The 55,807-nt window shown below is 64.2% G+C and carries 56 protein-coding genes and 1 tRNA gene (2 of these 57 only partly in view); 19 read left to right on the forward strand and 38 right to left on the reverse strand.

Going from position 1 to position 55,807, the window contains the following annotated elements; all coding sequences use genetic code 11:
- The 3 genes from SZ64_RS16285 to SZ64_RS16295 form a co-directional block, all read left to right on the forward strand.
- Window positions 1-520, forward strand: partial view of an EAL domain-containing protein gene (locus SZ64_RS16285; RefSeq protein WP_199797080.1) — the 3' end only. 1,673 nt of this gene lie to the left of the window's left edge; the window shows 520 of its 2,193 coding nt (coding positions 1,674-2,193); its start codon lies beyond the left edge, outside the window; it ends in the stop codon at window positions 518-520.
- Window positions 521-627: 107 nt separating this feature from the next.
- Complete coding sequence (locus SZ64_RS16290) at window positions 628-2,139, forward strand: tannase/feruloyl esterase family alpha/beta hydrolase (RefSeq protein WP_054531780.1); 1,512 nt, start codon at window positions 628-630, stop codon at window positions 2,137-2,139.
- 16 nt (window positions 2,140-2,155) lie between these two features.
- Window positions 2,156-3,133: a glutathione S-transferase C-terminal domain-containing protein gene (locus tag SZ64_RS16295; protein ID WP_054531781.1), complete on the forward strand. Its 978-nt coding sequence runs from the start codon at window positions 2,156-2,158 to the stop codon at window positions 3,131-3,133.
- A 296-nt stretch (window positions 3,134-3,429) separates the two neighbouring features.
- Here SZ64_RS16295 and SZ64_RS16300 read toward each other — a convergent pair whose 3' ends face one another.
- The 11 genes from SZ64_RS16300 to SZ64_RS16350 form a co-directional block, all read right to left on the reverse strand.
- The gene (locus SZ64_RS16300; protein WP_054531782.1) at window positions 3,430-4,431 is read right to left on the reverse strand and encodes a Zn-dependent alcohol dehydrogenase; all 1,002 of its coding nucleotides are present in this window, start codon (window positions 4,429-4,431) and stop codon (window positions 3,430-3,432) included.
- 108 nt (window positions 4,432-4,539) lie between these two features.
- Window positions 4,540-5,658, reverse strand: a complete 1,119-nt coding sequence (locus SZ64_RS16305; protein ID WP_054531783.1) for an NAD(P)-dependent alcohol dehydrogenase — start codon at window positions 5,656-5,658, stop codon at window positions 4,540-4,542.
- A gap of 47 nt (window positions 5,659-5,705) precedes the next feature.
- Window positions 5,706-6,557, reverse strand: a complete 852-nt coding sequence (locus SZ64_RS16310; RefSeq protein WP_054531784.1) for an SDR family NAD(P)-dependent oxidoreductase — start codon at window positions 6,555-6,557, stop codon at window positions 5,706-5,708.
- A gap of 82 nt (window positions 6,558-6,639) precedes the next feature.
- Window positions 6,640-7,179 carry a 2,4'-dihydroxyacetophenone dioxygenase family protein gene (locus SZ64_RS16315; RefSeq protein ID WP_054531785.1) on the reverse strand — a complete coding sequence of 180 codons (540 nt, stop codon included), beginning with the start codon at window positions 7,177-7,179 and terminating at the stop codon, window positions 6,640-6,642.
- Window positions 7,180-7,208: 29 nt separating this feature from the next.
- A complete protein-coding gene (locus SZ64_RS16320; RefSeq protein ID WP_054531786.1) occupies window positions 7,209-7,742 on the reverse strand; it encodes a 2,4'-dihydroxyacetophenone dioxygenase family protein in 534 nt (177 codons plus the stop codon).
- A 63-nt stretch (window positions 7,743-7,805) separates the two neighbouring features.
- Complete coding sequence (locus SZ64_RS16325; protein WP_054531787.1) at window positions 7,806-10,358, reverse strand: TonB-dependent receptor; 2,553 nt, start codon at window positions 10,356-10,358, stop codon at window positions 7,806-7,808.
- A gap of 378 nt (window positions 10,359-10,736) precedes the next feature.
- Window positions 10,737-11,615 carry an OmpA family protein gene (locus SZ64_RS16330; protein WP_054531788.1) on the reverse strand — a complete coding sequence of 293 codons (879 nt, stop codon included), beginning with the start codon at window positions 11,613-11,615 and terminating at the stop codon, window positions 10,737-10,739.
- A 99-nt stretch (window positions 11,616-11,714) separates the two neighbouring features.
- The gene (locus SZ64_RS16335) at window positions 11,715-11,966 is read right to left on the reverse strand and encodes a hypothetical protein (protein ID WP_054531789.1); all 252 of its coding nucleotides are present in this window, start codon (window positions 11,964-11,966) and stop codon (window positions 11,715-11,717) included.
- 70 nt (window positions 11,967-12,036) lie between these two features.
- Complete coding sequence (locus tag SZ64_RS16340) at window positions 12,037-12,981, reverse strand: helix-turn-helix domain-containing protein (RefSeq protein ID WP_054531790.1); 945 nt, start codon at window positions 12,979-12,981, stop codon at window positions 12,037-12,039.
- 54 nt (window positions 12,982-13,035) lie between these two features.
- Complete coding sequence (locus SZ64_RS16345; protein ID WP_054531791.1) at window positions 13,036-14,268, reverse strand: MFS transporter; 1,233 nt, start codon at window positions 14,266-14,268, stop codon at window positions 13,036-13,038.
- Window positions 14,269-14,363: 95 nt separating this feature from the next.
- Window positions 14,364-14,909 carry a VOC family protein gene (locus SZ64_RS16350; protein ID WP_054532321.1) on the reverse strand — a complete coding sequence of 182 codons (546 nt, stop codon included), beginning with the start codon at window positions 14,907-14,909 and terminating at the stop codon, window positions 14,364-14,366.
- A 167-nt stretch (window positions 14,910-15,076) separates the two neighbouring features.
- Between SZ64_RS16350 and SZ64_RS16355 the strand changes: the two genes are divergently transcribed.
- From SZ64_RS16355 to SZ64_RS16370, 4 genes are all read left to right on the forward strand, one after another.
- Window positions 15,077-15,832 (forward strand): class II aldolase/adducin family protein, encoded by a 756-nt coding sequence (locus SZ64_RS16355; protein ID WP_054531792.1) that lies wholly within the window; start codon window positions 15,077-15,079, stop codon window positions 15,830-15,832.
- A 40-nt stretch (window positions 15,833-15,872) separates the two neighbouring features.
- Entirely contained in the window at window positions 15,873-16,424 is a 552-nt protein-coding gene (locus SZ64_RS16360; protein ID WP_054531793.1) for a (2Fe-2S)-binding protein, read from the forward strand.
- Between the two features lie 5 nt (window positions 16,425-16,429).
- Entirely contained in the window at window positions 16,430-16,774 is a 345-nt protein-coding gene (locus SZ64_RS16365) for an ArsC/Spx/MgsR family protein (RefSeq protein WP_054531794.1), read from the forward strand.
- 154 nt (window positions 16,775-16,928) lie between these two features.
- The gene (locus SZ64_RS16370; RefSeq protein ID WP_054531795.1) at window positions 16,929-17,564 is read left to right on the forward strand and encodes a methyltransferase domain-containing protein; all 636 of its coding nucleotides are present in this window, start codon (window positions 16,929-16,931) and stop codon (window positions 17,562-17,564) included.
- Window positions 17,565-17,613: 49 nt separating this feature from the next.
- Here the strand turns inward: SZ64_RS16370 and SZ64_RS16375 are convergent, their stop codons facing one another.
- A complete protein-coding gene (locus SZ64_RS16375) occupies window positions 17,614-18,462 on the reverse strand; it encodes a hypothetical protein (RefSeq protein ID WP_054531796.1) in 849 nt (282 codons plus the stop codon).
- 64 nt (window positions 18,463-18,526) lie between these two features.
- Between SZ64_RS16375 and lipB the strand changes: the two genes are divergently transcribed.
- Together lipB and SZ64_RS16385 are read left to right on the forward strand one after the other, a co-directional pair.
- Window positions 18,527-19,204, forward strand: coding sequence for a lipoyl(octanoyl) transferase LipB (gene lipB, locus SZ64_RS16380; protein ID WP_054531797.1), 678 nt, complete (start codon window positions 18,527-18,529; stop codon window positions 19,202-19,204).
- Window positions 19,201-19,503, forward strand: a complete 303-nt coding sequence (locus tag SZ64_RS16385) for a hypothetical protein (protein ID WP_054531798.1) — start codon at window positions 19,201-19,203, stop codon at window positions 19,501-19,503. The genes lipB and SZ64_RS16385 overlap by 4 nt, the downstream gene beginning before the upstream one ends.
- 3 nt (window positions 19,504-19,506) lie before the next feature.
- On the opposite strand, the gene SZ64_RS16390 is transcribed toward SZ64_RS16385, so the two are convergent.
- From SZ64_RS16390 to SZ64_RS16405, 4 genes are read right to left on the reverse strand one after another with little or no spacing between them, the layout of a single operon-like run.
- On the reverse strand, window positions 19,507-20,418 hold the full coding sequence (locus SZ64_RS16390; RefSeq protein ID WP_054531799.1) for a CoA ester lyase: 912 nt from the start codon (window positions 20,416-20,418) through the stop codon (window positions 19,507-19,509).
- 47 nt (window positions 20,419-20,465) lie between these two features.
- On the reverse strand, window positions 20,466-21,749 hold the full coding sequence (locus SZ64_RS16395) for a DUF2254 domain-containing protein (protein ID WP_054531800.1): 1,284 nt from the start codon (window positions 21,747-21,749) through the stop codon (window positions 20,466-20,468).
- Between the two features lie 42 nt (window positions 21,750-21,791).
- Window positions 21,792-22,784: a quinolinate synthase NadA gene (gene nadA, locus SZ64_RS16400; protein WP_054531801.1), complete on the reverse strand. Its 993-nt coding sequence runs from the start codon at window positions 22,782-22,784 to the stop codon at window positions 21,792-21,794.
- A 40-nt stretch (window positions 22,785-22,824) separates the two neighbouring features.
- Window positions 22,825-23,697 (reverse strand): MBL fold metallo-hydrolase, encoded by an 873-nt coding sequence (locus SZ64_RS16405; RefSeq protein ID WP_054532322.1) that lies wholly within the window; start codon window positions 23,695-23,697, stop codon window positions 22,825-22,827.
- 34 nt (window positions 23,698-23,731) lie between these two features.
- Here SZ64_RS16405 and glpK point away from each other — a divergent pair, with 34 nt between their 5' ends.
- Together glpK and SZ64_RS16415 are read left to right on the forward strand one after the other, a co-directional pair.
- A complete protein-coding gene (glpK, locus tag SZ64_RS16410) occupies window positions 23,732-25,219 on the forward strand; it encodes a glycerol kinase GlpK (protein WP_054531802.1) in 1,488 nt (495 codons plus the stop codon).
- Window positions 25,220-25,284: 65 nt separating this feature from the next.
- Window positions 25,285-25,851 carry a hypothetical protein gene (locus tag SZ64_RS16415; RefSeq protein WP_054531803.1) on the forward strand — a complete coding sequence of 189 codons (567 nt, stop codon included), beginning with the start codon at window positions 25,285-25,287 and terminating at the stop codon, window positions 25,849-25,851.
- A gap of 51 nt (window positions 25,852-25,902) precedes the next feature.
- Here the strand turns inward: SZ64_RS16415 and SZ64_RS16420 are convergent, their stop codons facing one another.
- On the reverse strand, window positions 25,903-26,370 hold the full coding sequence (locus SZ64_RS16420) for a DUF1465 family protein (protein ID WP_054531804.1): 468 nt from the start codon (window positions 26,368-26,370) through the stop codon (window positions 25,903-25,905).
- Between the two features lie 129 nt (window positions 26,371-26,499).
- Window positions 26,500-26,697 carry a DUF465 domain-containing protein gene (locus SZ64_RS16425; RefSeq protein WP_054532323.1) on the reverse strand — a complete coding sequence of 66 codons (198 nt, stop codon included), beginning with the start codon at window positions 26,695-26,697 and terminating at the stop codon, window positions 26,500-26,502.
- Window positions 26,698-26,883: 186 nt separating this feature from the next.
- Here SZ64_RS16425 and SZ64_RS18360 point away from each other — a divergent pair, with 186 nt between their 5' ends.
- The 5 genes from SZ64_RS18360 (at window position 26,884) to tilS (ending at window position 32,591) form a co-directional block, all read left to right on the forward strand.
- On the forward strand, window positions 26,884-27,039 hold the full coding sequence (locus SZ64_RS18360) for a DUF465 domain-containing protein (RefSeq protein WP_082384646.1): 156 nt from the start codon (window positions 26,884-26,886) through the stop codon (window positions 27,037-27,039).
- A gap of 104 nt (window positions 27,040-27,143) precedes the next feature.
- Complete coding sequence (gene ptsP / locus SZ64_RS16430; protein WP_054531805.1) at window positions 27,144-29,414, forward strand: phosphoenolpyruvate--protein phosphotransferase; 2,271 nt, start codon at window positions 27,144-27,146, stop codon at window positions 29,412-29,414.
- A gap of 174 nt (window positions 29,415-29,588) precedes the next feature.
- Window positions 29,589-30,455, forward strand: a complete 867-nt coding sequence (locus SZ64_RS16435) for a helix-turn-helix domain-containing protein (protein WP_054531806.1) — start codon at window positions 29,589-29,591, stop codon at window positions 30,453-30,455.
- A 111-nt stretch (window positions 30,456-30,566) separates the two neighbouring features.
- Window positions 30,567-31,625: a hypothetical protein gene (locus SZ64_RS16440; protein ID WP_054531807.1), complete on the forward strand. Its 1,059-nt coding sequence runs from the start codon at window positions 30,567-30,569 to the stop codon at window positions 31,623-31,625.
- Window positions 31,626-31,718: 93 nt separating this feature from the next.
- Window positions 31,719-32,591, forward strand: coding sequence for a tRNA lysidine(34) synthetase TilS (tilS, locus tag SZ64_RS16445; protein ID WP_277813754.1), 873 nt, complete (start codon window positions 31,719-31,721; stop codon window positions 32,589-32,591).
- A 3-nt stretch (window positions 32,592-32,594) separates the two neighbouring features.
- Here tilS and SZ64_RS16450 read toward each other — a convergent pair whose 3' ends face one another.
- The 9 genes from SZ64_RS16450 to rimO form a co-directional block, all read right to left on the reverse strand.
- Window positions 32,595-33,302, reverse strand: coding sequence for a L,D-transpeptidase family protein (locus SZ64_RS16450; RefSeq protein WP_054532324.1), 708 nt, complete (start codon window positions 33,300-33,302; stop codon window positions 32,595-32,597).
- A 92-nt stretch (window positions 33,303-33,394) separates the two neighbouring features.
- On the reverse strand, window positions 33,395-34,192 hold the full coding sequence (locus SZ64_RS16455) for an FkbM family methyltransferase (protein ID WP_054531809.1): 798 nt from the start codon (window positions 34,190-34,192) through the stop codon (window positions 33,395-33,397).
- An 85-nt stretch (window positions 34,193-34,277) separates the two neighbouring features.
- Window positions 34,278-37,061 (reverse strand): phosphoenolpyruvate carboxylase, encoded by a 2,784-nt coding sequence (locus tag SZ64_RS16460; protein ID WP_054531810.1) that lies wholly within the window; start codon window positions 37,059-37,061, stop codon window positions 34,278-34,280.
- 13 nt (window positions 37,062-37,074) lie between these two features.
- Window positions 37,075-37,689, reverse strand: coding sequence for a bifunctional 4-hydroxy-2-oxoglutarate aldolase/2-dehydro-3-deoxy-phosphogluconate aldolase (gene eda / locus SZ64_RS16465; protein WP_054531811.1), 615 nt, complete (start codon window positions 37,687-37,689; stop codon window positions 37,075-37,077).
- Window positions 37,686-38,693 (reverse strand): glucokinase, encoded by a 1,008-nt coding sequence (glk, locus tag SZ64_RS16470; RefSeq protein ID WP_054531812.1) that lies wholly within the window; start codon window positions 38,691-38,693, stop codon window positions 37,686-37,688. Before glk ends, eda begins: the two co-directional genes overlap by 4 nt.
- Window positions 38,693-40,531, reverse strand: coding sequence for a phosphogluconate dehydratase (gene edd / locus SZ64_RS16475; protein WP_156313670.1), 1,839 nt, complete (start codon window positions 40,529-40,531; stop codon window positions 38,693-38,695). The genes glk and edd overlap by 1 nt, the downstream gene beginning before the upstream one ends.
- Window positions 40,532-40,689: 158 nt before the next feature.
- Window positions 40,690-42,126 carry a glucose-6-phosphate dehydrogenase gene (gene zwf, locus SZ64_RS16480; RefSeq protein ID WP_054531814.1) on the reverse strand — a complete coding sequence of 479 codons (1,437 nt, stop codon included), beginning with the start codon at window positions 42,124-42,126 and terminating at the stop codon, window positions 40,690-40,692.
- Between the two features lie 137 nt (window positions 42,127-42,263).
- Window positions 42,264-42,680, reverse strand: a complete 417-nt coding sequence (locus tag SZ64_RS16485) for a secondary thiamine-phosphate synthase enzyme YjbQ (protein ID WP_054532325.1) — start codon at window positions 42,678-42,680, stop codon at window positions 42,264-42,266.
- The gene (rimO, locus tag SZ64_RS16490; RefSeq protein ID WP_054531815.1) at window positions 42,680-44,059 is read right to left on the reverse strand and encodes a 30S ribosomal protein S12 methylthiotransferase RimO; all 1,380 of its coding nucleotides are present in this window, start codon (window positions 44,057-44,059) and stop codon (window positions 42,680-42,682) included. Before rimO ends, SZ64_RS16485 begins: the two co-directional genes overlap by 1 nt.
- Before the next feature lie 71 nt (window positions 44,060-44,130).
- On the opposite strand from rimO, the gene SZ64_RS16495 reads away from it, so the two are divergent.
- Entirely contained in the window at window positions 44,131-44,529 is a 399-nt protein-coding gene (locus SZ64_RS16495; protein WP_054531816.1) for a DUF1761 domain-containing protein, read from the forward strand.
- 7 nt (window positions 44,530-44,536) lie between these two features.
- Here SZ64_RS16495 and SZ64_RS16500 read toward each other — a convergent pair whose 3' ends face one another.
- The 10 genes from SZ64_RS16500 to sppA all read right to left on the reverse strand — a co-directional run bounded on the left by SZ64_RS16500 (window position 44,537) and on the right by sppA (window position 52,806).
- Entirely contained in the window at window positions 44,537-45,583 is a 1,047-nt protein-coding gene (locus SZ64_RS16500; protein ID WP_054531817.1) for a potassium channel family protein, read from the reverse strand.
- Window positions 45,583-46,341, reverse strand: a complete 759-nt coding sequence (locus SZ64_RS16505; RefSeq protein WP_054531818.1) for a M23 family metallopeptidase — start codon at window positions 46,339-46,341, stop codon at window positions 45,583-45,585. Before SZ64_RS16505 ends, SZ64_RS16500 begins: the two co-directional genes overlap by 1 nt.
- A gap of 44 nt (window positions 46,342-46,385) precedes the next feature.
- Window positions 46,386-47,138 (reverse strand): 5'/3'-nucleotidase SurE, encoded by a 753-nt coding sequence (surE, locus tag SZ64_RS16510; protein ID WP_054531819.1) that lies wholly within the window; start codon window positions 47,136-47,138, stop codon window positions 46,386-46,388.
- Window positions 47,139-47,152: 14 nt separating this feature from the next.
- Complete coding sequence (gene serS, locus SZ64_RS16515; protein ID WP_054531820.1) at window positions 47,153-48,427, reverse strand: serine--tRNA ligase; 1,275 nt, start codon at window positions 48,425-48,427, stop codon at window positions 47,153-47,155.
- Window positions 48,428-48,470: 43 nt separating this feature from the next.
- Window positions 48,471-48,668: a DUF2892 domain-containing protein gene (locus SZ64_RS16520; protein ID WP_054531821.1), complete on the reverse strand. Its 198-nt coding sequence runs from the start codon at window positions 48,666-48,668 to the stop codon at window positions 48,471-48,473.
- 64 nt (window positions 48,669-48,732) lie between these two features.
- The gene (locus tag SZ64_RS16525) at window positions 48,733-49,236 is read right to left on the reverse strand and encodes a MarR family transcriptional regulator (RefSeq protein ID WP_054531822.1); all 504 of its coding nucleotides are present in this window, start codon (window positions 49,234-49,236) and stop codon (window positions 48,733-48,735) included.
- Window positions 49,220-49,717, reverse strand: a complete 498-nt coding sequence (locus SZ64_RS16530) for a hypothetical protein (RefSeq protein WP_054531823.1) — start codon at window positions 49,715-49,717, stop codon at window positions 49,220-49,222. The genes SZ64_RS16525 and SZ64_RS16530 overlap by 17 nt, the downstream gene beginning before the upstream one ends.
- A gap of 204 nt (window positions 49,718-49,921) precedes the next feature.
- On the reverse strand, window positions 49,922-50,527 hold the full coding sequence (locus SZ64_RS16535; protein WP_241773069.1) for a helix-turn-helix transcriptional regulator: 606 nt from the start codon (window positions 50,525-50,527) through the stop codon (window positions 49,922-49,924).
- A 195-nt stretch (window positions 50,528-50,722) separates the two neighbouring features.
- Window positions 50,723-50,797 (reverse strand) — tRNA-Val (locus SZ64_RS16540).
- A 104-nt stretch (window positions 50,798-50,901) separates the two neighbouring features.
- On the reverse strand, window positions 50,902-52,806 hold the full coding sequence (gene sppA / locus SZ64_RS16545; RefSeq protein WP_054531825.1) for a signal peptide peptidase SppA: 1,905 nt from the start codon (window positions 52,804-52,806) through the stop codon (window positions 50,902-50,904).
- Window positions 52,807-52,957: 151 nt separating this feature from the next.
- Here sppA and SZ64_RS16550 point away from each other — a divergent pair, with 151 nt between their 5' ends.
- Both SZ64_RS16550 and SZ64_RS16555 read left to right on the forward strand, forming a co-directional pair.
- Window positions 52,958-54,007, forward strand: a complete 1,050-nt coding sequence (locus tag SZ64_RS16550; RefSeq protein ID WP_054531826.1) for an aspartate carbamoyltransferase catalytic subunit — start codon at window positions 52,958-52,960, stop codon at window positions 54,005-54,007.
- A complete protein-coding gene (locus SZ64_RS16555) occupies window positions 54,007-55,239 on the forward strand; it encodes a dihydroorotase (RefSeq protein ID WP_054531827.1) in 1,233 nt (410 codons plus the stop codon). Before SZ64_RS16550 ends, SZ64_RS16555 begins: the two co-directional genes overlap by 1 nt.
- 97 nt (window positions 55,240-55,336) lie before the next feature.
- On the opposite strand, the gene SZ64_RS16560 is transcribed toward SZ64_RS16555, so the two are convergent.
- A protein-coding gene (locus tag SZ64_RS16560; protein WP_162225128.1) for an SPOR domain-containing protein crosses the window boundary here: on the reverse strand, window positions 55,337-55,807 show its end. It continues 903 nt past the right edge of the window; the window shows 471 of its 1,374 coding nt (coding positions 904-1,374); the start codon falls outside the window, past its right edge — the gene reads right to left on this strand; the stop codon is at window positions 55,337-55,339.

Below are 55,807 nucleotides of genomic sequence, written 5' to 3' on the forward strand. Positions count from 1 at the left end.
AGATGGGGCGCGCGTTGCCGTCAATGTCTCGCCCGGTCAGCTGGGGCAGGGCACCATTGCGAGCTCTATCCTCTCCATCCTGGTCCAGACCGGGCTGACACCGGACCGGCTCGAAGTCGAGATCACCGAGACGGCCTTGCTTAACGAGGAAGCCAATGGCGTGGGCGATCTGCGGCAGTTGCGCGCGATGGGCGTGCGAGTGGCGCTGGACGATTTCGGCACTGGCTATTCTTCGCTGGCCCATCTGCGGGCCTTTCCTTTCGACAAGATCAAGATCGACGGTTCCTTCGTTCGCGATGCACTGAATCGCCCCGATTGCGCGGCCGTGGTGGGTGCCGTGGCCGATCTCGGCCGCCGTCTGGGTGTTACGACCGTGGCGGAAGGCGTGGAGACGGAAGAGCATCTCAAGCTGGTGACGCGCGAAGGCTGCGTGGAAGTGCAGGGGCACTATTTCGGCACGGCGGAACCGGCCAAGCGCGACTGGAAAGAGGTTTCCGCACTGGCTGCCAACGCGGCCTGACATCGCCCCTTGCGCGGGGCGCAATTCTTCCTGCATTTCAGGCATCTTCCATTGACGGGCGGTTGCATCATCGCCCAATCTCCCGGGAAAAGATCCAGGGAGCCACGATGCCTTCGAAAATCGCCATTGCCGCCAGCCTGGCCCTATGCACAGGGCTTGTCTCGAGCTGCGCCCCCACGGGCGAAGCCAATTCCACCCTTGCCTATGCGCAGGATCGCGCCCGTTGCGAGGCCGCTTCGGCGCTGGGTTCGCTGGGTGCGACAGCCAAGGCGAGCTGGGTGGAGGCCGATGGCGGCCTGCCTGCCTTCTGCGAAGTGACTGCCGTGCTTTCGCCCGAGCGGGGCTCCGAGATCGGCGTGGTCTATCGCCTGCCGGTGGGGTGGAACGGCAAGATGCTGGGCCTGGGCGGCGGTGGCTGGGCGGGCAACATCACGCTCGATGCCGCAAAGCCGGGGCTGACGGCAGGCTATGCCACGGCGCAGACCGATGGCGGCCATGCCAGCACGACGCCGTTCGAGAACCCCTGGGTGGTCGATCCGGTAAAGGCCAAGGATTTCTCTTGGCGGGCGATCCATGAAATGACTGTGGCGGGCAAGGCGCTGGTCGCGGCCTATTATGGCAAGGGGCTGGACCGGTCCTATTTCCATGGCTGCTCCACCGGTGGGCGGATGGCGCTGATGGAAGCACAGCGTTTCCCGAACGATTACGATGCCATCATCTCTCAGGCGCCTGTCTACACCTTGCAGGTCCAGACCAGCGCGGTGCTGCGCAACAATCTGTTTGCCCAGCCCGGCGCGGCGCTTGGCGCGGAAGGCGCGAAGCTGGTGAGCGATGCGGTGCTCAAGTCCTGCGACGCGAAGGACGGGGTGGCCGATGGCGTGATCGCCGATCCGCGCGCCTGCCATTGGAACCCGCAGGAACTGCTGTGCAAGCCCGGCGCCACGGGGGGCTGCCTTACCCAGCCGCAGGTCAATGCGCTGCAGGTCGCCTATGACGGCGTGCGTGCTGCAGATGGCACATTCGCACAGCTTCCCCTCAGCAAGGGCGGCGAGGCCGGATGGGCCGCGTTCGTGGCCATCAATGGAGACCGCAAGGAATTTTCCAATGGCGGCGGCACGGGCGGGCTGGTGCCGGTGCTGTGGCCAGGCAAGCAGGTGGACCTCAATTCGCTCACTCCCGCACAGGTGGTGGAAGGCCGGGCAAGCGCCTTTGCGAAGATGTATGAAGCGGGCGATCCCAATCTGGCGCCCTTCTTCGCGCGTGGGGGCAAGCTGCTGATGTGGCATGGCGAAAGCGATCCTGGGCCGAGCCCGGTGGGCACGATCGATTATGTCGAGGCAGTGAAGCGCACCGATCCGGCAGGCGCGGCAAATGGCTTGCAGATGTTCCTCGCGCCGGGCGTCGGCCATTGCGCCGGCGGGCCGGGTGCCGATCAGGTGGATGTGCTGGGTGCGCTCGACAGCTGGGTGAGCGGCGGCAAGGCGCCGGAAACGCTGGTGGCGAAGAAGGCCGATGGGGCGATGGTCCGCCCGCTCTGCGCATGGCCCAAGGTGGCGCATTATGCGGGCAGCGGGGATGTGAACGATCCGAAGAACTATCGCTGCGTCGCGCGCGACTGACGGAAGGAAGGCCTGAATGTCGGGGATGGTGAACGGCCGCTGGGTCACGTCGATGCCTGCGTCCGAGGAGATCGAGGGCGGCCGCTTCGTGCGGATGGACAGCCTGTTCCGCCACGCCATCTCCGCCGATCCCGATGCGGAATTTCCGGCGGAGGCCGGGCGCTATCATCTGTGGGTCGCCTGGGGATGCCCCTGGGCGGCGCGCGCGCTGGCGGTGCGGGCACTGAAGGGGCTGACCGATCTGATCCCGGCCTATTTTGCCCTGTCGGCCTTCGATGGCGAAGGCTGGACCTATGACGAAGGGCCGGAAGGCAAGGTGCCGGAAACCTATCCGCTGCACCGCGTCTACAGCCGCGCCGTGCCGGATTACACCGGCAAGGTGACGGTGCCGACCCTGTGGGATTCGAAGACCGGGCGGATCGTGAACAATGAAAGTTCCGAGATCATCCGCATGTTCAACTCGGCTTTCGACGGGATCACCGGCAACCGGCTCGACCTCTATCCCGAGGATCTGCGGCCCGAGATCGACCGCTGGAACGATTATATCTATCCCCGCGTGAACAATGGCGTCTACCGCTCGGGCTTCGCCACGTCGCAGGAAGCCTATGACGAGGCAGCGACCGAATTGTTCGCCGCGCTGGATGTGCTGGACGAACATCTCGCCGCCAACCGCTATCTGGCGGGCGACACGTGCACCGAGGCGGACTGGCGGCTGTTCGCCACGCTGGTGCGGTTCGACATCGGTTATTACGGCGCCTTCAAATGCAATCTGCGCCGGATCGAGGACTATCCGCAGCTCTCCAATTATCTGCGGGAGCTGTATCAGTGGCCCGGCATTGCCGAGACGGTGTGGCTCGATCGGATCAAGGCCGATTATTACGGCCTCGCCAATGTGAACCCCAGCCGGATCATTCCCATCGGGCCGAAAGTGGACTTGACCCGGCCGCATGACCGGGGGCGGCTTGCGGGCAGGGGGATCAGGGAGAAGGGGTGAGGGGTGGGTTAGCCCAACCTCCTGACCTCCGAGCCCTCCAATCTCCGTTTGTCCTGAGCTTGTCGAAGGACACGCGGAACATTGGCCCCATTGCAATGGTTGAGAGCACCCAGTCCAAAAATCGGCGCGTGTCCTTCGACAAGCTCAGGATGAGCGGGTGTTGTGTGATTGGGCACTCCCCCTAATTCGTCATTCCCGCGCAGGCGGGGATCCAGTTCGACGGTTGCCGCTGGATCCCCGCCTGCGCGGGGATGACGAGTGTGGGTTGGGATCGCCCCCTTGTGCTTGCGCGCCCCTCAAGGCGCGATCAGCACCTTGCACTGGTTGGTGCGCTTCTTCAGGCTTTCGAACACGTCGGGCGTATCGCCCAGCGTGATCGTGTCGGTCACCAGCAGGCGCGGTTCCATGGCGCCCTGGTGCAGGGCGTCAAGCGCGGCTTCGTATTCCTGCCGGGTGAAGAAGGCGCTGGTGATGAGCCGTACCTGCTTGGACAGCATGGCGAAAGTGTTCAGCGTATCGGGCCGGGTGCACAGGCCCAGCAGCACGATTGTGCCATCGTTGCGCACCTGGCTGACGCCCTGCTGGATCAGGCCGGGAATGCCCACGCATTCGAACACCACATCCGCCTTGCCACCCAGTGCCCGTTCCGCCCCGCCGATGGGGTCTTCCGGATCGACCACGAATATATCCGCGCCCATGTCCAGCGCGCGATCCTGCTGGTGGGTGGCGATGTCCTGCACGGCCACTTTCGCCGCGCCGTAACGCTTGGCCCAGAAGGCGACGGCCAGCCCGATGGGGCCTGCGCCCAGCACCAGCACACGGTCGCCCGTCTGCATGCCGGACAGGTTCACCCCGTGCAGCGCCACGGCCAGCGGTTCCACAATGGCGCCATCCGCCAGCGACAGGTCGCCGGGCAGTTTCACGCATTGGTTGGGCCGGGTCACGGCATATTCGGCATAACCGCCGCCCTGCAGGCCGAAGTTCTCGCACCATTGCACGGTGCCCTTGCGGCAATGTTCGCACTGGCCGCAGCTCTTGAGCGGGATGACGGAGACGAGATCGCCCGTCTTCAGCCCCTGCGTTCCGGAACCCAGCGCCACCACTTCGCCCGCGAATTCATGGCCCAGCACGTCGCCATGCTGGCAGCCATAGGCGGCATCTTCCGTCATGTGCAGATCGCTGCCGCAAATGCCGCAGCGGCCAACCTTGACCACAACGTCGCCCGCGCCCGGCGTGGGATCGGCAATGGTTTCGAAGGCAAGCGGGGTATGAAGCCCCTGAAAAGTTACGGCTCTCATTTCTGCATCCTCATTCGCATCGCGAGCGGAGCGCGGCGATCCGGGGCAGTGCTGGGCTGCCCTGGATCGCCGCGGGCCTGCGGCTCTCGCGATGACGATTTTCCAATGTTACTCGGCCGAAATCTTCAGCACCGGCTTCACCACCTTGCCGCTTTCGCTGGCGTGGATCGCTTCGTTGATTTCGCTGAAGTCGAAATAGCCGATCAACTTGTCGAACGGGAAACGCCCGGCCAGATGGTGCTCGATCAGTTCGGGCAGGAAAGTGACCAGATCGCTGTCGCCGCCCAGAATGCCCATCACCCGGCGCCCGCCGCCCATGAAAGCGGATTCGTTGAAGGTCAGGTTGTCGGCTGGATCGCTGGCGCCCACGATGCCGCAGATGCCCATCGGTGCCAGCAGGTTCCAGGCCTGTTCGATCAGGCTGTTGATGCCGGTGGTATCGAACACATAGCCAAGGCCCTGCGGCACCAGTTCGCGGATCTTGCCGAAAGCGTCGTCGCGCCCGTTGAAGGCATGGGTTGCGCCCAGTTCCTTGGCCAGGGCCAGGCGTTCGTCATTCACGTCCACCGCGATGATCGGGTTCGCACCCGCGATCTTGGCGGCCATGATCGCGGCCATGCCCACGGTGCCCGCACCGAACACGGCAATCGGCATGCCTTCGCGTACCTTCATGGCGCGCAGCACGGCGCCCGCGCCGGTCATCAGCCCGCAGCCGATGGGGGCCAGCCGGTCCAGCGGAAGGGAGGCGGCGCTTTCCGGCACTTTCACTACATTGCGCTGATGCGCGATGGCATGAGTGGCAAAGCTGGACTGGCCGAAGAAGTTCGCATTCATCGGCTGCCCGTCCATGAACATGGTGGGCGTGCCGTCAGGGCGCACGCCCGACCAGTTTTCCGGGAAGAAATTATAGCAATAGGTGGGCGCCTGCACGTCGCAGCTGGGGCAATGGCCGCAGCTGTTGAAGCTCATCACCACACGGTCGCCGGGCTTCGCGACGGTAACGCCGCTGCCCACGTCTTCCACGATGCCCGCGCCTTCATGGCCCAGCACCACCGGCAGGGGGACCGGCAGTTGTTCGTCACGCACCGCCATGTCGGTGTGGCACACACCGCAGGCGACGATGCGGATGCGCAGCTCGTCAGGGCGAAGATCGTCAAGCGTGACGTCCTCGATCGTGAAGGGAACGGAATTGCCGCGGCAGATGGCCGCCTGTGCCTGGGTAGTCATGTTAGTCCTCTCATTCGCGCCGGGACCGCTCCACCCCTTCCCACCGCTCAATCGTTGAGCGGCTTGATCGGGCCCAGCTGCATGCCGCCATCGATCATTACATGGCTGCCCGTCATGTAGCTCCCGGCATCGGATGCAAGCAACAGCGCAAGCGGCTTGATCTGGTAAGTTTCCGCCATCCGGCCCAGCGGGCACAATTCGTCCCACGCCTTCTTGGCCGCGGGGTTCTTCTTCACCCAGCCATCGCCGATATTGGTGACGAAGGGGCCGGGCGCGATGGCGTTCACGCGGATGCCATAGGCCGCCAGTTCGAAGGCAGCATGGCGCATGAAGTGCTTCACGCCCGCCTTGGCCGCCATATAGGGCACGCCCACGATCGCCTCGTTCACTTCGGCCGCATTGGAACTGGTGATGACGATCGATCCGCCCCGGCGGCCCGAAAGCGCCTCGTTCTGCTTCATTACCCGCGCTGCTTCGCGCACGGTGTGGAACACGCCGTTGAGGTTGATTCCGATGGATTTGTACCACCGCTCCGGCTCGTAGACGTCGATCTGGCCATCGGGATTGCGCTTGCCTTCGGGCGTCCAGAAGCCGTTGCCAACATCCAGCCCGGCATTGGCGAAGGCGATGTCGCAGCCATTATAGGCGGCGGCGTGATCGTCGAATGCGGCGGCCACGTCTTCCAGCTTCGAAACGTCGCACTTCGCCGCGCGGGCTTCATAGCCTGCTTCGCGCAGGCGGGCGGCTTCGCGTTCGGCCGCTTCGCCGTCAATATCGGTCAGCGTCACGCGGGCGCCGGCTTCGGCCATGCATTCCGCATAGGCCAGGCCAATGCCGCTGGCAGCGCCGGTGACGAGGGCCGAGCGGCCGCGAATGTCGAACTGGTCGAGTGTCTTCATGGATTATGCCCTCTCCCTGTCGCCATCCCGCACGGGCCTGTGCCTGCGCGGGCCATTGCCTGCGCGGGATTGACGAAAGAGCTTACAGATACAGCTTCGGATTGATCTCGATGCCCTGCTCTTTGCAGTAGGTTTCATAGTGGTTCATCATCCACCACACATCGACCGTTTCGATGAAATTGGCCTGTTCGTCATAGAATTCGATCGGGCCTTCCATCCAGCCGAACAGCTTGCAGCCTTCGGGATGCTCGGTAACCAGCGTGTGGCTTTCGCCGGGCACTTCCAGGATCAGGCCGCCGGGCGTGGCCACCCAGTCATATTCCAGATAGCGGACCGAACCTTCCAGGCAGACCATGGTGATGGTGCCGCGATGGAAATGCGTGCCGACCACGCCCGGGCCCTTCACCCACAGGATGTTGGAGAACAGGTTGCGGCGCACGTCGAAGGACAGGTGCTTGATCGCGGCCGTCTCGCCGAAAGGCACCCAGGGGCTGTCCGCATCGGTCTGCGCATCGATGTAACGGCCGCCGGGGCTGTAGCGCTCCACATAGGAACGGTAGTTGAAGGGAACGTCCACGATTTCCTTCTTCGTGGAAGGCGGCGCTTTCATCTGGGTTGCCATGTCAGTTTTCCTCTCGATCTTTTGGGGGCTCAGCGGATCAGGCTGTCGAGGTAATCGGCTGGAATGCCGACCTTTTCGTAATGGGCGCGGGCATCGCGCATGTAATCGAACACGTCGTAATGGCCGATGGTGTTGCCATCCTCGTCCAGCCACATCAGCGGGCCGGAAACGACGAAGAACACGCGCATCGGATCGGGATGGTCATAGGCCACCAGAGTGTGGCTCTCGCCCGGCGTTTCGTAGATGAAATCGCCTGCCGTGGCAGTCCAGCTATGTTCCAGATAACCCCACTTGCCGCTGATCGTGTAGGCCCAGATCGGCTGGGGGTGATAGTGGCGGTTCACCAGGCCCGGCCCGCTGGAATAGAGCACATCGGCCCACATGTTGCGGGTGGGGCTGATCCATACGGGCTTTGAGCTGACCGTCTCGCTCATCGGCACCCAGTAACGCGGATCGCCCTCGGTGATTTTCGGCATGTAGGATTCGGGTGCCGCGCCCGGACGGAACGCCTCGGGGATCGGCTTGATATCTTTCCAGAATTCTGAGGTCGCGGCTTCTGCCATCTGTCCATCTCCCAAAATAGAAGGGGGCCACCATAGCGGCCCCCTCCAAATTCGTCGTGCGGCTTAGAAATCGAAGCCGACGCGGACGTACCATTCGCGGGGCCGGCTGTAGGTGCCGTAGATCACGCCGCCGGCGATCTGGGCCTGACCGGTGACGAGATAGCGTTCGTCGGTCAGGTTGGTGGCACCCACGGTGATGTCCCAATTGGCATCGTCCGGACGATAGGTCGCGCTGGCATTCACGATATCGGTGGCCGGGCGCATCAGCAGGATGGTCCCTTCCGTATCGTTGCGCATGCTGGTGGTGTGGGTCCAGTCGCCCAGCAGGACGAGCGAACCGTTGCCCACCGGCAGTTCCAGACGCGGCGAGATGTTGATCTTCCAGTCCGGTGCCTTGGGCAGGTCCGCACCTGCGAACACGCCCAGCTGGAACGGATTGGCGGCAACCTGTGCCGGGCCGGCCACGTCGGTGTAATAGGCATCGAGATAGCCGATCGACGCCGTGATCTGGAAATTGTCGGTCGGGGCGGCAACCGCCTCGACTTCAAAGCCCTTGATCCGTGCATCGCCCGCATTCTGCACGGTGGGCGAGACGCCTTCCTGGAAGTTGAGCTGGATGCCGTTATATTCGGTGCTGAAGGCCGCGGCGTTCAGCTGCAGGCGACGGTCGATCAGGGTGGACTTCACGCCCACTTCCCAGGTTTCCGCCTTTTCCTCGCCGAAGGTCGGCGCGGTGGGCAGCGGGTTGGAAAGGCGCGTGGTCCAGCCACCCGTCTTGTAGCCCTGGCTGAACGAACCGTAGAGCATCACGTCGTCGGTCGGGTAGACCTGCGCACCGGCCTTGAACGAGAAGTTCTCGAAGGTCTGGTCCTTCGGCGCCAGCGGATAGTAACGGAACGGCTCGTCGGGGATCGGGAAGCCGACCGCAGTGGCGCATTCCGGCGTCGGGATGCCCTGCGGGGTCAGGTCCATGCAGTTGAACAGCTTGTAATTGTGGCCGTTGATGTCCGACTGCGAGCCGACATAGCTCTTGTCCTCACGCGTCCAGCGGCCGCCAAGGGTAAAGCCGATCAGGTCGCTGACGCGCCAGTCGATCTGGCCGAACCCGGCATAGGCAGTGGTGTCCACCTTGCCCGGCCCGTCAACCTGCAGCAGGCCGCCCGCGAAAGTGACATAGTCGCGCAGATCGCCCTTTTCGTTGAAGACATAGCCGCCCAGAACGAAGTTCAGATTGCCGTCCATGGCCGAGCCGGTGAGTTGGAGTTCCTGGCTCCACTGTTCCTGATTGACCGAGAAGCTGGTCTGCAGGATCGGCAGGGGCGAGTTGTCGAGATCGACGCCCGCCGCGAAGTCCAGCTTGCGCCACGACGAGATCGACTTGAGCATGATATTGTCGCTCAGGTCGAGTTCGAGGTCGAGGCCAATGCCGCCCTGGTTCAGCTTCGAGAAGTTGTTGCCGGTGGCATAGCTCTCGTCGATGTCCTGGCTCACCCAGCGATCGTCGTAAGGTGCGACATCGTTGAGCGGATCGGCATCGACATTGCGGCTGGCAAGCGCGGGCAGCGTCAGATAGCCTTCCACGCTGGAACGCGGGCCGCAGACGTTCTGGGCATTGCGCGCGGCGATTTCATCGGGCGTGGCGCCGATACAGAAATTGTACAGGCCGGCGAACAGGAAGCCCGAATTGCCGGTAACAACGTCAAGCGCGGTGCCGGGGATGTTGTTTTCCGCAAGACCGGCGAACGGCCCGGAAATCGGCGTGACGGCCAGCACCGTATTGGCGGTGGAATCCTGATCCACCTTGGTGAAATCGCCCGACAGGGTGGCGCGGAAGTTGCTGCCGTTATCCCAGTGCAGCTTGCCACGCAGGCTCCAGGTATCGTCACCGCCCTGGCGCGAACCGCTCTGATAGCCGGAGGCCGGGAACAGTTCCCACGAATCGTAATCGCCCACTTCGCCGGGGTAATCGACGCGCTTCTGATAGCCCTGGCGGTTGAGCATGCTGAAGGCCAGCGAGGAGCTGAGGCCGTCGGTGATCGGCAGTTCCACCATGCCGCGCACCTGCATGCGCTCGAAGCTGCCCACGGTGACGTCGCCGGTCACGCGGAACTTGTCGCCCGGGTTCTTGGTCACGATGGAGATCGCGCCGCCTACCGAGTTGCGGCCGAACAGGGTGCCTTGCGGGCCCTTGAGCACTTCGATGCGCTCCACGTCCAGCAGATCCTGGTTCGCGCCGATGGAGCGGCCCAGATAGACGCCATCGAGATAGACGCCCACGGCCGGGTCGATATTGAAGGCGAAGTCGCTGGAACCGATGCCGCGGATCGTGGCGCCCAGCACGGCGCTGGAACCGGAGAACGGCGTCGATGCGTCAAGCGTGACGTTGGGGGTGATGCCGGACAGCGCGGCAACGCTGCCCACGGCGCGTTCCTGCAGAGAAGTGGCATCGAAGGCGCTGATCGCGATCGGCACGTCCTGCACGTCTTCGGCGCGCTTCTGCGCGGTGACGACGATTTCGCGGATGCCGCCCTGATCTTCGGTGCCCGCATCCTGCGCAAAGGCCGGGGTGGCCAGGGCCGTCGCAAGTACGGCCAGGGAAACCGGTGCAAATCTCATACTGAACTCCCAATCGATTAGTTGTTGTTGAGGCAGTTTGCCCACCCTCCAGACCCGTGGATTTACCACGCGCCAAATTGTGCCGCCTGCACTGGGGCGCAGATGACTGGGAGAGAGGCGCAAAGGCGCCAGCGTTGCCGATTTGCAACGCTGGCTATTGGGCCTGATATTGGCTGCGATATTGGGAGGTTTCTTGGAAAGGCCGGATTTCGGCGGAATTTCGATTTGCGGTGGCCGGTTCGGCTTGGCCCGCAAGGCCGCCATGTTTGCCCCTGTCCGGTTCATGCGGGGCAGATTGTGCGCTTCAATCCCACCCGGATGCAGGGAAGGGAATGCGCGAGGGGGAAATGGGGCGGGCCGCAGCCCGCCCCGGATGCCTCAAAGCCCGTCGAGGCCCTTGCTGACCAGCACGTTCACGGCAACGCGGCGGTTCTGCGCCTTGCCTTCGATCGTCTCGTTGGTGGCCAGCGGGTCTGCCGTGGCCATCCCGGTGGGGGTCAGCATGCGATAGGGCTTCCAGCCGCAGGCCTGCTGCAGATAATTCACCACGCTGCCGGCGCGCTTTTCGCTCAGCGCCTGATTGATTTCCATGGTGCCGGTGGAGTCCGTGTAGCCGACCACCAGCAGCAGGGCATTGTCCATCCCCTCCGCCGTGGCGGCCGTGGCGCACAATTCGTTCTTGGCCTGCGGCGAGAGCACGGCCTTGCCCGTGTCGAAGTTCACATTGGTGGTGTACTTCACATTATATTGGTCGATGTCGCCCATGCGGCCGCGCAGGGCCTCGGTCGCGGCGGTCTGCTCGGCAAAGCGCTGATCGGTGCCGTTGCGGATCATCGAGGCGAACTTCAGATCCTTGTTCTTCAGCGCGATCTTGCTGGCTACCAGCCCGCCGTCCCACTGCAGCGTCTCGATGCTGACGGGCAGGCCGTTCAGCAGCGAATCCGATGCCAGCTTGCTGCGGTTGAGGCCAAGGAAGCCGCCTGTGGACTTGATGGAAGTATTTTCGCTGATGGCCACGATGGCGCGGTTGCCGTCGGCAGTGGTCACCTGAATGCGATTGCCGTCGCGGGCGGAAATGATGCCTTCCAAGTCAGGCCCGGCTGTCATTTCAGACGGATCGGGCAGGCGATCTCCGATTACGTTGATCGACGTATCGGTAAAATAAGGGTCCTGTTGTTGCGCAAGCAGTCCCGACGCAGGAACTGCAAGTGCGGCCAGAAGGAACGAATACTTCGAACTATTGGAAAGGATGCTCATTTCGCTTCTCCTTTTCGTTACACCAACCGGCACCGCCTGTTTGCGGCTTTTCGTCGGGCTACGCCCCCCTGATGACGTTTCCGGCTGGCAGAACTTGCTTCACCCCACTTCATTAAAGGCGCCGCATTTGTGCTGCACTTTGAACGCCCGTCCTGCGTGTTGATTGCCGCCTTTCTGGCAGATGAACGCCTGCGGCAGGATGGTAGTCTGGGCGGGTAATGCGGGCGCGTCGTGCGGCGAGCCGATGCGGGCAGCGCTGAAGGGAGTGGTGCGAAACAGAGTGGAATCGGGGCGAATAACAGGCTCGCCCGCCGCCGTATCGAGGCCGCGTTTGCCGCTGCCGCATGGCAACGTTCATGCGCCCTTGCAAGCTGGGCACCCAGTGCCGTGATCGCCCCGGGCCGTCAGGCCCATGCGGTGCCTATGACTGGCCCAGGCGCCAGTTGCGCGGCGATGCGCCGAACTTCTGGCGGAAACAGCGCGTGAAGTAACCGGCATCGGTGAAGCCGTGATCGAAGGCGATCTCGGTCACGCTGGCGGTGGGATCGGCCATCAGCCGTTCCGCCGCGCGGGCAAGGCGCCGGTCCAGCACATAGCCCATCGGCGTGGTGCCGATACCGGCGAACAGGTTCTGGACGGAACGGACCGACAGGTCGAGTTCGTCCGCGATGCTGGTTGTGCGCAATTCGGGATTGGGCAGTTCGGTTTCGATATAGGCCTTGGCCCGGCCCAGCAGGGCCTGCCCGTGCGGCCCGCGGGGGCTTTCGCCCGCATTATGGCCGGCGCCGCGGATTGCCGCCGCGGCGAGATCGTAGAACACCGAGTTCATTCCCGGCTCCCACGAATCTTCCTGCAGCAGGCGTCCGCCCTGCCGCCACAGCGACAGCAGGAAGTCGTGGAAGATGCGCCCCGCCGCCGAAGCGCCGCGAACCCGCCCGGCCACGATATCGTCCAGCCCGGCCACCCGCTGCGCCAGCGGGGCCTTGGGGAATTCAATCACCAGCATTTCATGCGCGGAAAGATCGAAGGAATAGGGTTTGTGAGAGGAACCGATCGAGAAGTCCCCCGGTTCGAGCCGGGCATCGTAGCCTTGCTGCCGGAAGCGGCTGGTGCCCCGGCATTGCACGTGGACAATGAGATGTTCTTCGGTCCGGTCGATCCCGCGTCGACCCACAGCCGCCTGCTGCGACGTGGTGCGGATCATGTTCAGTTCGCCCATGCCCCAATGCCACATTTCGCCCGTGAACTGCCGGCCGTCGGCATTGACATAGGTACCGCTGAACACCTCGTCGGCGATCACGTTCCAGTAACGCAGTCGGTCACCCGGCGCGACGCCGGATGTGGTGAACTTCTGCAATAAGCCCATGACCGGTCTCTCTTTCTCCTCCCGTCCGGTGGAGCGCCCCTCCCGAAGGGCGCCTTATGCGTGGGCCGCCTTTCCGCCGCGCCGTGCCAGCACGGCCGGCGCGGTCTCTTTCAGGCCCATGGCGATGAACCCGCTGACCACTGCCAGCCCCATCATCAGCCACAGGAAACTGTCCTTGCCCGCAATGTCGTTCAGCGCGCCGGCAACCACCGGGCCGAACACGCCGCCCAGCACTTCACAGCTGCCCATGGCGAGGCCGAGAACGGTGGCATGATGGCGCTGGTCGAAGGTTTCGGAAGGGATGGTGGCCATGAAGATCGGGAAAATCCCGTTCACGGCCCAGCCCACGAAGAAGATCGCCGCCAGCATCGTGGCGCTGCCGGTGAAATACATCGCCGCCAGCGGGCCGACGACCGACAGGAAGGGCAGGATCACCATTACCGGCTTGCGCCCGATCATGTCGGACAGGCCGGAAATGACGATGGAATAGATCGCCGCGGCAATGCCCAGCGCGCCCATCACCCAGCTCATCGTGGTCGGGTCCATGCCCTTCACCTGCACCAGGTAATTCGGCATGAAGGCCCAGGTGATGACGAAATGCGCCACCAGCAGCACGCCCACCACGACGCAGATCCACATGTTGCGGACCTTCATTGCATCCATCAGGCCCAGCTTGTCGCCCGCATCTTCTTCCGAATGGGCGGGCGTCATGTCGGGTTCGCGCAGGGTCAGCCAGATGAGGCCGGCGGACAACAGGCCCGGCACGGCAGCCAGATAGAACGCCTCACGCCAGCTGAAGACAGTGGCGAAGGCCACCAGCACCACCGGCGCCAGGAAGCTGCCCAGCAGGTTGGAGCCGAGATTCTGCGCCACGCCCTGTGCCAGCCCGCGCCGCTTGGGATCCACTTCGGATGCCACCATCGCATGGCTGATCGGCATGACGCCGCCTTCGGCCGCGCCCATCAGCAGGCGGGCGGCGAAAAGGAACACGAAGCTGGTGGCGATGCCCGACAGGAACGAACAGAGCGAGAAAGCCACGGTGGAGGCGATCAGCAGCAGCTTGCGCTTGCCCAGGCTGTCGGACAGCTTGCCCACGAAGAACGCCGCGATTGCCCAGCTGAAGCTGAGGCCGCCCGCCAGCAGGCCGATCTGCGTATCGGAAAGCTGCAATTCGGGCTGCACGAAGGGCATCAGCGCGTTCAGCGCCTGCCGGTCGAAGAACACGATCCCGAAATTGAGGCTCAGCAGGAATACCAGCATGAACTGGTACACCGGCGAATTTTTCATCCAGTTCCCCTGCGCGGGGGCGGCGCTCGGCTGCATTCGACTTCTCCCATCCGCGATCTTTTCGCCGCGGATTTTATATTATGCGAGTTTGCGCGTCAGAGGAACGAGCGCACCGGATCGGTGCCGTCCCATCCCTGAGAGGCCTTGAAGAAACGCGTGAAGGTTTCATCCATGCCCGGCGTCACCGGCAGCAGTTCCAGGAAGCCCCACTGCGCGCCCGTGCCATTGTCCAGATAGACCACTTCGCCGCCCGTCGGCACAGAGGCGCGGAACGCCTCGTGATAGCCGCGCGACTGATAATCCAGGCTGGCCGCGTCCACATCCGCGCAGGCAATGCCGAAATGGTGGAAGCCGTATCCGCGCTTCTCGATCGTTTCCTTGTAGACCGAAGGGTTGTTGTCGAGCGGCTGGATCAGTTCGATCAGCATATGCCCGGCAAAGCCCATGGCGATCGTGATGTCGGCCGTCGATTCCGCGCCGCGATAATTCTGGCCGGGGACCAGGAAATTATCGAGAATGAAGAACGGCCCCGCCTTCATATCGGCAATGAAGCGATCGACCGATGCGCGCAGGTCTTCAACTACAAAGGCGGTTTGCGCGATTCCACCCATCGGCTGGCCGTAGCCCAGCGACTTACTCATGGCATTCCTCCCCAGGAAGCGGGTAGCGGTCTTGAACAGCCGCATGATTCCCGCGATTGGCCGGTCATGGCTTGCCATCCGCCGCGACAAAGTCAACATGCTGTGCACCTTGAGGCACCACTGCCCGCCATGCGATAGAGAGCGGGACGCCATCCATGGAGAGGATCATGGCCACACAATTGAAGCACAAGCCGGAATGCAGCGAGGCGGAATGGAAGGCCCGACAGGATCTGGCCGCCTGCTATCGCATCTTCGATCACATGGGCTGGTGTGAATCGATCTACAATCACATCACCCTGCGCGTGCCTGGGGAAGAGGCTTTCCTCATCAACCCGTTCGGGCTGCTGTGGTCGGAAGTCACTGCCTCCAACCTCGTGAAGATCGACAGCGAGGGCAACAAGCTGGACGGCAGCCCGCATTGGGTGAACCTGGCCGGTTTCACCCAGCATTCGGTGTTCCACAAGGAACTGCCCTGGGCCCATGCCATCGTACACACCCACACGCCCGATACGATGGCGGTGTGTTCGTGCGAGGATGGGCTGGTGCCCACCAATTTCTATTCCTGCTTCTTCGAAGGGGCGATCGGCTATCACGATTTCGAAGGCATCACCGTGCGTGCCGAAGAAGGTGAGAGGCTGCTGCGCAATCTGGGCAATCACCGCATCCTGATGCTGCGCAACCACGGGCCGGTGGTGATGGGCGAGAGCCTGCCCGAGATGTTCCTCAAATATTACATGCTGCAGCGCGCCTGCGAGATCCAGGTGAAGACGGCGTCGCTCGGCAAGCCGATCCGCGTGCCGCCCGAAGTGATCGAGGTTCACCAGCAGGATCGCGACAAGATGCTGACCGCCGGCTTCGGTGTGCTCGATTTCGAGGCGTGGAAGCGCAAGATCGACCAGATCGATTCCAGCTGGCGCGAATAGGGGCTGGCGGAGGACGGCCGGGGCAGGGTAAGGCGCGGCTATGTCGCGCATGACTGTCAATGGCCGTCCGGTCCAGTTCGATATCGATCCGGAAACGCCGCTGCTGTGGGCGCTGCGCGATGCGGCGAACCTTACCGGCACGAAATTCGGCTGCGGCGCGGGCGATTGCGGGGCCTGCATGGTCATCGTGGATGGGGAGGCGCTGCGCAGCTGCCTTATCACCATCGCCGAGGCGGAAGGCCGCTATGTCACCACGATCGAGGGCCTGAGCCGGGATCGGTCCCACCCTGTGCAGCAGGCGCTGGTGGCGGAACAGGCGATCCAGTGCGGCTTCTGCACTCCGGGCATGGTGATGGCCGCCGCCGCCCTGCTGGAACGCAATGCCGCGCCCACGAAGGAAGATATCGAACGGGCCGTGCCCAATCTGTGCCGCTGCGGGGTCTATCCCCGGCTGGTCCGCGCGATCCAGCGCGCCGGACGCGTGGCCATGCGGCAGGAAGTGATCAGCGCTGCCCCCGCTCCGGGGATCAGCACCGAAGATGCCGCTCGCGCCGTTCCGGCGATGCGGGCCGAACCGAGCGAACAGGACTGACGATCATGAAGGCCACCATCTGGCACAATCCCAATTGCAGCAAATCGCGGCTGGCGCTGGAAACGCTCCGGAACACGCCCGGCGTGGAAGTGGATGTGATCCAGTATCTCAAGAACCCGCCCAGTGCCGAAAAGCTGGCCCAGCTCTATCGCGATGCAGGCATGGCCGCGCGCGAAGGCCTGCGCCTGCAGGGCACCGACGCGAAGGAACGCGGCCTGACCGAGGCGGACGCCGCCGCCGTGATCGCGGCCATGGCGGCCGATCCCAAGCTGATCGAACGGCCCATCGTGGAAACCGAAAAGGGCGTGCGCCTGTGCCGCCCGCCGGAAAAGATTCAGGAAATCCTCTGATCTTGCCGCAGTCAGGCAACGCTTCGTGGATGCTATGCACAACGGCTTGACGACAAGCGGCGGCATAACCTTGCAAATCGGAGAAGGATTTGCGAACGCCGTGTTACAGGAATTGGTCCCCGATACGGGGCCGCGGCAAAGGTGCTGGGCCTAAATGGCAGGATACGAGCTTACCGGGGAACGCAAGTCCACCAAGCTGAAGCGCAAGATTCGTGAATTCCTGGGGCCGTCGGGCGTCTTTTTCCAGGGCTTCCTCGAACATCCGGTGATGGTCGGTTCGATCATCCCGTCCTCGCGCTTCACCATCCGCAGAATGCTGGAGCCGGTGGATTGGGAACAGACGAAGCTGTTCGTGGAATATGGCCCCGGCGTCGGCACCTTCTGTCGCCCGGTGCTGGATCGCCTTTCGCGCGATGCCACGCTGCTGGTGATCGATACCAACCCGATGTTCATCGACTATCTGCGCCGCACGATCGGGGATTCCCGTTTCGTGGCGGTGCACGGCTCGGCCGAGGATGTGGAGGAAATCGTCCGCGCGCATGGGCATGACCATGCCGATTACGTCCTTTCCGGCCTGCCGTTCTCGACCCTGCCCGACGGGGTAGGCACGCGCATCGCGGCGGCCACGGCGCGGGTGATCCGCCCGGGCGGCGCTTTCCTCACCTATCAGTTCAGCAATGTGGCGCGAAATTACACCGCCCAGCATTTCCCCCGCATCGACGAAGGGTGGGAAATGCTGAATGTTCCGCCCTGCAAGCTGTGCTGGGGCTGGAAGGACGAAGGCGAATAAGGGCACGGCCTGTGGCGGGAGAGCCTTCCCGCCTTCAGCCGCGCTTTCCTCAGCCGAAAGTGTCTTCCAGATTTCCGGTCGAGGGGCCGGCAAGCTGACGATGCACTGCCGCGATCACACCGGCAAACACCATCGTGGCCGCCGCGCCGACGATGCCGGACAGGATGCCGTTGACCAGCTGGAAGGCCGTGCCACTGCCCAGCATCGCGGTGATCAGGCCGAAGACGATGCCGATCACCATGGAAATCACCAGGAATGCCACCGTCAGCAGGACATAATAGCCCAGCAGGCGGAAGCTGTTGCCCTTGGTCAGCTGCCAGGACCGATTGAGGATGGCGATTGGGTTGGTCATTTTCTCCAGCGCGATCACCGGGGTGACGAGCGAGATCTTGATCATCACATAGGCCATGACCGGAAGCGCCGCTATCATTGCGATTGCCGAGACAATGCCGAGGCCCGCGGCGGCTGGAGCGGCAACCAGCACGATCAGCGCCAGGGCCAGGGCAAAGCCGGCCAGCAATTGCGATGCGATATAGGGCAGCAGCCCGATCAACCCGGTTTTCAGCGCTTCGCCCACAGTCGGTTTGCTGTCGTCGCGCAGCAGGGCGATCAGGGCGATGAAGCCGACTGCCTGGGCAAGGGCGGAAAGGACTACGGCCAACATGACATCGGGCGGGAAGGCAGCCTGCAATTCGCTTTCCAGCTGGGCCAGCGCCTGCTCGAAATTGCCGGACGGTGCCGCCCCCTGCGAGAATGTGCTTTCGACTGGCGGCATCAGCAGCGAAGTCGCCAGGCTGGGCAGGAAGAAGAACACCCCCGCCACGATCAGCATGACTTCGCGATTGGCGGCGATCATGGCCGTTGCATCGTTCCAGGCGCGGCTCATGTCGAAGCGCATCGTAATTCCCCTCTAAGCTCCAAGCCTCTTGATAAACCGGGCAACTATCCCCACGCAATCGCGCATGGCGGATAATTTGCCCCGGACTGACGAAGGCGTGATCGAATGGCGGATCGAGACAGCGCCCGTGCCCTATCGCGATGCGCTGGCCGAACAGGAGGCGCGCAATGCAGCGATTGCCGCGGGCGAGGCAGCAGAACTGATCTGGCTGCTCGAACACCCGCCCGTCTATACGGCAGGCACCAGCGCGGCGGTGGGCGACTTGATCGACCCGCGCTTTGACGTGGTGGAGACGGGGCGCGGCGGGCGCTACACTTATCACGGGCCGGGCCAGCGCGTGGGTTATGTGCTGCTGGACCTTTCCCGCCGGGGCCGCGATGTGCGCCGCTTCGTCCACGGGCTGGAAAGCTGGGTGATTGCCACTCTGGGCGATTTCGGGGTGGAAGCATGGGCCGTGCCGGACCGTGTCGGTATCTGGACGCGCGACATTGACGGCAGCGAAGCCAAGATTGGCGCCATCGGCGTGCGCGTTCGGCGCTGGGTGACGATGCACGGTTTTGCCGTGAACCTTGATCCAAACCTGTCGCATTTCGGCGGCATCGTGCCCTGCGGCATATCCGAATATGGGGTCACTTCGCTGGCAAGGCTCGGGGTTCCGGTTGCGCAGGAGGCATGGGATGGGGCATTGCAGCGCCGCGCTGGCGAATTCCTTGCCGGCCTGAGTGAGAACCAAGCTGCATGAGCGCCGTTAAGCCCGTCCGCCTGATCCTGCTGGCCATGCCCACCTTGCTGCTTGCCGCATGCAATGGCGACAAGAAGCAGGATGATGAGCGCACCGCGTCCGGGCAGGTGCTGCAGGGCACGATCAGCGACGAGATGCTGCCGCTGGACAAGGTCACTTCCGAACCGCCGCTGATGAAGGAAGGCCCGAGGGCCGCCGGGCCGAGCGATGCGGCAAGCGATGCCTCCGCCGAAGATGCGGCTGCGCTGGATGCGCAGCAGCCCGCAGTTCCGGCTGCCGATGGCGGCGCGGCCGAATAGGCTTTAGCCAGCCAGCCCCAACAGGCGCCTCGCCTGTGCAAGGTGGGGCGGCTCGATCATCCGGCCATCCAGTTGCAGTGCCGCGGCGCCGGGATTGGCGGCAAAGGCAGCCACGATGGCCCGGGCCTGTGCAAGGTCCGCCTCGCTCGCGCTGAAGGCGGCATTGATTACCGGCACCTGATCCGGGTGAATGGCCAGCATGCCGCAGAACCCGTCCGCGCGCGAAGCGGCGGCGATGGAGGCCAGCCCGTCAAGATCGCGGAAGTTGGCATAGAGCGTGTCAACCGCCAGCACGCCCGATGCATGGGCGGTGAGCAGCACATGGGCACGCACAATGCGTAGCGCGTCGGTCCATTCGCCCGCACCGTGATGGGCGCTGCCTGATCGTTTGCGCGTGGCGTCCAGCGCGGTCGAAAGGTCTTCCGCGCCCCAGGTCAGCCCTGCAAGGCGCGGCAGTTCTGCATTGGCGCAGGCAGCTGCATAGGCGGGGATGGACAGGGCGGCGGCAGGCGTCTCGCCCGCCAGCGGCATGATCCGCGTGCTGCCGATGGCAAGGCCGTGGCGCTGCTCGCACTCATAGAGTTCGGCGCTCAACTGGCGCAATTGCTCCGGCCCGGTGCATTTGGGCAGAACGATACCTGCGGGCGCACCTGCCAGCACCACGTCCAGATCGCCGCGCCACCAATCCGTGCCCAGCGAATTGATCCGCACCCAATGGGCTTGCGCTGGCCCTTCGGTCACTTGCCTGCGATGCACATGCAGCCATTCCGCCGCCAGCCTGCGCGCCGCAGGTTTCGCTTCGGGGGCGACGGCGTCCTCAAGGTCCACGATCACCACATCGGCCCCGCTCAAAGGCGCCTTGGCCAGCTTGCGTTCGCTGTCGCCCGGTACGAACAGCCATGATCGAAGCGCCATTTCATGTCTCCCCGGATCGGGTTGGGAATGTGGGCCAGCCATGCCGGTCAGGCCATACGCGCGCGGGCGGCGGCATATTGCGCTTCCACCACTGCAAGGTCCGGCCCGGCCAATGCATTGCGGGCCAGTTCGATCAGAGCATCAGCCTCGCCGTGCAGGATCGCGCGCCTTTCGCCGTTGCGGATCGGACCGCAGGCATCGGCCAGTGTATCCAGCATGACGCGCGCGGCAATCGGGCTGGTCGCCACGGCGCCCCTGATCGCGCCAAAACCGCGCGCGGCGAAATGGTCAAAATCGTCGGGCAGGGGGAACACGCGGCGCACGCCATCGTCCAGACCCTCGCGCTTGCGCAGGTCACGCTGGCCAAGCTCCGCCGTTGCCGCGCCCAGCCAGTGCATTGCGGTGATGGCTGTGAAAGGATCGTTGATCCCGGGCGAAAGCGCGCGCAGTCCGATCTCAACCAGTTCATCGAACAGGAACTGGATGTCCTGTTCCGGCGTACGCACGGCGCCGAGCGTGAAATGGCTGGCAAGCGTTTCCGCAAGCCCGCCTTCTGCCGTTCCGCCACAGATGCGGGCCAGCGCCTTGCCGCGATGCACGAAATCGCCGGTGCGCACTTCCAATGCGATGGTGCAGTCCTTTTCGCGGGCGAGGCGCGTGAGGCCTGAAAAGTCGATCAGTTGCACATATCCTGTGCCCGAAGCGTAAAGGCTTTCACCTGCATCGGCTTCATCCACCGGGCTGCCCTTGTCCTCGTCGGGAAAGCGGCTGCGAATATCGCCCAGCAGGCGGCGCCCGATGCCTTCCAGCACGTGATTGATCCGGATGCTGGAAGGGATGTGGTTCAGCAGATAAACGATCACCCCCACTGACAGGGCCGTGAGCAGATAGGCGCCGATCAGCGAGATTTGCGGCACGAAGCCCGGCTGGCCGTTTTCATCCATCCGCACGCTGTTGAGGACGCACAGGGCATAGACAAACGTGCCGATCAGCGTGGCGAGCGAGAACTGGTTGCCCTTGTCCTCAAGGAAATTGGCCAGCAGGCGTGGGCCATAAGTACCGCTTGCATAGGCCACCGCCGCGATGGTGATGGAAAACACCGTTGCCGCAGCGCCGAGCATGGCGCCGGCAATGATCTGCAGCATCGTATGTGCGCTGTTGGGTGTGGGCGCGAGCGGCGGGCCGATCCGTTCGACAAAGGCGCCATGCCCGTGATGGTCCAGCCACAGGGTTACTATGGCCAGCAGCACCGCGCCCACCACGAACAGGGCGGGGTAGAACCAGTAATTGGCGTCCAGCCGCGCCCAGAACCAGCGGAGGCGCGCGGTCATGGCCGCTTGTCTCCGGTCGGGCGTGGCTGGATCATCGCCGGATCAGCTCCCTTTCGGGCCGAGATCCCCCTTGCCAACCGATCCGCTGGCCATGTCCAGCATCCGGTCAAGGCTGGCCTTGGCCTTCAGGCGCAGGCCTTCCTCGATCTCGATGCGCGGCTGCAGATCGCGCAGGGCGATGTAGAGTTTTTCCAGTGTGTTGAGCGCCATGTAGGGGCAGATGTTGCAGTTGCAGTTGCCGTCCGCGCCGGGGGCGCCGATGAAGTTCTTTTCGGGCAGGGCCTTCTGCATCTGGTGGATGATGTGCGGCTCGGTGGCCACGATCAGCGTGTCGCCGGAAAATTCCTGCGCGAATTTCAGGATGCCGCTGGTCGAACCGACGTAATCGGCATGGTCGATGATCGAGGGCGGGCATTCCGGATGGGCGGCAATCGGCGCGTCGGGATGCTGGGCCTTGAGCTTGAGCAACTCGGTCTCGCTGAAGGCTTCGTGCACGATGCACACGCCCGGCCATAGCAGCATCTCGCGGTTGAACTTGCGGCTAAGATAGCCGCCAAGATGCCGGTCAGGCCCGAAGATGATCTTCTGTTCCGGCGGAATCTGCGCAAGGATCGTTTCGGCGCTGGACGAGGTGACGATGATGTCGCTGAGCGCCTTCACCTCGGTCGAGCAGTTGATGTAGGTCAGCGCGATGTGATCGGGATGCGCCTCGCGGAAGGCCTTGAACTTTTCCGGCGGACAGGAATCCTCAAGGCTGCAACCGGCATCCATGTCGGGCAGGATCACGATCTTTTCGGGGCTGAGGATCTTGGCCGTATCGGCCATGAACTTCACCCCGCAAAAGGCGATCACTTCCGCATCGGTGGCTGCGGCCTTGCGGCTCAGTTCCAGGCTGTCGCCCACGAAATCGGCAAGATCCTGAATTTCGGGGCGCTGGTAATAATGAGCCAGGATCACGGCCTTGCGTTCCTTGCGCAGGCGGTTGATCTCTTCGAGCAGGTCGGCTCCGGCGGGCAGTTTCGTTTCGGCGGTCATGGCTTCTCCTGCGGCCGATATAGCGAGGCGTCAGCGGATTTCACGCGCTGATTGCCCAGATGTCCTGATCGCGGGCCACGCGGCCCTGTCGTTCCAGTTCCAGCAGATGGGCCAGTACCGATTGGCCGGCGGCGGTCCACAGCCTTTCGTCCACGCCCTTATACATGCGCGGTACCAGTTCGGTGACGCGGTGGGGCGCTTCGTCCAGCAGTTTCATGATCTGCCGCTCGCGCTGGCGGCGATGACCGATCATGCCGCGCACCAGTTGGCGGGGCTTCTCCACTGCCGGGCCATGGGCGGGGTAATAGATGCGATCCTGCCGCTCATAGAGCTTTTCGAGGCTGGCCATGTAATCGGCCATGTCGCCATCGGGCGGCACCACCACGCTGGTGGACCAGCCCATCACATGATCGCCCGTGAACAGCGCGCCGCTTTCTTCCAGCGCATAGCACAGGTGGTTGGATGTATGGCCCGGCGTGGCAATGGCCGTCAGCGTCCAGCCGGGCCCGCTTACCCGATCCCCGTCCGCCAGCACGCGATGGGGGGCATAGGCGCGGTCGAACGGGGCATCGACGCGCGGTTCCCCACTTTCGATCACCAGCGGCGCACAGCCGACGATTTCCGCCCCGGTGCGGGCGGCTAGCGGGGCTGCACCGGGCGAATGGTCGCGATGGGTGTGCGTGCACAGGATCGCGGTGACTTTTGCGCCGCCTATCGCCCGTTCCAGCGCATCGAGATGCTCCGCATCGTCCGGGCCGGGGTCGATCACCGCCAGAGTGTCATCCGCGCCGACCAGATAGGTCTGCGTGCCGGTATAGGTATAGGGCGAGCCATTGGGCGCGAGCACACGGCGCACCAGAGGCTCGATCTGTTCGACATCGCCGGTCGGCCAGGGTTGCGGGGGCAGGGGCATGCGCCGCATATGGCGCAGGGGAGAGAGGATTGCCATGACCGAACGCTTCATCCTTGTGCTGGACGAGGGGACGACTTCCACCCGCGCGATGCTGTTCGCGCCCGATGGCACGCCGCGCGGCACGGCCCAGCGCGAGCTGACGCAATATTATCCCGCCCCCGGGCAGGTGGAGCATGATCCGGCCGAAATCTGGGAACGCACGCTGGCCTGCGCGCGCGAGATGGTGGAAACGGCGGGTGGGGCGGACCGGATCGCCGCCATCGGCATCACCAACCAGCGCGAGACCGTGGTGGCGTGGGACCGGACAAGCGGCGAACCACTGTCCCGCGCGCTCGTCTGGCAGGACCGGCGTACTGCGGAAACCTGCGCGGCCCTGCGCATGGCCGGGCACGAACCCTTCGTTCAGGAGGCAACCGGCCTGCTGCTCGATCCCTATTTCTCCGCGACCAAGATGCGCTGGCTGATCGAGCATGAGCCTGCCGTGGCCGCTGCGGCCGAGGACGGGCGGCTGGCCTTGGGCACAGTGGAAAGCTGGCTGGTGTTCAAGCTGACCGGCGGTGCGCACATCACCGATGCCAGCAATGCCAGTCGCACCCTGCTGCTGCCGCTGGCCGGGGCGAGTTGGGATGCCGGGCTGTGCGACCTGTTTGGCGTGCCGCTGAACGCACTGGGCGAAGTGGTGGCCAATGCGGGCAATTTTGGCGAGACCTTGCCCGAATGGTTCGGCGCCCCGATCCCGATTTCCGGCATGGCAGGCGATCAACAGGCCGCCACGATCGGGCAAGGCTGCCTTGCCCCCGGCGACACCAAGGCGACTTACGGCACGGGGGCTTTCGTGCTTTCCAATACGGGCAGGGCGCTGCCGCGATCGGATAATCGGCTGCTGGGCACGGTGCTGTATCAGCTGGGCGGCGAGCGGACCTATGCAGTCGAAGGATCGGTGTTCGTGGCGGGCAGTCTGGTCAAATGGCTGCGCGATTCCCTCGGCCTGATCGGCAGCGCGGCAGAGACGGAGGCACTTGCCCGGCAAGTGGAACATAGCGGCGGCGTGGTGATCGTGCCGGCCCATACCGGCCTTGGCGCGCCGTGGTGGGAACCGGGCGCGCGTGGCGTCATCACCGGGCTGAGCTTCGCCAGCGGCAAGGCGGAAATCGCCCGCGCCGCGCTGGAGGCGATGGCGCACCAGACCCACGATCTGGCCAGCGCCTTCGCCGCCGATGGCGCTTCCTGGTCCAAATTGCGGATCGACGGCGGGATGAGCGTGAATGACTGGATGGCGCAGGATATTGCCGGGTTGCTGGGCATAGAGGTGGAGCGTCCGGATATGGTCGAGACGACGGCACTGGGCGCGGCGATGCTGGCAGGCGTCGGCGCCGGTCTGTTCGGCTCGCTGGCAGAAGCGGCGCAGGCCATGCGCGGCGGTGCGACGCGCTTTGCCCCTGTCATGGACGAAGCCGAACGGGCCGAACGGCTGGCCCGCTGGCGCCGCGCCTTGGCCGCAGTGCGGGCCAGCTCGGCTTGAGTTGGCGGGTTGGCAGGGCTTTCTGGCCAATTGCGGTGGTGAAGCGGATCGGCAATGGGACCATTATGAGATCGCTGGCCCTAGTCATCACCATGGCGATGATGCCTTCCGCCTGTTCCAATGGCACCGGAAAGCCCGCACATACAGTCGCCGCTTGCGACATTGCACTGGACTACGCCGGGCGTTTCAAGGCCGAGTGGGAAGAGCAGGGCCGTCCGATTGCAGTGAGCGACGGGGACGGGACGATGGTTCCCGCACCTCAGAAACTCGAACAGATATTGGCCGACAACCCGGCGCTCAAGGGCGACCCGGAGGTCGCCTTGACTCTCGCGGCGGCGGATTTGCGCAACCGAAGTGTGGTGGAAGAATGCCGCGACCTGCGGGGCTGGTTGCGAGCCTTCAATATCGTGCATGACGATAAACAGATTGCAGAGCTGACACTCAAAAAGGAATGGCCGGTGGCAATCCTGTCCATGTCGCTGCCGGCGATAAGCGAGGACGGCTCAACTGCGCTTCTGTATGTGAGTGAATATTCGGGGCCACTGGCAGGCGCGACGATGGCTGTAACCTACAAGCGGAATGCAAGTGGCAAATGGCTGCTTCACGACAAAACTGAACTGAGCGTCAGCTAGCAGTCGATCTCTGAAAGTGGGGTGCGCGAAGTTACCCGTCCACCCAATCCATCAAACCACCGACAAACGATGCCCGATCCGTTCGCGCAGGCGGTGAATCGCGCTGGGTTCCATGCGGAAATTGTCCTGCCATGCGGCGTCCAGCCGTTCGATCCGGGCATAGAGCCGCTCGGTCGTGCCGATCAGGTCGCGCAGGTCGGGGCCGAGCAGCGCCATCTGGCCGGGGTCGGAACGCGATGCCTTGGCGGGCAGGCGGCCGTGGCGGCGCAGCTGCAATTGGGTGATCTCGCCCGCGAAATAGGCGCGCTGGTTCAGCAGCCAGGCAATGATGTGCATCATGCGCGTGGTGGTGCGCAAAGCTTCGCACGAAAGGGCAATGCGGGAGATGTCTTCATCCTGGCTCGCATCGTCGAGCCGGCCTGACAGGTCGAAGCTGCAGCGCACGTCGTCTGCGAGAAGCAAAGCCTCGTTATAGAGGGCTTCCACGATGTGCGGATTGATGTCGGTCGGGCCAGTCATAGACGAAAGATTCACTATTATTGCGTCTTTGGCGCGGCCAGAGTCTCCACACTTTTATCCCGAGCCAAATTGGGACTGTGCCGGAGTGGCACGGTTTTTTCGCGGAAACAGGAATTTGGTGCGCGAAAATCAGGCAATGATGTCGGGCGTGAGGTAATCCTCGAAGATCGCGATCTGATCCTTCAGCATCAGTTTGCGTTTCTTCAGGCGGGCGATCTGCAACTGATCGGGCGATCCGGACGCCGTCAGCGCGTCGATCGCCGCGTCAAGATCCCTGTGTTCGATGCGAAGCGCGGTCAGCCTTTTGCGCATCTCCTCTTCGGTCACTTCCCAAACGCTCCCTTGGCCATCGGCCCACCGCATCAAACGGGCTGCGCACCTTATGGTTACCGCAGCCGTTTGCCGATCTAGTTCTATTATGGTTTGATGACAATCGCGCGGCTCAGCCTCGCAAGGCGAGTCGCCGTTTCACGGGTCCTTTCGGGGTACCCGAGAGAGAAAGGAGGACGCCCTATGGATACATCTCACCTCGTCGCCCTGCAGTCCAAGCATGAGGGACTAGAGCGCCGCATACGTGAAGAGATGAACCGGCCTTCGCCGGATGTCGCGACACTCCAGGTCCTCAAGCGGCAGAAGCTGCGGATCAAGGAAGAGATGTCGCTCAACTGAGATCTGCGTGCAGCCGGACGAGGGCGAAACAGCGTGCGGTTGGAATCGCACGTATTCGAAGCGAAATATTTCCTTTGAGGGCCAATGTGCGTTAGGCATTCGGCATGAGTGCCGCCGCCGCCGCCCGTTCGATCCTCACCCAGTTGCACGAAGTGATGGCTTCGCGCCTGCACCCGCAGGGCAAGCTGAACCAGGTCGTCGATATTATCGGCGAGGCACTCGATAGCGAAGTGTGCTCGATCTACCTTCTGCGTGAAGGTGTGCTCGAGCTCTTCGCTACTCGAGGCCTGAACCAGAGCGCGGTCCACGTCACCCGCATGGCCGTGGGCGAAGGCCTTACCGGCACGATCGCCGCCAATGTGGAAACGCTGAACCTCGCGCAGGCGACGGCCCATCCCGAATTCCAGTATCGCCCCGAAACGGGCGAGGAAAAGTTCCATTCCTTTGCCGGTGTGCCCATCGTGCGGCGCGAGCGGGCAGTGGGTGTGCTTACGGTCCAGCATGGCGAGCCGCGCCGCTACGAGGAAGTGGAGATCGAGGCTCTGCAGACGGTCGCCATGGTGCTGGCCGAAATGATCGACAATGCCGGGCTGGTCGACGCGGAAGACGCAGCGGGCAGCGGTGCGGCATTTTCCGAACCCGATACGCTGGAAGGCCTCACTCTGGTGAAGGGCCTTGGCGCGGGTGTGGCGGTGTTCCACCAGCCGCGCATCAATATCGAACACATCGTGGCCGAGGATACCGAGGCCGAACGTCAGCGCGTCTATCTCGCCTTCGACAAGATGCGCGAACAGATCGACCAGATGGCGAACCAGGCCGAATTCGGCGTGGGGGGCGAGCATGAGGCCGTGCTCGAGACCTACAAGATGTTCGCCTATGACGAAGGCTGGAGCCGCCGGATCAACGAGGCGATCGACAGCGGCCTGACGGCGGAAGCCGCGATTGAGCGCGTGCAGCAGCGTACCCGCATGCGCATGCGCGAGATCGACGATGCCCTGCTGGCAGACCGGATGCACGATCTGGAAGATCTGGCGAACCGGCTGCTGCGCATCGTTTCCGGCCAGATCGGCACGGCGGCCAGCATGGGCCTGCGCGAGGATGCCATCCTGATCGCGCGCAATCTCGGCCCGGCCGAACTGCTGGAATATGACAAGCGCCGCCTCAAGGGCGTGATCCTGGAAGAAGGCTCGCTCACCGCCCATGTGGTGATCGTGGCCCGGGCCATGGGCGTGCCGGTGCTGGGCCGGGTGCGCAATGCGCGCACACTGATCCGCGAAGGCAATCAGCTGCTGCTGGATGCAGATCGCGGGATCGTTACCGTGCGGCCCTCGCCCAGCCTGATCGAAGCCTTCGAGATGCGCTCGGCCAAGAACCGCGAGCGGCAGGCTGCCTATGCCAAGCTGCGCGAGGTGGAGCCGTTCAGCCGTTGCGGCACGCGCATCACGGTGATGATGAATGCGGGCCTGCGCGACGACATGCCCAATCTCAACCTCACCGGGGCTGACGGGATCGGGCTGTTCCGCACGGAGTTCCAGTTCCTCGTCTCAGCCGCCATGCCTCAGCGGGAGCGGCAGACGCGGCTCTATCGCGATGTGCTGGAGGCCGCGGGCGACCGGCCCGTGGTGTTCCGCACCGTGGACATCGGCGGCGACAAGTCGCTGCCCTATCTGCGCAGCGAGAATTCCGAGAATGACGAGAATCCGGCCATGGGCTGGCGCGCGCTGCGCCTGGCGCTGGAACGCGAAGGCCTTCTGAAATCGCAGGCCCGCGCCCTTCTGGAAGCATCCGCCGGTCATACGCTGAACGTGATGTTCCCCATGGTTTCCGAACCGTGGGAATTCGAAGAGGCGCGTGCTGTCTTTGAAGGCCAGCTCGCCTTCCTCAAGAAGCAGAAGCGCAAGCTGCCCAACGAAATCCGCTATGGCGTGATGCTGGAAGTGCCAGCTCTTGCCGAACAGCTCGACATTTTGATGCCGCACATCTCCTTCCTGTCGATCGGCACGAACGACCTCACCCAGTTCCTGTTTGCGGCGGATCGCGCGAATCCCAAGCTGGCGGAGCGCTATGACTGGGTAAGCCCGGCGATCCTGCGCTTCATCCGCCGGGTCGTGGTGGCTACGGCCGGTCATCCGGTGGACGTGACCGTTTGCGGTGAGATGGGCGGGCGCCGTCTGGAGGCCCTTGCGCTGCTGGGCGTGGGTATCCGTCGTCTGTCGATCACCCCGGCCGGTGTCGGTCCGATCAAGGAACTGGTGCGCAAGGTCGATCTGGAGGAGATCGGCGAGGCCATGAATGGCTGGCTCACCTCTCCACCGCCCAGCCTGCGCAAGGCGTTGGAAGATTGGGCGGGTGAACGCGGGATCGAGCTGGACTGAGGGTCAGCGGCGGTTGAATCCGTCGCATCAGGGGTTCGGCCCGTCGCGCCTTTTCTCCCATGCCGCTCGCGGCGCTTGACTTGCGGGGGCGGCGCCCGTTTTTGTCCCGAAACGGGTCGTCGCGAACTGCCCTCCCAGCAATGTCCTTTGAACGGCACCCCAACCGGAGCACGGATGGTAGAAGAAGAAATGAGCGAGCAGCCCCAACTGCTCCCCATGAGCATTGGCGAACGGCTGCGTGCGGCACGCGAGGCAAGGGGCATGAGCGTGGAGCAGCTTTCGGCTGAATCGCGTATCACCGTGCGTCACCTGTCGCAGATCGAGGCTAACGAGTTCGACGAATTACCGGGCCGCACTTACGCGGTGGGCTTTTCGCGCACTTATGCCCGGCTGGTAGGGCTGAATGACGATGCCATCGCCCGCGAAGTTCGCGCGGAACTTTCTGCCATGGCCCCGCGCGAGACGCGTCCACACACGTTCGAGCCGGGCGATCCGGCCCGCGTGCCCTCGCGCGCGCTGGCATGGATTTCGGCCATTGTGGCCATCGCCGTGTTCGCGGGACTGATCTGGTTTGTCTGGACCGGCTTCGTCTCGCCCAGCGGGTCTCTGCCCTGGCTGACGGATCAGAAGCTTGCGGTGGAAGCCCCGGTGCAGGCCGCCGCCCCGCCGGCTGCCCCGGCAACCGAAGGGCCAGTGGTGTTTACCGCGTTGGAAGAAGGCGTGTGGGTCAAATTCTATGACGCGCAGGGCGGCCAACTGCTGCAAAAGGAAATGGCCACCGGAGAGACCTATGTCGTGCCTGCCGATGCACAGGGGCCGCTTGTGTGGACCGCGCGGCCTGATGCGCTGGCTATAACCGTGGGTGGCCGGCCGGTGCCGCCTCTGTCCGACAAACAGGAAATCATGAAGGACGTGCCGGTTTCCGCCGCAGCGCTGCTTGCCCGGCAGGCGCCGGGTGCAGTGGAGAGTACTGGTGCAGCCTCGGCAACCGCTTCGCCCCCTATTTCTTCGCCCGTTCCGGCGGCATCTCCCACAGCTTAGCGTCTTGGTTAACTCGACAAGCGATTCGCGGCTTGGCACAGTCCTCCGTGTATGATTTTGGGGATCGTTCAGCCCCGGTTTGGCGTTAAGTCGCAAGACTGGCGGCACGCGATGCGACAGGAGAAACAGGAAATGGTGACCGGCTGGGCGCGCACGCGCACGATGGTCCTGGCAATTGCCCTGGCGGGCACCGGTCTGGCGGCATTGCCGCAGGCCGCTTCCGCGCAGGATGCAGAGGCGCGGCTGCGCAAGATCGAGGCCGAGATCAAGGCACTGCAGCGCCAGGTCTTCCCCGGCGGCGATGGGCGCTTCTTTACGCCCGAAGTTATCACGCCCACGCCGGGCACCACTACCGGCGGTGCCGGTGCGGGTGCCTCGACCAGCGCGGTGACGGACATTTTGGGGCGGCTCGATTCGCTGGAATCCCAGCTTGCCCGGCTGACCGCGCAGACTGAAGAAAACACCCATGCCGTCGCGCAGCTCGCCGTTCGGGTCGACGACATCGAGAAGGCCCGCGCGGCCGAACAGGCGCCTGCCCTGCCTGCCGATCCCCTGCTTGGCGGCGGGACCGTTCCCGCGCCTTCGGGCGGTGCGCAATTCGCGGCAGTGCCCTCCACTGCAAACCCGGCACCGCGCCCGGCGTCCCAGACGCCTGCTCCCCGGCCCACTCCTGCCCCAGTTGCGGTGCCCACACCGGCGCCTTCTCCCGCGGCCAGCGGGCCTACTGCCGCGCGCCTTGCCGCGGTGCAGGCCATCGCCAAGCCGACCACGGACGATGCCGGGGATGACGAATATTCCTATGGCTTCCGCCTGTGGGACGCGAAATTCTATCCCGAGGCACAGCAGCAGCTTGGCCTGTTCGTGCAGAAATATCCCAGTCACTGGCGTATGAGCTATGCCCGCAACCTGCTGGGCCGCGCCTATATGGACGATGGCAAGCCGCGCGACGCGGCACAGTGGTTCCTGCAGAACTATCAGCAGGACAAGACGGGCGAACGCGCGGCCGACAGCCTGCTGTACCTTGCCGAGGCGATGATCACGATCAAGGATACCAACCGGGCCTGTCTGGCGCTGGCCGAGTTCAGCGAAGTCTATCCCGCCATCGCCACCGGACGTTTGCAGGCGCAGTACCAGGCAGACGTCGCCAAGGTGAAATGCACCAAGGGGTGATGAGCCATTGAGGCGCTGTCCCACTCCCTGATCGCGCGCTTCGCGGGCGATCTCGCGGCGATCTGGCCAGAAGGCGAGAAGCTGGGCCTGGCCATTTCGGGCGGGCCGGACAGCCTTGCCCTGCTGTTGCTTGCCCGCGCCGCCATGCCCGAGCGGATCGAGGCAGCGACCGTAGATCACGGTTTGCGGCCCGAGAGCGCGCATGAAGCGGCGATGGTGGCCGAACTATGCGCCGCCTATGGCATTCCGCATCGTATCCTGACCGTGAAGGTGCCACCCGGCAACATGCAGGATCGTGCCCGAGCCGCGCGTTATGCGGCGCTGGCGAAATGGATGAAGGATCGCAAACTGGGCGCGCTCGCTACGGCGCACCATGCGGACGATCAGGCAGAGACATTCCTCATGCGCCTTAATCGTGGCAGCGGGGTCGCCGGTCTGGCGGGCGTGCGGGTGCGCGGCACTGTGCCGGGAACCGAACTGCCTTTGCTGCGCCCGTTGCTCGGCTGGCGGCGGGAAGACCTGGCCGGCATCATCGAGCGTTCAGGCCTTGAAGCCGCGCAGGATCCTTCAAACGAGAACCCGAAATTCGACCGGGTGCGGATCAGGGAAGCGCTGAAGAGCGCAAACTGGCTGGATGTCGCCGCCGTGGCCACCAGCGCATCGCACCTCGCCGAGGTGGAAAGCGTGATGCAATGGGCCGCCCAACGCGAATGGGAAGAGGCCGTGAAAGTGGGAGAGGGGGAAATCCGCTATTTTCCCAAGGCCCCCGGTGCGATCCGCATCCGCGTACTGGCCCGCGCGATCGGGATGTTGGGGGTGGAACCGCGCGGCGGTTCGGTTGCCCTGCTCATGCGGCGACTTCTCAACGGCAAGGATGCTACGCTCGGCGGCGTAGTGGCGCGAGTGGACGGCAATTGCTGGACCTTGCGTAAGGAACCGCCCCGCCGAATCGCGGGGATGGACTGAAGTTCAGCCCACCAGCGACTGGCCGACGCCGGTCGTCTTGCCCTTGGTGATGATGACCACATCGCCCTTTTTGGCGATGGCGTAGAGGCGCGAGACGAATTCGTCCGGCGTGCCGATGCAGCCATGGCTGGCATAGCCGTTTTCCACCTGAGAGCCGCCATGGATCGCCACCCCGTCCCATGTCAGGCGCAGGGTCCACGGCATGGGGGCGTTGTTGTATTTCTCGGATACGTTGTGCCGTTCCTTGGTCAGGATCGGGAACCGGCCGAGCGGCGTAGGGTGATCGTCCGTGCCCAGCAGCACGGCAGTGGCGCCGATTTCATATCCGCCGCGGAAGACGGAGAGCACGCGCGCATCGAGATCCACCGTCATCACCAGCGGGCCATCGGGCACGCCGTCCTCGTCCCAGAACCACTGGCCGTATTTGATTGGCTCGCGAATATCGAGCACGCGCTTGATCACGAAGGGTTCGTCAGCTGCGATCGAAGGAGTGGGTGCTTCTTCGCCGGGCGGGGGTGTGACGGGATCGAGGCCTTCCGCAGTGGGAACAGCGGCGGTGTTCGCTGCACTGCCCATGTCCAGCACCTCTTCCGCCGTCAGCTTGGGCGCGGCTGTCTGATCGGCAAAGGCATGGGAGCCAAGGGCCACCCCGCCAAGTGCGAGCACCACAGCGGCCGTTGCGCCACCGATCCATTTGAATGCCGGGTCCATGGCAATCATATGGCCCGGATTGCCCGCAAATTTCCAGAGCGCAGGCGCCTGCCGTCTCGCAGCGGGACGCGGTACTTGCGAAAGTTAAGCCCTCAGCGCTCGGCCAGAATGTCGTAGTGGCGGCGGATGCCGAATTTGCGGAACTTCGAAAAGCCGCCTTCCACCAGCATCTTGCGGATCTTCGGCGCTTCGGCCCATCGTTCGTCCATTTCGTGGAACACGGCCTTCACCTGGCCGAAATGGGCGGATTTGAGCAATTGCGCGATCACCACGCCTTCATGCCCTTCCACGTCGATCTTGATGATTACCGGCAGGTCGGCAGGAACGTGGGCATCCAGCCCGGCGATATCCATCAGCGTGATGCTCTCGGTCGGGCGGCCTTCCATGCCGGAATGGCCCGCCAGCGAGGCAACGCCGCTGTGATTGGCTTTCACCGCGATCTCGGCCGTGCCCGCATGGTCCGACAGGGCGGCATTGAGCAGCACCGACCGGTCAGCCGCGCCGTTGAGTTCGATATTGGCAGACAGGAAGTCGAAGGTACGCTTCACCGGCTCGAACGCGATGATCTTGCGGCAATGCGGATTGCGCGCGGCGACCAGCGAATAGAGGCCCTGATTGGCGCCGATGTCGATGAAGGTGAAATCGAAATCGATGCTGTCGAGATAGTTGGAAAAGTACTTCCCGTAAGTGCCGTAGAGGCAGTAGCGGAAGGTCTTGTCGCTGAAATTGGGCACCATCGGCACGCCATAGACCGACTGGGCGGGGCTGCAGTGGAACTTCGCCCCGAACATGCCCCACACCTTGTCCAGCGCGGAATGGGCCGTGCCCTTGATCCGCGCTTTCACGACCCTGGCATTGCGGGCCACGCCGAATTCGTAAATCGCACCCATCGAGACCCGTCCCTTGATCCGGTTTCGCGTCGCTTAGAAGGATTGCACAGCCCCGCAAGCGGAATCTGGCGCTGTCACAGCGGCCTCAGCCATGGGCGCCGAAATGATTGGCGATGGCAGTGGTGATGCGCAGCGAAAGATGGTGCGCCCGCTCTATCGGATCCACGAAATCGCGGCGGATGAATTCATAGCCCGCATCCACGCCTTCCGGGTAATCCGTCGGCTCGTCCAGCGTGAAGTCGCCGATCTTGGGGAAATGCGTTGGGAAGGCCCGCCGCAATTGCGCCAAGGCTTCGTCCACGCGCAGGGTGAAGACCATTTCCAGCACGTCGTCGCGGCTGATGTCGTTCGCCCGGCTGAAGGCAGGGACGGATACGGCGCGGATGAACATGTGCTGGAACAGCGCCAGCCTGATTGCCTGCAGCACCCCGATGGCACGGCGCACCGGCTCGCGGTCTTCCATCGGGCTGTCATCCGGCACAAGTTCCAGCAGGCGGTGCAGCTTGAGCGCATCGACCCGCAGGCGCGAGGCAAGGCGGCGGAACACGCCTGCCCGGTCATCCTTGATGAGATATTCGGCTAGTGCCTCGCACGCATCGGACAGATGGGCTTCGGTCCCGCGATAGGGCCTGCTGGCCCAATAGGCCGAATTGAACAATTCGCCATAGGCGGCCACCGTCTTCACGCTGGCCAGCGCGTTGGCGGCGCGGACAAGGCGGATCAGCTGGCGGCCCCGGTCACTCTCGCGCAGCAGGGCGGCAAGGTCCTCGTAAATGCCGTCCGCCGCCGTGCCGACCCCGCAGATCACATTCACCGGATAGCCGAGCTGCTGCAGAATCGCGTTATGGGGGATGGCGCGGATCTGACGCAGGCTCATTTCGCGGTCGGCGGAGATGTCCGACTGGCGGCGGGACACGCGGCTGCCCGTGGGGTTCAGCATGCCCAGCCCGAAGGCCGTGATCGCGCGCGAATAGGTGCGGCTTTCCAGATGGTGCCGCTGGTGATCGCGAATGGCGCGGTAGAAATCGAGCGAAAGGTCAGTGCGGCGATAGAACAGGTCGGTCGGCGCATCCGGGTCGGTTTCCGCCGGGCGCAGTTCGGCAATCCGGGTGAGCGTGGCCAGGGCCAGTTCGGGGGTGGAGAAGAACAGATAGCCGTCGCCGCCCTGAAAGCTCACTTCCGGTTCCAGCGCGATCCCCGCCCGCACGAAACGCCGCCGCGCCCAGGTGGAAAGCGGCCAGGCAAGCCGGTCGGCAAGGCTGGACGGATGGGCGCCGCGCCCCATGCTCTCGCCATGGGTATCGAAGATAAGCGCGGCCACATCGGTCAGCCGGTTGGCGACCATGGCCTGCGCCAGCCGCCCTTGCAGGCGTTCGATGGCAAGGCTGGCGGGCACTTGCCCCACGAAGCGGCCTGCGTCGGAGAAACCGGTCTGCACCGCCAAACGGCCGCGCTGGCGGGCGTAATCCTGATAGGCCTCTTCGGCCAGCAGCGCATCGAGGAAGCGGCCGCCATGTTCCAGCGCGCTTTCCGTCTCGAACAGGGGCGAGACGTCTACCTTATGGGCAATGCCGAACAGCTTGGCGAAATAGAGCGAGGCGAGGATCGTGGCGGGCTGTTCGCATTCCGCGATCAGCATGCGGATCGGCGCATCGGCATCGATATGATGCAGGATCTGCGCCATGGCGAGGAACTGGCGGATGGCCGTGCTGCTCTCGATGGCGAGGGCGGCGAAGTTGGAACGGTGGGGCTTTGCCGCCTTCACCAATTCGCGCAGGCGCACCATGGCGCCCCTGCTGCCCAGATCGAGCGTGCCGTCTCCGCCGATCACGCGGCGGATCGCATTGTGCAACTGGCTGGAATTGACGCGGAAGTGAATCCAGCCTGCACCCAGCCCGTCGGCCCGCATGGCGGCTGCCAGCGTTTTCAGCGCGATGGCGCGCGGCAGGCTGGCACCGGTTGCCTCTTCCTCCAGAGCGGAGATCAGCGGGGCGAGTGTGAGGATCTTGGCCGGGTCTTCCGCCGTCAGCCGGTTCGCGGCCTGTGACAGCACTTCGGGATCGGTCAGGTCGCCTGCGAAATCCGCCGCGCGTTCACGCGTATGGCTGGCGGCATCGCGCAAGGTGCCGAGCAGGGGGTGGGCGGCGTCTATCGCTTCGAGCGCGGCGATATAGCGTTCCAGCCGCCCGGCCTTCTCGACCAGTCGGAAATGGATGGAATCATACCATTTGATGTCGGTCCGCCCGTCCATATCGTAACCGACCCAGCTGGCGAAGCGGAACGGCAGCGGCTCGAAATCGTGCCACTTGTCGGGCCAGCGGCGGGCGGCCTCTGCCAGCAGGGTCTCCACCAGCCGGTCACGCGCGGCGGCGCCATTGGCGATGGCGGCCATGGCCTGCTCATGTTCGAAAACCAGAGTGATGCGCGGCCGTTCGCCGGGGGCCACGCAAACTTCGGAATCGATCGGTTCGTCATGCGATGCGGCGCGGGCAACGGCATCGGTCTGGGCGGAGGAAAGCAGGAATGTGGGGTGTGCGGTGAACACGCAATGGAGCTGGGGATGTTCCCACCTCTTGCGGAATTCCCAGTAATCGCCGGGTTCTTCGTCCAGCCTGCCGGAAAAGCTCGCCAGATTGGCCTCTGGCGCGACCGGGGCGACCAGCCGTTGCAGCCTGCGGGCGCGGCTTTGCAGCGCATCGCATTCAAGCTCGGCAATCATGGCTTCCATGTCGCCAAGGCCCAGTTCCCCACCCTCCAGCGCACGGGAGAGTTCCAGGCTGAGCTGAAACGCGGGGTTGAAGAGCGGGGTCTCGCTTGTCCTGTCGCGTAGCTGTTCGAGCCGGGCGAGGAGGTCGGAGACTGTCTTCATACCGCGTTTCTCCTTATGCGAGTTGAGCTGCCTTTCGGGCTGCTTCGGTGATCGCCGCGTAATCGGGCGCACCCTTGGGCACGAGCCAGCTTCCCCCGACGCAGAGGACGGGATCGAGCGCCAGCCAGTCCGGCGCGCTATCCTGCGTGATGCCGCCGGTGGGGCAGAAACGGATCTGGCCGAAGGGGCCGGCCAGCGCCTTCAGCGCAGGAATGCCGCCGGAGGTGGCCGCCGGGAAGAATTTGAAATGCGACAGGCCAAGGTCCAGCCCGCGCATGATGTCCCCCGCCGTGGCGATGCCGGGCAGGAAGGGAATGCCGCTGGCAATGGCTGCCTTGCCCAGAGTTTCGGTAAGGCCGGGCGAGACGATGAATTCGCTGCCCGCTTCCAGTGCGGCGTCCAGTTCGGCCGGATTGGTGACAGTGCCAGCACCCACGATGGCGCCGGGCACCTGCTTCATCTCGCGGATCACGTCGAGCGCGGCGGCAGTGCGCAGGGTGACCTCCAGCACTTTCAGTCCGCCGGCAACCAGCGCCTCTGCCAGTGGACGGGCAATGGCGGCATCTTCCACAACCAGCACCGGGATCACCGGCGCGGTCAGCATGATCTGTTCGATGGCGCGGCTCATGCCGGTATTCCTTCCTTCTGGCCCTGCGTCAGGCCCTTCATCTGGCTCTGGAATGCGGCCACGGCCCCGAACAGGCCCGGCTGCGGATGGGTGATGAGCTTCACCGGAATTCCGGCCATCATCTGTTCGTAGCGCCCCTTGAAGCGGAAGCGTTCGGCAAAGCCGGATGCGGCGAGCGTATCGCGGATGCGCAGGCCCAGCCCGCCCGCGATCACCACTGCGCCCGAACCATGAGCCAGCGCATAATCCCCTGCCGCGCTGCCGAGCGAGAGGCAGAACCTCTCTACGGCGGCGGCGGCCAGGCTATCCTTGCCGGAAAGGCCCAGTTCCCAGATCGTCTTGTCGTCACTTTCGGGAATCTTGCGGCCTTCGATGGCGGCCAGCGCCTGATGGATGTCCACGATGCCGGGGCCGGAAACCACCCGCTCGATCGAAACGCGGCGATGGCGCTTGCGCAGCCGCAGCAGGATCGCATCGTCGATCGGGTCGATCGGCGCGAAGTCGATATGGCTGCCTTCGGTGGCCTGCACGTGATAGCGGTGCGGCCCTTCGCGCCGCAGATAGGCCACGCCAAGGCCGGTGCCGGGGCCGAGCACGCTGATCGTGCCGGTGCAGGGCAGGGGCACGTTCGGGCCGCTCAGATGCAGGAACTCGTCCTCATGCGCGCGGGCCACGGCATGGGCGACGGCAGCGAAATCGTTCAGCACGATGGCCTCGTCCAGCCCCAGCTGCTCGTCGATGGCGCCGGTGTGGATGACCCAGCTATTGTTGGTCATCTGCACCTTTTCGCCCGTTACCGGACCGGCAATGGCGATGGAGGCGGCACGGGGCAGGGTGCAGCCGCAGCGGCGCTCAAACTCTTCCCATGCGGTTTGCAGGCTGGCGAAGTCGCTCGTCTTCAGGGTTTCCGGCTCGCCCAGCGTGATTGCACCATCCGCGCCGATGGAGGCGAGGGCGAAGCGGGCATGGGTGCCCCCAATGTCAAGCGCGACGAGGTCCGTCATCACAGGCCCGCCATGGCCAGCATGGACGAGCCGCCCTGTTCCGCGCCATCGGCATTGAGGCGGAACATGGCGAACAATTCGCGCCCCACGCCCATTTGCGCGGCGGGCGCCGGGGCGGGGGTGCGGCTAGCAAGGTCGGCGCTGGTGGAAAGCGTGCCGGTGGTGGCGCACAATTTCACCACGTCGCCATCGCGCAGCAGGGCCAGCGGGCCGGGGGTTCCGTTGCGGTCTGCCAGTGCCTCGGGCGTGACATGGATCGCGGCGGGAACCTTGCCCGATGCGCCGGACATGCGCCCATCGGTGACGAGCGCCACGCGGTATCCGCGATCCTGCAGCACACCCAGCGGCGGGGTCAGCTTGTGCAGTTCAGGCATGCCGTTGGCGCGCGGGCCCTGGAAGCGCATCACGACCACCACGTCGCGGTCAAGCTCGCCGGCCTTGAAGGCGGCGATCACGTCTTCCTGCCGTTCGAACACCCGGCAGGGTGCCTCGATGGTCCAGCGTTCGGCTTCCACCGCGCTGGTCTTGAAGCAGGCGCGGCCCAGATTGCCTTCGACCAGACGCATGCCGCCATCGGCCTGAAACGGCGTGGCGGCGGGGCGCAGCATGGCATCGTCGCCCGAAGGGCCGGTGTCGCGCCATGCAAGTGTGCCGTCACTCAGGAAAGGCTCGTCGGCATAGGCGGCAAGGCCTTCCGGGCCTTCGCTTCTCGCCACGGTCAGGATGTCGCCATGGGCAAGCCCGGAAGAGAGCAGCTCGCCGATCACATAGCCCATGCCGCCTGCCGCATGAAACTGGTTCACGTCGCCCGATCCGTTGGGATAGACGCGCGCCACCAGCGGCACGACGGAGGACAGGTCCGAAAGGTCTTCCCAGTCGAACTGCACCCCTGCCGCCCGCGCGATGGCGGGCAGGTGGATGGCATGATTGGTCGATCCGCCCGTGGCCAGCAGGCCGATGGCGGCATTGACGATGGCCTTCTCGTCCACACAGCGGGACAGGGGGCGATAATCGCCGCCATCCTGCGCCATGCCCGCCAGCCGCTGGGTCGCGGCGCGGGTCAGCGCCTGGCGCAGCGGCGTGTTCGGCGGCACGAAGGCAGCGCCGGGCATGTGCAGGCCCATCATCTCCATCATCATCTGATTGGAGTTGGCTGTGCCATAGAAAGTGCAGGTGCCGGGCGAGTGATAGCTCTTGCTTTCGCTCTCCAGCAGTTCCGCGCGGCTCGCCTTGCCCTCGGCGTAAAGCTGGCGGACCTTCTGCTTTTCCTTGTTGGCGATGCCGCTGGGCATGGGGCCGGAAGGTATGAACACCGCCGGAAGATGGCCGAAACGCAGCGCGCCGATCAGCAGGCCGGGCACGATCTTGTCGCAAATGCCCAGCAGCGCCACGCCGTCATACATTTCGTGGCTGAGCGCGACGGCGGTGGAAAGAGCGATCACATCGCGGGAAAAGAGCGACAGCTCCATCCCGTCCTGCCCCTGAGTGACCCCGTCGCACATGGCAGGCGTGCCGCCAGCCACCTGTGCGGTGGCGCCCACTTCGCGGGCAAACAGCTTCATCTGCGCGGGATAGGAGCCATAGGGCTGATGGGCGGACAGCATGTCATTATAGGCCGTGACGATGGCCAGGTTCGGCCCGCGATGCGCCTTCAGCGCCTGCTGGTCTTCCAGCGCCCCGGCATAGGCATGGGCGAGGTTGGAACAGGCCATCTGATTGCGATCCGGTCGCCGTCCGGCCTCACGCTCCATCAGTTCCAGATAGGCGGCGCGGCTGGCCTTCGACTTGGCGACGACACGTTCGGTCACGCGGGCGATGGTGGGGTGGAGCACCATCAGATCCTCCCCCCACGGGGGAGGGTGACCGGCCGCAGGCTGGTGGTGGGGGCTTGCCTCAGGCGCTGTGCGGCCCGTGAGCCCCCTCCGTCAGCCGCCTTGGGCGTCTGCCACCTCCCCCGGTGGGGGAGGATCTTACGGTTCACCCTATTCATGCCCAGTCACTCATGCCACGTCACCCCGTCGCGTTCCGCCAGTGCGATGGCAGCGCTCGGCCCCCAGCTGCCGGCGGTATAGGGCTTGGGCGTCAGAGTGTCTTCGTGCCAATTGGCGCGGATCTGGTCGATCCACTGCCACTGTGCCTCCACTTCGTCACGGCGGACGAACAGGGTCTGGTCGCCCTCGATCAGGTCCAGCAGCAGGCGTTCATAGGCAATGCGCCGCTGTGTGCCGCTGAAGGCATCGGGCATGGCGATGTTGAGCGGCACCTGCCGCAGGCGGATACCGTCACGGTCCAGCCCGGGCACCTTGGCCATCAGGCTCAGCGTCACGTTTTCTTCCGGCTGGATGCCGATAAGCAGGCTGTTGGGCACGCTGCGAGTGCTCTTGCCGAAGATCGAATGGGGCACCGGGCGGAACTGGATGAGGATTTCGGTCGTGCGCTTGAACATGCGCTTGCCGGTGCGCAGGTAGAAGGGCACGCCCTTCCAGCGCCAATTGTCGACATGAGCCTTGATGGCGACGAAGGTTTCCGTGTCGCTGTCGCGGCCCAGTTCCTCGTCATAGCCGGGCACGGCCTTGCCGGTTATCGCGCCTGCCCGATACTGGCCGGTCACCGTCTCGCCTGAGGATACCGGCCGCAGCGAGCGCAGCACCTTCACCTTCTCGTCACGCACGGCCGTGGCATCGAAGCTCACCGGCGGCTCCATCGCCACCAGTGCCAGCAGTTGCAGCATGTGGTTCTGCACCATGTCGCGCAGTGCACCGGCCTCGTCATAGAAATCGACCCGGCTTTCCAGCCCGACCGTTTCGGCCACGGTGATCTGCACATGGTCGATATGGGCCGCGTTCCACAAGGGCTCGAACAGGATATTGCCGAAGCGCATGGCCAGCAGGTTCTGGACGGTTTCCTTGCCCAGATAATGGTCGATGCGGAAAATCCGGTCCTCGGGGAAGGCAGCGGCCACGGCATCGTTGATCTCGCGGCTGCTGCCAAGGTCGATCCCCAGCGGCTTTTCCAGCCCGATGCGGACATTGCCCTGCGTCAGGCCCGCACCCTGCAGCCCGGCAATGGTCGGCTCGAACAGGCTAGGCGCGGTGGACAGGAAAATAGCCAGCCCGCTTTCCGGCGTGCCGACCATCTGGGCCAGCTTTTCGTAGCCAGCCTGATCGGTGGCATCCAGCGTCTGGTAATGCAGCCGGTTGAGGAAGGTCGCCACCCCGCCGCGCCGTTCGGCAGGCAGGAATTTCTCCAGCGCCGCGCGCGCGAAATTGCGGAATTCCGGCGTGTCATGGTCCGAACGGGCAGTGCACACGATCCGCAGATCGGGATCGACCAGCCCATCGGCATCGAGCGCACAGAGCGAAGGGAGAAGCATGCGCTGGGCAAGGTCGCCCGTGGCGCCGAACAGAAGCAACCGGTCTGCGGTGAAGCTCATCGTGGGGCGCCCCCCTTTCCGTCCGACCGAAGCGATGACTCTTGTTGCATTGCAACATGGCTAACAGGTTTGGCGGGGCTTGGCCAGCGCCCGGACCGCGCAAAAAATTGCCTCCGGGCGACCCGTCGGACCGGGTTTTATTCCCCGAGCAAATGCACCGCCACTTTACGCCGATGGGGCGAGCGGCGATGCTCGGCCAGGAAGATGCCCTGCCAAGTGCCCAGCGCCATACGGCCACCGATCACCGGGATGGACATATTCACGCCCGTCAGCACCGCCTTGAGATGGGCAGGCATATCGTCCGGCCCCTCATCGTCATGCTCATAATACCCACCCTCCGGCGCCACCCGGTCCAGCCACGCCACCATATCTCGCCACACCGCGCTCGATGCGTTCTCAGTGATGAGCAGCGATGCGGAGGTGTGCAGGCAATGCAGTGTGACAAGGCCGGTCTCGATGCCGGTCTCTTCAATCCAGGAGGAGATTTCTTGGGTAATCTCGGTCAGTCCGCGCCCGCGGGTCTGGAATTCCAGGCGAGCGACAGACTGCCTGATCACTCTGTAATCGCGCCGAACAAATCGTGTGCGTCGGCGTCTTCAATTTCCACCTGCACGAAATCGCCCGGTTTCAGGCTCTCCGGGACATTGCGCAGATAGACCGCACCGTCGATTTCCGGGGCGTCGGCCTGGCTGCGGCCGGTGGCGCCGATGTCGCCATCCTCGTCGGGCTCGCCCACTTCGTCGATGATGACGGACAGGGTGCGGCCGATCTTGGCCTGTAGCTTGGCCGCACTGATCGCCTCAGTCTTTTCCATGATCCGGGCGTAGCGTTCTTCCTTGACCTCTTCCGGCACGGCGCCGGGCAGGTCATTGGCGGCCGCACCTTCGACCGGTTCGAACCGGAAGGCGCCCACGCGATCGAGCTGGGCTTCGTCCAGCCAGTCCAGCAGATATTGGAAGTCCGCTTCCGTCTCGCCGGGGAAGCCGACCACGAAGCTGGAACGGATCGCGATGTCCGGGCAGATATCGCGCCATGCCTTCAGCCGCTCCAGCACCTTCGCCTCGTTGGCCGGACGCTTCATGGCCTTCAGCACATTGGGGCTGGCGTGCTGGAAGGGAATGTCGAGATAGGGCGTCAGCAGCCCTTCCGCCATCAGCGGGATCACCGCGTCGACATGGGGGTAGGGATAGACGTAGTGCAGCCGCACCCAGGGCGTATCGCCTTCCGGCGTGCGCAACTGGCCCAGTTCGCGCGCAAGGTCCGTCATATGGGTGCGGACGGGATGGCCCTTCCACTCGCGTTCCTCGTGCCGCACGTCCACGCCATAGGCAGAAGTGTCCTGGCTGATGACCAGCAGTTCCTTCGTGCCGGCGGCCACCAGCTTTTCCGCCTCGCGCAGCACCGCGTCCACGCGGCGGCTGACGAGCTTGCCGCGCAATTGCGGGATGATGCAGAAGGCGCAGGAGTGATTGCAGCCCTCGGAAATCTTGAGGTAGCTGTAATGGCGCGGGGTCAGCTTCACATCGGCCAGATCGGCGCGCGCAGGGATCAGGTCCACGAAGGGCCCTTGTCCCGGAGGGGCTGCGTCGTGGACGGCTTCCACCACCTGCTCGTATTGATGGGCGCCGGTCACGGCCAGCACATCGGGGAACTTGGCGCGGATCAGTTCCGCCTCATTGCCCATGCAGCCGGTCACGATCACGCGGCCATTCTCGGCAATCGCCTCGCCAATGGCGGCAAGGCTTTCTTCCTTCGCGGAATCGAGGAAGCCGCAGGTGTTGACCAGCACCACGTCCGCGCCGGAATAATCCGGGCTCATCGTGTAGCCGTCTGCCCGCAGGCGAGTGAGGATGCGTTCGGAATCAACCAGTGCCTTGGGGCAGCCGAGGCTGACCATCCCGACCTTGGGGGCTTCCTTGATAGTTGTGGCCATGGCGCGCGCCCCTATCTATCCTGACCGGCGGAGTCACGCGCAATCATGCGCGCGCGACGGGAGGTTATAGCATGGGTCCGATCAACTATCCGGCGGTTTTTCTGGGCGCGCTCGCCTTCTTCGCGGTTGGCGCGGTGTGGTACAGCCTGCTGTTCGGCAAGGCATGGCAGAAGCTGGCGGGGCTGAGCGAGGACCAGATCAGGGGCGCGAACATGCCGATGATCTTCGGCCTGTGCTTCGTGGCGGAACTGGTGATTTCGTGGATGCTGGGCCACCAGATTGCCCGTACCAGCCCGCCGGCCCATGTGATCATGATGTTCGCGCTGGGCTTCGCCGGGGCGCTGATGATCCCGGCGATTGCGATCAATTACCTGTTCCAGCGCAAGCCGCTGAAGCTGTTCCTGATCGATTCCGGGCACTTTCTGGTGGGCATGGCGGCCATGGGTGCCGTGCATCTGGCGTTCTACTGATCGGCCGTCAGGAAGACTTTTCTTCCGCGCAGGTGGGCAGGATTTCTACCACGATATCACCGGGCTGGAGGGCCTTTGCGCCTTCCTCCCAGAAACCAACCGCCTCTGTGCCGCGATAGATGCGCAGGCCCATGCCGCCGGTTGCCAGGCTGCTGAGCGGCTTGCCCAGCTCGTCCGGTCGCACCGGGCGTTCGACCAGCTGGACCCGGCCGGAGACAGAGGCGAGGTCGGCCAGATAATCGGCCACATGGCTGCCCTGTGCCGATCCGGCCAGCAGCAGGCCGGTAAAGCGCACCGGGTTGATCACATTGTCGGCCCCGGCCTGCCGGGCTAGGATTTCGTTATCCTCCGCGCGCACCACTACGCTGATCGGCACGCTGGGCGCGAGGTGGCGCACGGTCAGCACGATCAGGATGGAGGCATCGTCCCGCCCGGCGGAAACCAGCACGGTCTGTGCCTGTGCGATGCGCACGGCCATCAGGTTCTCGTCGCGTGCGGCATCGGCGCAGATCACGTTGCAGCCCATGTCCTCGGCGATCTGCAGCCGTTCCTCGCTGCTGTCCATCACCACGATGGAAGACGGATCGGTGCCACGTTCGATCAGTTCGGCCACCGCTTCGGAGCCGCTGACGCCAAAGCCCAGAACCACGACATGGCCGGAAAGCTGTTTCTGGATGCGGGCCATGCGGAATCTCTCCCAGCTGCGCTTGATGATGAAATTATAGGCGGTGCCGACGAAGATGAAGATCACCGCGAAACGGATCGGCGTGACGATCACCGCCTCGATCAGGCGCGAACGGTCGCTGATCGGGGCAATGTCGCCAAAGCCGGTGGTAGTGATGGAGATCATGGTGAAATAGACCACGTCAAGAAAGCTGACGTGCCCATCATGATTGTCCACTAACCCATCGCGGTCGGCATAATGCACCAGCACCACGATGAAGATCAGCGCCAGCGCGGCGGAAAGGCGCAGGAACAGGTCGGCCCATACCGGCACCCGCACGGCGCGGCGCAGCGGCCGGAAGCGGCGGGTGGCGGAAAAGGGCCGCTTCATCAGCCGCCCTCTTTCAGTCCGAGAAGCGGTGCGGGATCGACCGGCTGGCCGTTCTGGCGGACTTCGAAATGGAGTTCAGGCCCCGTCGCCTCGCCGCTGTGTCCGCCCAGGCCCACACGCTCGCCCGCGCGGATCGTCTCGCCCTTCTTCACGGTGACCTTCTGCAGATGGGCATAGGCGGTGTGCCAGCCATTGCCGTGGTCGATCACCACCAGATTGCCGAAGCGTTCGGGTGCCTTGCCCGCAAAGATCACGGTGCCGGATGCAGCGGCGCGCACCATGTCGCCATCCTTCACCCGGAAATCCACGCCTTCATGTCCGCCGCCATCCGGGCGGCGACGCCAGCCAAGGATCACCGGCCCGTCATGCGGGCGGCGGAAGGACGGCTGGGTAATCTCGATCGGCCTGGGGTTGGAAATCACGGCCGGGATGATCAGCCTTTGCCCGACCTTCAGCACGGCATCGGAGGCGATGCCATTGGCCTGTGCGATCAGGCTGAAGGGCACGCCATATTGAAAGCCGATGGCAAAGCCGGTGTCGCCTGCCTTGACCACGTGGACACGCTGGCGCGGAATGATCAGCTTCTGGCCGAGCTTGACCACATAGGGTTCGGCAAGGCCGTTCGCTTCGGCAATCGCCACCAGCGGTACCTTGGCGCGATTGGCAATGCCGCTCAGCGTTTCGCCTGCGGTCACGACATGCTCGGTCTCGGTCGCCGGATCGGGCGCGGCTGTGGCGGGCGCGGCAGTCAGCAGCATTGCCGCAAGGGGCAATGCGCAAAGGCCTGCGCGCCGCAAGTGCATCAGGCGAACCGTTCCGCCAGAGCACCGATGGCTGCGTGATGGGTCAGATCGAGCTGGAGCGGGGTGATGGAGATATAGCCGTCATTCACGGCTTCAAGGTCCGTCCCATGGTCCAGCGTGTGTTCCACATCTTCCAGCCCGAACCAGAAATAGGGCCGCCCGCGAGGATCGACGCCTTCCACAACGGAGCCGCGCGAATAATCGTGAAAGCCCTGTCGGGTCACGCGAATGCCGCGTACTTCCTCGGCCGCCAGCGCCGGGAAGTTGACGTTGATGACGGTGCGCTTGGCCATCTGCATGTCCAGCAGCGGGCGCAGAACCTTTTCGGCCCATGCCTCGGCGGCGGCAAAGCCATGACCCCGTTCGCGTGTTGCCTGGCTCAGAGCGATGGCCGGGATGCCTGCCAGTGCGCCTTCCATCGCAGCGGAGATAGTGCCCGAATAGGTCACGTCATCCGCAAGGTTCTCGCCATTGTTGATGCCGGAAATGATGAGGTCAGGCTTGCCATCGGCGAACAGCTTGCTGAGGCCGAGATTGACGGAATCGGTGGGGGTGCCGGTAACCGAGAAGCGGCGCCCGCCATGCTCGCGCAGGCGCACGGGCATGTGCAGGGTGAGCGAGTGGCCGGCGCCGGAATTTTCCTCCGCCGGGGCGCAGACGGTCACATCGTCGCTCAGCTGCGCCGCGATGGCTTCCAGCACTTCCATGCCGGGGGCGTTGATGCCGTCATCATTGGTGAGGAGGATGCGCATTGCCTTGCCTTTCCTCAGGCTTCCAGCGCCGTCACGCCGCCCATATAGGGCTGCAACACGGCGGGCACTTCCACCGAACCATCGGCCTGCTGGTAATTCTCGAGGATCGCCACCAGCGTGCGGCCCACGGCAAGGCCAGAGCCATTGAGCGTGTGGACGAATTCCGTGCGCTTCGAACCTTCCGGCTTGAAGCGGGCATTCATCCGGCGCGCCTGATATTCGCCGCACCAGCTGATCGAGCTGATCTCGCGATAAGCGCCCTGTCCGGGCAGCCACACTTCGAGGTCATAGGTCTTCTTCGCGGTGGCGCCCATGTCGCCGCTGCACAGCAGAACCTTGCGATAGGGCAGGCCCAGTGCCTCGAGGACGCATTCGGCCGAGCGGACCATGTGATCGTGTTCCACCTGCCACTGATCGGGGCGGCAGACACTGACCAGTTCGACCTTCTCGAACTGGTGCTGGCGTATATAGCCGCGCGTATCGCGCCCGGCCGCGCCCGCTTCGCTGCGGAAGCAGGGGGTGAGGGCGGTCATGCGGATGGGGAATGCGCTTTCCTCTATGATCTGTTCGCGTACTGCATTGGTCAGGCTGACTTCGGCCGTGGGGATCAGCCAGCGGCCATCGGTGGTGCGGAACAGATCTTCCGCGAATTTCGGCAACTGCCCGGTGCCGAACACGGCTTCGTCGCGCACCATCAGGGGGACGGCGCATTCGGTATAGGCGTTCTGCATCGTCTGCGTATCGAGCATGAACTGGCCGATGGCGCGCTGCAGCCGGGCCATCTGTCCGCGCAGGAAGGTAAAGCGCGCGCCCGACATGGCCGCGCCGGTTTCGAAATCCAGCCCCAGTGCCGGGCCAAGATCGGCATGTTCCTTCGGCGTGAAGTTGAATTCGCGCGGCGTGCCCCAGCGGGCGACTTCGACATTGTCCGTCTCGTCCGCGCCCAGCGGCACGTCATGGGCGGGGATGTTGGGCAGGGCCGCCAGCAAAGCGTCCAGCTCGGCGGAAAGGACGCGTTCGTCCTCTTCCAGCGCGGGCAGGGTCTGCTTCAGTTCCGCCACTTCGGCCTTCAGTGCCTCTGCGGTTTCCTTGTCGCCCTTGCCCATCGCGGCGCCGATCGCCTTGGAGGCTTCGTTGCGGCGGCTCAGCGCCTCCTGCACACGGGTGGTGACTTCCCGCTTCCTGGCATCGAGGTCCAGAATGACGGTCGAGGCCGGTTCGGCCGCGCGCTTGGTCAGGCCCGCGTCGAACTCGGCGGGATTCTCACGGATATATCGCAGGTCGTGCATGGGCGCGGGCTATGCCGTTTCGGCCCGCCCCATGCAAGAAGTGTCAGCCCTGCTTCGTGCCGCAAGTATTGATCCCGATCAGCGAATAGAGCGGGCAGGTGCTCAGGAAGCCGGTGGCGAGCGGGATGATGCCCAGCCAGCCCCACTGGGTCTTGGGGCCGACGAACACCAGCGCGATAAGCACCAGCCCCACAATGATACGCAGAGTGCGGTCAATCCCGCCGACATTGGTCTTGAACATCGCAAGCCTCCTCTCGTGCCAGGTGCGACGAGGCGATCATGCCACGCAGGGGGCGTGCGTCAATTCAATATCCCGCGGCCTGCCGTTCCCGCAAAACGCCGGTGAGATAGGCGACCATGCGCACTTCGGCCTCGGGCAGCATTCGAACATAGATGCGCCGCCCATCCTGCGGATCGCGATGGCGCTCCACCAGCCCTTCCTGTTCGAGTTGGGCAAGCGAGCGGAGGGCAGTGGTCGAAGGCACCAGCGAGGCAAGGCAGGCGTCGCTGACCGTCACCTGCCGGTTGCGCTTGCTGGAAATATAGAGGTCCAGCAGAATGTCCCAGCCCGGTTCGCCGAACAGACCGACCGGGAATAGTTCGCGGCGTGCCTGCCGGTGCCGGTATATTGCCTCTGCGACGTAGACCAGCAGAGTCTCGTCCGGCACTTCGCCAAGCGTGCCCCAGGGGTTCTGCTGAGGTTCTTCTTCGTCAGGCACTGACTTCACTGCTCCCGCCATCGAGAGAAGCTGCTGGCTGAGAGCCAGAAGCCGGCTGGCGAAATCACCCGGATCATCGGATTTGCTCATGGCCTTTTCGCTTCTCCGGAAAGGCCGCAGTCGTTCGCCGCCAGTTGCGATAGGGCCCAAGCCGCTTGAGGCGGGCACGATGAAGTGCTGTTCCTGCCAAGAGGCAGACCAGTTCCAGAAGCAGCGGAAGCTGCGTCATCGCCCAATAGGCGCGCTGTTTCCCGACGATCCCGATGATGATGACGAAGTGCCCGAGCAGAGTAATCAGCGCGGCTGCGCACATGCACATCGGCCAGAACCGGTTTGCCCGCAAAGCCAGCCATGCCATCGCCAGAAACAGAGCGAAGTCCATCATGGCGTGGCCAGGCTCCACCGTTTCGAAGCCCGGTTCCCCCCCCAATGTGTGATAAAGTGGATCGACCAGCAGATGCCGCGCGCCCACGAGCAAGGCACCCCAGCGCTCCGGCTCGCCGCCCTTCCAGGCGACAAGTGCCAGGATAAGCGCGGTGGCCGTGAGAACCAGGGTTACAGAAAGGGACATTCGACCCGGCGTTCATGCGCCACTCCGCCTGACGTAACTCAGGCCGTCACGAGGCGAGTCCTGCCGATGCGGCTGGACCTGCAATCTGCAGCATCAAAGCACGGGCTGCCCTGCAGGTATAAGTGGCTGGCTTTCATCGCGTCGCGTCCTCGTTCTTTCTGGCCTTACTGCCATGGCTTGTCCGGCCTCGAGATTCCGCGGGGGTCAGCGTCCCAATATGCGCGATGCTTCGGTGAAGACCGCCATGCTGCCCAAAGCGAGGATCAGAATGATCAGCGCGAGCAACAGGATCGTACCGATCCGCATCAGGTTGCCATACGGCCCCTCGAAAATCTCTGGGACGACAGGGGTGTCGCTAGCGTCGCCCAATTCAGCCTCCGACGTATCATTCGCTTCAGCCAAATCGGGCGGCTCTGGAGCCCCGCCGTCCATTGTTGCAATCTCGGCGGGTTCGAGCGTTTCGGCTATACGTGAATTTTCATATGTCATTGCGTCGCATATGGAGCAAATGCGACGATATTCCTGCGCCAGTTCCCCGCGAGTGGCCGCACCGAGCTTGGACTTGGCGAACTGAATGCGCTGGTCGACCGTGTGCGGAGAGATGCCCAGTTCACGCGCGATTTCCTTCGACGTCTTGTGCTGGACCAATTGATCGAGCACCTCCTTCTGCTTGGCGGTCAGTGCCGCTAGCAGGGCAATTTCGTCTCGGGATGAATCCCTGTCCATAACGACCCTGGCGCGCCCGTTCCATGGCTGCGCTTCACTATGAAACGCTTCAACTTCAATTGGCTGGCTGTGTTTCTGGCTCAATTCAATATGGACGGTTCGCGGACAAGGCAACCCGAACACCGGGGTTCGGGAAGGCCGATGTATCCGTTTTCGAACGGAAATTGTGAAGTTTCGTCAGCCCCTTACGTGATGTCCCTTATTATTTTGACAAAACGTCAAAATGGAACGCGCGCGAGGGCACAGCCTCGGGGGCAAGGGCCATCTCCGGTGGGGAAATGGTGGGCGCGGCAAGGATTGAACTTGCGACCCCACCCGTGTGAAGGGTGTGCTCTACCACTGAGCTACGCGCCCGCCGATCGGTGAAAGAGGCAAGCTCTTCACGGCAGGGGCGCGCCCTTGCCATGCCTTTCATCCAAACTCAAGCGCAAAGACGGAGCAAGCTGCTCCACCTGCCATCAACGACCAAGCCAGGCGGCCAGCGCTGCAAACCTGCCGGTGGCGGAAACCTGCGGCGTACTTGCAGTTTTTGGTGCACATTCAAGGCAATAGGCCTGTGCGCCCCGGTTTTCGAGCAGCCGGCCGAGATCTTGCACCGCACGCCCCATCCTTTGCTCTTCCCGGCCCGCGACAGTGGCGAACAGGTCGCGGGAAGATGCCGTTCCCGTGGTCTCGGATTCGCTGCCCAGCAGTCGCTCGATCAGCGAAAGATAGGGGTCCGTACCGCCACCAAGATAGTGCACCTGCCATTCGCCCTGCTTCAGGCCTGCCTTCTGCGCGGCCCATTCGATGGCTGCATCGACATCGCCGAACTGGTCTACCAGGCCGATCTGGCGAGCGGTGCCACCGTCCCACACACGGCCCTGAGCGATCCGGTCTACCTGTTGTGGCGTCATGTTTCGCGATTTGGCCACTAGCGAAAGAAACACGCCATATTCGTGTTCAACCGTTTGCTGCAGCACCGAATCGATTTCGGGAGTGAAGCCGGACAATATGTCCGGCTGGCCGGATAGGGGCGTGCTCCTTACGCCGTCCGATCCTACTCCCCAGAAGCCGAGCGCCTTCTCGAAGGTGGGCACGACGCCATAGACGCCGATGGAGCCGGTCACGGTTTCGGGTTCGGCGAAGATGCGGTCGGCAGGGGTGGATACCCAATAGCCGCCGCTGGCTGCGTAATTGCCCATGGAGACGACGATGGGGATGCCCTTGCGCTTGTGGCGCAGGATCGCCCTGCGGATCGCTTCGGAGCCTGTAATCGTGCCGCCCGGTGAATCCACGCGCACCACCAGTGCAGCCAGATTATCGTTCAGCGCCTCGTCCAGCAGGCCGGAGATGCGCGCGCCGCCCGCTTCGCCGGGGCCGGCATCGCCGTCGCTGATCTCGCCTGCGATGGTGATGACGCCGATCGTCTTGCCACCGGTCAGGCTGCGGCCGCCTGATCCCGGCTTGACGGCGGCAAGCCAGGGCTTGAGTTCGGTCTTGGCGAAGGAGCCGGGCGCAGTGTCGAAGGGGTCAGCACCAACGATCCCGGCCACATGCTTGCCGAAGGCTTCCCAATCGCCGACCTTGTCGACCAGTTTCGCATCGAGTGCCGCTTTCGAGGGATCTCCGCCGCTGGCCTGCAACCATGCCACCGTGTCCTTCGTTACACGGTCGATGTCCGCCTGCGGGCGGGCCTTGCGGAAATTGGCCTTATATTCCTCCCATATGGACGAATAGAGCGCCTGCGCGTTCTCCCGCGCCTCTGGCGACATGTCGTTGCGCATATAGGGTTCGACCGCGCTCTTATAGGTGCCCACGCGATAGACCCGGACATTGACCTTGAGGTAATCGAGCAGGCCCTTGAGATAGAGGCGGTCCCCTCCCGGGCCGGCGATGATCGCGCCGCCCATGGGGTCGACCCACACTTCGCTGGCATGGGCTGCCAGCATCATGGAATCGTCGGTATAGGCCAGTGCGAATGCGAGCACCGGCTTCTTCGCCTTGCGCACCCGGTCCAGCGCGGCGCCGATTTCCTGCATGTGGATGTGCCCGCCCCCGGTGAAGGAAGAGAGGTCCAGCACCACGGCTTTGATCCGCTTGTCGGTGGCTGCCGCGTCGATGGCGGTGACAAGGTCGCGCGCCTGATATTGCGAGGCGGGCAATTGCTGGCTGACCAGCGCTTCGAGCGGATCGATGGCGGATGCTTCTTCCACCACGGAGCCATCAAGCTGGAGGAACAGGGCGCCATCTCGCACCACGCCGGGGCTGGGTCGGGCGCTGAGGATGGCGAACAGCGCCATGAAGAACAGCAGCAGGAATGCAAGCGAGAGCGCATCCTTGATCCCGACCAACAGGCGCCAGACTTTTCCTGCAAAACTCATTCAGCTGTATCCCGATCCTGAAAGGGTCCGTTCGAAATCGACATCTAGGCGCGGGGCGCCGGAGGTTCCACAGGAAACCACTCAAACCACCGATGTGGATCGATGCCGGGCGTTGCCATGGGCGCAAACTGTGCCTATTGCCCCGGCTTTAATGACAGCGACGCCAATCCCCTCAGCGCCAGGCCGTTTTCCGGCCGGATGGCAGGCCTTCCCGCATCGTGACCTTGTGGGAATCGGCCAGCTCCAGACCCATGAAATCATGTTCCTGCTGGAAGAGGCGGAACAATGGGTGGCCCTCAATCGCCAGCCTTCCAAGCACAGCAATCTGCTGTCTGGCCTGACGATCATCAACGCCTTCTTCGAAAATTCCACGCGCACGCTGCTGAGCTTTGAAATCGCGGGCAAGCGGCTGGGCGCCGACGTGGTGAACATGCATGCGGCCCAGTCCAGCGTGAAGAAGGGCGAAACGCTGATCGACACGGCAGTGACGCTTAACGCCATGCGCGCCGATGCCATCGTCATACGCCATGCCAGCAGCGGTGCAGTGCGTCTGATTGCCGAACAGGTCGATTGCCCGGTGCTGAATGCGGGAGACGGCCAGCACGAACATCCCACGCAGGCCCTGCTGGATGCGCTGGCCTTGCGCCATGCGCTGCGTGAGCGTGGGCGCAATGAGTTTGCGGAGGGCCTGTGGGGCCTGCGCGTAACGATCTGCGGGGACATTCTGCACAGCCGGGTGGCTCGTTCGAACATCCTTTGCCTCACCGCGCTGGGCGCAGAAGTGCGCGTCTGTGCGCCGCCTGCGCTGATGCCCGCCGGGATCGAGGAAATGGGAGTGAAGCCGTTCCACGATTTCGATGCCGCGCTGGACGGGGCCGAAGTGGTGATGATGCTGCGGCTGCAGAACGAGCGGATGAACGGGCAGTTCGTGCCTTCCACTCGCGAATATCGCCACCTTTACGGGCTGAGCGCAAAGCGGCTGAGGAAGGCGGAGCCCGATGCACTGATCATGCATCCTGGCCCGATGAACCGCGGCGTGGAGATCGACAGCGACGTGGCCGACCTGGAAGGCCGCTCCATCATCACCCGTCAGGTGGAAATGGGCGTGGCGATCCGCATGGCCTGCCTTGAAGTGCTGACCCGCCGGACGCGCGGAGTGCCGGGCTGGAGCGCGGCGGACATGGCCGGGGAGATCGCATAATGAAGCAGCCCCTGCCGTTTACGATCACCAATGGCACCCTGGTGACACCCGCCGGCCTTCGTAAGGGCGCTCTGCGCTGTGAAGGCGCGCGGATCGTCGCGCTGGGCGATATTACGCCGCACGTGGGCGACCAAATCGTCGATGCCGCTGGCAAGCTGGTCGCGCCGGGCCTAGTGGACCTTGGTGTCTTCGCGGTCGACAAGCCCGCGTTCCATTTCGGCGGGATCACACGCGCGGCACTGATGCCCGACCAGAGCCCACCGCTGGACCATCCGGCGCGCATCCAGTTCCTGGCCTATAGCGGCAAGCCGGACCTGTGGGTCCATCCGCTCGCCGCCGCGACCGTGGGGCTGGAAGGCGGCAATCTGGCGGAGCTTGCGCTGATGCGCGATGCGGGTGCACGTGCCGTTGCCACCGGGCGCCGCTGGATCGCGGATTCTGGCGTGATGCTTCGCCTGCTGCGTTATGCGGCGATGCTGGACATGGTGGTTGTTACCCATGCCGAAGATGGCGGGCTGGTGGGCGAAGCCGTTGCGACGGCGGGCATGATGGCCACGCGCATGGGCCTGCCCAGTGCCCCGGCCGAAGCCGAGGCGCTTGCCGTTGCTCGCGACATCGCGCTGGCCGAACTGACGGGCGCGCGCATTCACCTGCGGCAGGTGACGACCCGTGCCGCGCTCGATCTGGTGCGGGCGGCCAAGCAGCGCGGCGTGGCAGTGACGGCCGGTGTGACGCCTGCCCACTTCATGCTTTCCGATCTGGCCACGGCGGAATTTCGTACCTTTGCCCGCATGTCCCCACCGCTGCGCGAAGAGGCGGACCGGCAGGCGGTGATCGAGGCAATCGGCGAGGGCACGATCGATGTCGTTTCCAGTGGCCACGATCCGCGCGGACCGGAAGACAAGCGCCTGCCATTCGCCGATGCGGAACCGGGCATGGCTGGGGCCGAAACCCTCCTGGCCATGGTGCTGACGCTGGTGCGCGACGGCGTAATCGACATGGCCCGCGCCTTCGATCTGCTGGCTGCAAATCCGGCCGCACTGCTGGGCGTCGACGCCGGGGTACTGGCCGAGGGCATGCAGGCGGACATCGCGCTGATCGACGCTGAAAAGCCGTGGATCGTGCAATCCGCGAAGATGGAAGCGAGCGCGGGCAATACGCCGTTCGATGGCCAGCCCGCGCAGGGCCGTGTCACGGCGCTCTACAAGGGCGGGGTACCGGTCGGGAACTGAATTCCCGCAGCTGCCCTTTCCCGTTCCCTGAATGAAAGGAAGGCCCCCGGCGGGGTTCCGCAGGGGGCCTTCCGGGGGAAGCTCTCAGGCCGCTGCGTCAGCGGCTGGCGAGGCGCCGTCCATCATCGACAGTGCCCGGCAGCGGGCGGCCCTGAGCATAGGCAATGCAGCCATCGCCGCCTGCCTTGCTGACCTTGCCGCACATGGAGCGCGAACTGCCGGCCGAATAGCCGCCGGCGGCGACACGCCAGTAATTCCGCCCGTTCACGCGGGCCTCGGTCAGCACCATTTCGTGGTTCGCCAGTTCCGGATAGCGCTTCACGTAAATACCCCATGCGCGGCGTGCGCCCTGTTCGCTGGAGAACGAGCCGAGCTGGACCAGATGCGTGCCGTCTGCGGCAGCAACGCGGCTGGCCGCCTTGGCCGGCGCGCTCTTTGCTGCGGCAACCTTGGCAGGCTTCGGAGCGGGCGCGACGAAGCTGCGCGAATCGAGCGCGACCTTGCCGGTGGAAGCAGTATCGTTGCCCGAGAAAGCAGCCTGAAAGTCGCTGACGCGCTGCGGGCTGGG

It is taken from the genome of Erythrobacter sp. SG61-1L, from assembly GCF_001305965.1.
Taxonomy (GTDB): Bacteria; Pseudomonadota; Alphaproteobacteria; order Sphingomonadales; family Sphingomonadaceae; genus Andeanibacterium.

Bases quoted from the DNA above. Each gene is read 5' to 3' on its own strand.
- SZ64_RS16290 (WP_054531780.1), top strand. From the start codon at position 628: ATGCCTTCGAAAATCGCCATTGCCGCCAGCCTGGCCCTATGCACAGGG.
- SZ64_RS16295 (WP_054531781.1), top strand. From the start codon at position 2,156: ATGTCGGGGATGGTGAACGGCCGCTGGGTCACGTCGATGCCTGCGTCC.
- SZ64_RS16300 (WP_054531782.1), bottom strand. From the start codon at position 4,431: ATGAGAGCCGTAACTTTTCAGGGGCTTCATACCCCGCTTGCCTTCGAA.
- SZ64_RS16305 (WP_054531783.1), bottom strand. From the start codon at position 5,658: ATGACTACCCAGGCACAGGCGGCCATCTGCCGCGGCAATTCCGTTCCC.
- SZ64_RS16310 (WP_054531784.1), bottom strand. From the start codon at position 6,557: ATGAAGACACTCGACCAGTTCGACATTCGCGGCCGCTCGGCCCTCGTC.
- SZ64_RS16315 (WP_054531785.1), bottom strand. From the start codon at position 7,179: ATGGCAACCCAGATGAAAGCGCCGCCTTCCACGAAGAAGGAAATCGTG.
- SZ64_RS16320 (WP_054531786.1), bottom strand. From the start codon at position 7,742: ATGGCAGAAGCCGCGACCTCAGAATTCTGGAAAGATATCAAGCCGATC.
- SZ64_RS16325 (WP_054531787.1), bottom strand. From the start codon at position 10,358: ATGAGATTTGCACCGGTTTCCCTGGCCGTACTTGCGACGGCCCTGGCC.
- SZ64_RS16330 (WP_054531788.1), bottom strand. From the start codon at position 11,615: ATGAGCATCCTTTCCAATAGTTCGAAGTATTCGTTCCTTCTGGCCGCA.
- SZ64_RS16340 (WP_054531790.1), bottom strand. From the start codon at position 12,981: ATGGGCTTATTGCAGAAGTTCACCACATCCGGCGTCGCGCCGGGTGAC.
- SZ64_RS16345 (WP_054531791.1), bottom strand. From the start codon at position 14,268: ATGAAAAATTCGCCGGTGTACCAGTTCATGCTGGTATTCCTGCTGAGC.
- SZ64_RS16350 (WP_054532321.1), bottom strand. From the start codon at position 14,909: ATGAGTAAGTCGCTGGGCTACGGCCAGCCGATGGGTGGAATCGCGCAA.
- SZ64_RS16355 (WP_054531792.1), top strand. From the start codon at position 15,077: ATGGCCACACAATTGAAGCACAAGCCGGAATGCAGCGAGGCGGAATGG.
- SZ64_RS16360 (WP_054531793.1), top strand. From the start codon at position 15,873: ATGTCGCGCATGACTGTCAATGGCCGTCCGGTCCAGTTCGATATCGAT.
- SZ64_RS16365 (WP_054531794.1), top strand. From the start codon at position 16,430: ATGAAGGCCACCATCTGGCACAATCCCAATTGCAGCAAATCGCGGCTG.
- SZ64_RS16370 (WP_054531795.1), top strand. From the start codon at position 16,929: ATGGCAGGATACGAGCTTACCGGGGAACGCAAGTCCACCAAGCTGAAG.
- SZ64_RS16375 (WP_054531796.1), bottom strand. From the start codon at position 18,462: ATGCGCTTCGACATGAGCCGCGCCTGGAACGATGCAACGGCCATGATC.
- lipB (WP_054531797.1), top strand. From the start codon at position 18,527: ATGGCGGATAATTTGCCCCGGACTGACGAAGGCGTGATCGAATGGCGG.
- SZ64_RS16385 (WP_054531798.1), top strand. From the start codon at position 19,201: ATGAGCGCCGTTAAGCCCGTCCGCCTGATCCTGCTGGCCATGCCCACC.
- SZ64_RS16390 (WP_054531799.1), bottom strand. From the start codon at position 20,418: ATGGCGCTTCGATCATGGCTGTTCGTACCGGGCGACAGCGAACGCAAG.
- SZ64_RS16395 (WP_054531800.1), bottom strand. From the start codon at position 21,749: ATGACCGCGCGCCTCCGCTGGTTCTGGGCGCGGCTGGACGCCAATTAC.
- nadA (WP_054531801.1), bottom strand. From the start codon at position 22,784: ATGACCGCCGAAACGAAACTGCCCGCCGGAGCCGACCTGCTCGAAGAG.
- SZ64_RS16405 (WP_054532322.1), bottom strand. From the start codon at position 23,697: ATGCCCCTGCCCCCGCAACCCTGGCCGACCGGCGATGTCGAACAGATC.
- glpK (WP_054531802.1), top strand. From the start codon at position 23,732: ATGACCGAACGCTTCATCCTTGTGCTGGACGAGGGGACGACTTCCACC.
- SZ64_RS16415 (WP_054531803.1), top strand. From the start codon at position 25,285: ATGAGATCGCTGGCCCTAGTCATCACCATGGCGATGATGCCTTCCGCC.
- SZ64_RS16420 (WP_054531804.1), bottom strand. From the start codon at position 26,370: ATGACTGGCCCGACCGACATCAATCCGCACATCGTGGAAGCCCTCTAT.
- SZ64_RS18360 (WP_082384646.1), top strand. From the start codon at position 26,884: ATGGATACATCTCACCTCGTCGCCCTGCAGTCCAAGCATGAGGGACTA.
- ptsP (WP_054531805.1), top strand. From the start codon at position 27,144: ATGAGTGCCGCCGCCGCCGCCCGTTCGATCCTCACCCAGTTGCACGAA.
- SZ64_RS16435 (WP_054531806.1), top strand. From the start codon at position 29,589: ATGGTAGAAGAAGAAATGAGCGAGCAGCCCCAACTGCTCCCCATGAGC.
- SZ64_RS16440 (WP_054531807.1), top strand. From the start codon at position 30,567: ATGCGACAGGAGAAACAGGAAATGGTGACCGGCTGGGCGCGCACGCGC.
- SZ64_RS16450 (WP_054532324.1), bottom strand. From the start codon at position 33,302: ATGGACCCGGCATTCAAATGGATCGGTGGCGCAACGGCCGCTGTGGTG.
- SZ64_RS16455 (WP_054531809.1), bottom strand. From the start codon at position 34,192: ATGGGTGCGATTTACGAATTCGGCGTGGCCCGCAATGCCAGGGTCGTG.
- SZ64_RS16460 (WP_054531810.1), bottom strand. From the start codon at position 37,061: ATGAAGACAGTCTCCGACCTCCTCGCCCGGCTCGAACAGCTACGCGAC.
- eda (WP_054531811.1), bottom strand. From the start codon at position 37,689: ATGAGCCGCGCCATCGAACAGATCATGCTGACCGCGCCGGTGATCCCG.
- glk (WP_054531812.1), bottom strand. From the start codon at position 38,693: ATGACGGACCTCGTCGCGCTTGACATTGGGGGCACCCATGCCCGCTTC.
- zwf (WP_054531814.1), bottom strand. From the start codon at position 42,126: ATGAGCTTCACCGCAGACCGGTTGCTTCTGTTCGGCGCCACGGGCGAC.
- rimO (WP_054531815.1), bottom strand. From the start codon at position 44,059: ATGGCCACAACTATCAAGGAAGCCCCCAAGGTCGGGATGGTCAGCCTC.
- SZ64_RS16495 (WP_054531816.1), top strand. From the start codon at position 44,131: ATGGGTCCGATCAACTATCCGGCGGTTTTTCTGGGCGCGCTCGCCTTC.
- SZ64_RS16500 (WP_054531817.1), bottom strand. From the start codon at position 45,583: ATGAAGCGGCCCTTTTCCGCCACCCGCCGCTTCCGGCCGCTGCGCCGC.
- SZ64_RS16505 (WP_054531818.1), bottom strand. From the start codon at position 46,341: ATGCTGCTGACTGCCGCGCCCGCCACAGCCGCGCCCGATCCGGCGACC.
- surE (WP_054531819.1), bottom strand. From the start codon at position 47,138: ATGCGCATCCTCCTCACCAATGATGACGGCATCAACGCCCCCGGCATG.
- serS (WP_054531820.1), bottom strand. From the start codon at position 48,427: ATGCACGACCTGCGATATATCCGTGAGAATCCCGCCGAGTTCGACGCG.
- SZ64_RS16520 (WP_054531821.1), bottom strand. From the start codon at position 48,668: ATGTTCAAGACCAATGTCGGCGGGATTGACCGCACTCTGCGTATCATT.
- SZ64_RS16525 (WP_054531822.1), bottom strand. From the start codon at position 49,236: ATGAGCAAATCCGATGATCCGGGTGATTTCGCCAGCCGGCTTCTGGCT.
- SZ64_RS16530 (WP_054531823.1), bottom strand. From the start codon at position 49,717: ATGTCCCTTTCTGTAACCCTGGTTCTCACGGCCACCGCGCTTATCCTG.
- sppA (WP_054531825.1), bottom strand. From the start codon at position 52,806: ATGAGTTTTGCAGGAAAAGTCTGGCGCCTGTTGGTCGGGATCAAGGAT.
- SZ64_RS16550 (WP_054531826.1), top strand. From the start codon at position 52,958: ATGACAGCGACGCCAATCCCCTCAGCGCCAGGCCGTTTTCCGGCCGGA.
- SZ64_RS16555 (WP_054531827.1), top strand. From the start codon at position 54,007: ATGAAGCAGCCCCTGCCGTTTACGATCACCAATGGCACCCTGGTGACA.